The following is a 57,333-nucleotide window of genomic DNA, read 5'->3' on the forward strand; positions in this document are numbered from 1 at the left end:
TGAGGCCTTTCGAGTGGATCACCAGGGCGTCACAACGGCTATTAATCAGCAACTCAATCGCTTGTCTCTCTTCTTCACGATTGTGCGAGCCATTACCGACAAGGATATGTTTTCCGTTCTCACGAGCGACATTATCGACAGCCTTAACCAGCGTGCCAAAAAAGGGATCGGAGATGTCACCGACCAATACACCAACAGTGTTTGTGCTTTGGCTTACCAGCGCTCTGGCATTGGCATTCGGTCGATAGCCGAGTTTAGACATCGCTTTCGTTACAGACTCTACCGAGCTTGCACTCGCCTTGGGAGACTTGTTGATCACTCGAGATACGGTTGCAACAGAAACACCAGCTTCCTTTGCTACATCTTTAATTGTTGCCATTTTTAACCTCTATACATTGCTGCATCTATTTAACACCGACAATGATAGTAAGGCAACGAAACTCTCATTTTACTTCCAGTAATGAGATCTTTACCGCTTGTAATTATTAGGCTTAATGCTAGTGTAAACATTTACATTTTACTTAATTTTAGTAAATGATTTAATGAGTGAAAACAAATCAATATAGGAAGTGAGAAATGGATACTGTCTCTTATGGTGACTTTGCTAAGTTAGAAATGCGTGTGGGTAAGATCATTGAGGTTGTGCGTCATGAAAACGCCGACAAGCTGTACATCGTGCAAGTGGATGTTGGTGACAAGACGCTGCAAACGGTGACCAGCCTAGTTCCTTATTACACAGAAGAAGAGTTGATGGGTAAGCAGGTTGTTGTTTTGTGCAATCTGGCGAAGGCGAAGATGAGAGGCCACACTTCTGAGTGCATGTTGTTATGTGCAGAAACGGAAGATGAATCTGAAAGTGTATTGCTAACACCTGAACGTGCGATGCCAGCAGGTATTCGTGTCGTTTAAGCTCACTTTAGGTTGGTGAGTCAATATGTTCACCAACCTAAATCAACTAGCTGCGCACGGTCAGTATCAAGCCATCAATCACACTGTGGTGGTGATCGGAAACTCCAGCAAGGTTGCCATATTTAGGCTGGTGGCGATCATTTTCTAATGGGTGATGCCAACCTTGTGTGTGTTTAACAAAGTGCGCCGCAAAGCTTTCAGACACCTCTAAACATCCTGCCAATACCGTATCGACATAGGTTTGAACGATAGGGCTGTTTTCGCAAGGTGCTTCAATCTCGTCTTTGATGTAAACCCAGATCGATTGATCCTGTTTGAACTCATCTTGGCTTTCTACCTGAGAGGCCTTTAATTCGATACGGTGATAACCACGCTCACGGCGATCAAACTCAGCCAGCGCAATATCATCCACCTCAAGCAACACACCATTCACTTGTCCCTCGCCGAGATTGACGATCAAAGGTGATAACACATAGCTGTCATCGATCTTGCTCCAATGGCGAATTAAGCCATGAACAATCGCAGGGATCGCTTGCCCCGTCTGACCGGTAAGCTGGCGTGAAGATGAGTTGATTAAGCTGCCATAACCAAAAATATACATCGCATTCCTTGTCTGAGTTGTTCCATTTAAGTCTAGTCTTACTATATGTGGCGAGATACCAAAAGTCAGTAAGTTTCTATTTACACATCTATATGTCTTTATGACTCTTTTGGTTGTGTTTTTTTGACTTGTTTATTGGCTAGTGAATCTCGTGATTCGCTGTTTTTACTGGTTTTATCTAATTGGCGCGTTTCATGCAATGTGATCTGCATATTGCATCGGGTTTGATGCACACCAAATTTGGTTTAGGTAATACCTTGGCCGCTTATCTGAGAATTAGGAGCGAGTTTGTTAAATATCACAGATAAAAGTGTAGAAGACGCGATTCCAGCCTACCTGCGTTTAGGTTTTAGACCTTTCTTCTTTTTAGGCAGTCTCTATGCTGTGATCGCTATTGTAGCTTGGGTCATCATGTTCCAAAACGGTCAGCCAGAAATGCTAAAAGTACCGGCGCTTTGGTGGCACGTACATGAAATGCTGTTTGGCTTTGCCATGGCGATTGTGGTCGGTTTTGTGTTAACTGCGGTGCAAACGTGGACGGGCGTCAATGGAACCAAACACTATCGATTAGCCGCACTGGTTGGTTTGTGGTTAGCACCTCGTATTCTGTTTTGGACCCCCGCACCGTTATGGCTGATCTCATCGGTTGAGGCGGTGTTCTTAATCTTCGCCGCTTACGAAATTGGTTTCCGAGTCGTTAAATCGAAAGGCTGGAAGAATCTATTCTTTGTACCGCTGTTTATATTGGCTATCGTGGCGAACTTTGCTAGTTACGCAACTATTAAGGGTATGCCTCCATTTCCATCGTCTGCAGTTTGGCAAGCGATGTTGTGGTGGTTTACCTTGCTGCTATCAGTGATGGGTGGGCGAGTTATTCCGTTCTTCACGGCACGTCGCTTCGATTTTGAAAAAGCACAACCACTGGTTTGGTTAGAATGGTTAGCGAATCTACCTTTGGTTGGCTTATTTGTATTGAGCTTCTTCCCATTGACCTTTGCTCAAGTCGGCAATGAGTTGATGGTATTTGCAGGAGTGACTCAGTTGGTGCGCTTTATCCGCTGGAAGCCTTGGACTACGTTATCTGAACCCTTGGTGTGGTCGCTGCATGCGGCTTACCTATGCATCCCTTTAAGCTTGCTGCTACGTGGTTTATTAGACAACTCGTTCGCGAGCCACAACATGCTGCACTTGTTTGCGATTGGCGGTTTGAGTGGATTAATTCTTGCGATGATTACGCGCGTGACAATGGGGCACACGGGTCGTGCTATCTATAAAGGGCCAAGTATGGCGTTAGCGTTCTCGGCTATTTTTGTCGCGGCTTTGGTTCGCAGCGTAGGTGTGACTTTCTTCCCTGCGTATTTATTTGAGATGGTCAACATCAGCGCGGGTTTATGGACGTTAGCATTCGGGTTGTTTATCTGGAAGTTCGGCATGATGCTTCTAACGCCAAGAGTGGATGGTCACCCAGGCTAAACCTATTGATTTTCGAACCCATTTTGAAAGGGAAGCACTGAGCTTCCCTTTTTTGATCGCAGCAAAGCTCCATTCTCAAAGATCCATTCTCTTAGTGAGTATTCTCGGCAAGATATTGGCGCACTTGTGCAATGAGATCTTCTTTGGCGTGAGGCGAGATGAAACTCGCTTCGACAGCATTAATACTGAATTGCGCTAATTCGTTTTTGGTCAGTGGATGAGCATTGGCGACGGCGAGGAAGTTATCATTCATATAGCCGCCGAAGTAAGCCGGATCATCGGAATTGATGGTGACGCATAACCCTTTTCTCAGCAACTCGACGATATTGTGTTCTTGCATGGTGTTGAAGACCTTTAGTTTGGTATTCGATAGCGGGCACACGGTTAGCGGTGTGCGTTTAGCGATTAGCTGTTCCATCAAGTCTTCATCTTCAACACAGCGAACGCCATGATCAATACGGGTGATGCCTAACAAGCTCAGTGCGTCACTAATATTTTGCGCAGGGCCTTCCTCTCCGGCGTGCGCGACGGTCAGAAAGCCTTGGTTGATCGCCTCTTGGAACACATGCTTAAACTTCTCCGGCGGGTTTCCTTTTTCCGATGAATCCAGCCCGACGGCAATGATCTTATCTTTGTAGGGAAGGGCTTGTTTGAGTGTTTCAAAAGCGCTGTCTTCATCAAGATGGCGCAGAAAGCACATGATCAGTTGGCTGCTGATCCCTAGTTCTTGCTCGGCTTGATTCAAAGCTTGAGTAATCCCACTTATGATGACTTCAAAGGCAATGCCACGTTCGGTGTGGGTTTGAGGGTCAAAAAAGATCTCAGTATGAACCACATTATCTTGTTGACACTTGAGTAGATAAGCCCAAGTCAGGTCATAGAAATCCTGTTCATGAATCAGTACGTTAGCGCCTTGATAATAGATATCGAGAAAAGACTGAAGATTGTGGAATTGGTACGCGTCTCTTACTTGGTCTGGGCTATCAAAGGGAATCGACACGTTATTGCGCTTGGCCAGTTGGAACATCAGCTCAGGTTCTAGCGTGCCTTCAATATGTAAATGCAGCTCAACCTTGGGTAAATGTTTGATGAAGCTATCCATAGCAACTCCTTAGCTATTTTAATTATGGGCGGAGTAGGCGAGACAGTAGAGTCTGTAAACCTGAGCCTGCAGGTTATCTCTTTCATTTATCTCTTTCATTTATCTCTTTCATTTATCTCTGTTTGAGCATAGTTCATTTCATTGTTGTCGATAAAACTGCACAGTGTATAGAACCAAGATAATACTAGGCTCCCGTCAGGATAATAGGGCTATGGATAAGGGATCACGTTGGATCCATAGGTGGTAAAGCTGATGGGTCTCGGGATGAGCATCTCAAGTTGAATGCGTTTACTTTCTTTATCAAATAAACGCAGGAAGAGCCACAATAAAGCTTAATCGAACGCTTTATTGTGTGTCATTTACTTATTTTGGTCTAATCGTTTTTTGATTCTATCTGCAATATCAATGTAGCTTCTTACTTCATAAGGCACTGCCTTTTTCAAAGCATCTAAATTGTCCCAAGGGTTTGAAGTTACGCCCTTATGATGAAGCACTCTATTATAGATTGTGGCAACGGTGCCACAGTAAGGAACCTCCCCCGCTACATCTACGTACTCCATCTCTATATATTCTATCAAGTTAACGCACACTTCTTTTCTATCTTCCATTGTAGGAAAGCTATCATTATCCCCAGTAAGCAACCAGTTTAAGTCAATTTTTAAAGAATTATGTAACCTAATTAAAGCTTCACTACCTGGAAGTTGCTTCCCTGAAATGTAACTTTGCAGAGAGCGATAAGGGATTCCTGTAAACTCGGATGCGCTCTTTAATGTGGCAAACTTAGACTCAATAACGCGCTTTAATCGTTCAGACACAGACATAAAAAACCTCAAAAACATTTGCTTTAGTCATAATTAGGTGTATATTGCACACTATTATGTGTCACTACTATTGTGGAGTTATAAAGTAATGCTAAATACTACTGAGGTCAATCAAATTAGTCCTAGTAAAGACCTATATAACAAGGTTAAAGCTGGATTTATCATAAAGGGCACAACATTAGGTGCATGGTGTCGCGAATCAGGCGTAAAACAATCAAATGTCATGTCTTGCCTTGTTGGTTCATGGGATGGCCCGAAAGCAAAGGTATTAAGGGCTAAATTAATCATAGAGTCAGGAGTAACCCTATGAAAACCAAGAAAGAAAAACATGCGCACAGTGCAATCATGGACATTTTGCTGATGCTAAATGCCATTGAAGCAAGAAATGTCATTGAAGCTATATGCCAAGATCTAGGTCAGAAAGCCCCAGCCTTTCAAAAGAGAAAAGGCCGTCTGAGCAAAATCGAGTTAGACCGAGACTTATATGAATTCATTTTGTCCTTAGATTTAGAGTTTATGGCACAAAGAGACGTTCTAAATGCCTGTATAGATGAGTTTGGAAAAGAGCGTTCGCCTTCAAAAACAGGGCTAAATCGAGCATTTAGCAACAATCTTTTTTCCAATAAATAAGGTGATAAATCATGAAAAGTAAATATCAGAACTCTATAGCAGGGTACAACTTGAAGCCAACACGATTAGCACTCGATCTTCTTGAATTTATGAGCACTCAAGGTGTTGAAGGAGCAAGCTTAAAACAGTTAGGCGATCACACTGGCATTCCTAGAGCGAGTCTTCATCGTTATTTACAAGTTCTTGTCGATAGCGGATGGGTCGATACCGTTGGAGGGCAGAAGTCGATGTTATGGAAGCCTTCTAACCATTTCATCAAGTTAGCATTCAGCTACAGAAATGCTGTACGCGAGCAAGTAGAGGCCATTGGGTCTGAATTTAAAGATTTGACGGGTGAGGAGCTATAGATGTCAGATGAAATGAAAAAATTAGCAGTGGCGCAGCAAACATTGAGTGATGCTCAAGAGTTGAATGCTGCTGAAGCGTTAAACATGGCAACGTCAGCAGAGGCAAGCATTGATATTGGTATGTTTTTAGGCCGAGTTCAGATGGCGCAGTCATTTGCAGTTTTCGCCGAGACCGTCAGTTTATCGACTCTTAAAGAGATGAAAGAAACGAAAAGGTATAGAGAATTAAAGGGTCGAACGATTAACCACCCTGCAAATACTTCCGATGGCGTCGAAAATGTAGTTGTTCTTAAAGGCACTTGGGATGAGTTTTGCCGATTATGTGGTACGTCAAAATCGAAGATTGATGAGGACTTAATGAACCTTTCTCTATTTGGTGAAAAAGCCCTTCAATCAATGCAAACCCTAGGGGTGACAACCAAAGATTTACGCCGTCTTCGTAAGCTTCCCCAAGAAGAGCTAACGGCTATCGTAGAAGGTGAAGTTGTCAAAGTACAAGACCGAGATGAAGCCTTAGAAATCATTGAAGAGTTGTCTGCGAAACATCGTCAAGAGAAGCAAGTACTTCAAAATGAGGTCAATAGCTTGGCGCAAGAAAAGCAGTCTAATGAACGCTTACTTATTGATAAAGATAAGAAAATAAACAGTTTATCTAAAAAGTTAGATAAGCCTCTGTCACCTGCGCAGACTCGCCAGAAAGAAGAAGAGCTGAACAGTCAATTGTTAGAGCAATTGAATATTGCAGCACTTGCGGTAGATAGCGGTTTAGCGCGTCTTTTTGATGCAATTCAAACCATTCAAGACAATGACCACCCTATCGATATTGATCAAGCGTGTGAAGACACCCTCTTTCGAGTATTAGAGCGTTTTCTAAGCCTTTCTGGGGATATGGGGATCGCTGCTCATGTCATGACGCATTTAGAGCAATGGCATGAAGAGAGTGCTTTGCTGATGAGTAGCGAGGGTTAATCCACTATGAATGCACTTGAGCTAGAGCGAGCACAATACCTCACGCGCTTAATGGCTGAGTTAGACAGTGCAGGACGTGGTGATAAAGGGACGATTGTTCAGCGTGCCACGGAGTATCTGTGTATCTCGAAAAACAAGCTGTATCAAGAGCTTGCTGATTTAGGCTGGGTATCAGGTCGCAAAAAACGCACTGACAGTGGTGAATTAGCGTTAACACGCTCTGAAACTGAATTACTCGCTAACTTGATGCGTCAAAGCGAACGAGACAGTGGTAAGCGACTAATGACCATTCGTGATGCAATTGATATTGCGCTGGCAAATAAGCACCTTACTAGGGATGTCTCAGAATCCACGGTCTTACGCGCCTTCAGTCGATTTCGAGTTCACCCTAACCAGTTGAATGTAATGGAAACCACAACGAGTCAACGTTCGTTGCACCCGAATCATGCGTGGCAATTCGATGTGTCTATTTGTGTGCTGTATTACCTCAAAGGTGGGAAAGGCTTGCGAGTCATGGCAGAGGACGAGTTCTACAAGAACAAGCCTAAAAACCTTGATCGTATTGTGAATGAACGTGTGCTGCGCTATCTCGCTACCGACCATTACAGCGGTGCTTTCTTCCTGCGCTACTACGTGGCACCAGGTGAAAACACGGAGACCATCACCAAGTTTTTATTTGAAGCCTTTTGTGAGCGTAGTACGAATGAATTGATGTATGGCGTGCCTAAGCTGCTTATCTGGGATGCAGGCTCAGCCAACATCGCGCACCAAACGCGCCATATGCTGGACATGCTTGAGGTCAAACACATCGCGCATACGCCTGGTCGCCCTTGGGCAAAAGGTCAGGTGGAATCAACTCACAACCTTGTCGAGTGTCGCTTTGAGAGTCGCCTTGCTTTTATCACGATCAACTCGATTGAAGAGTTAAATCAATACGCTATCAAGTGGTCTATTGGCTTCCAATCGTTGAAAGCACATAGCCGACACAAGAGCAGTCGCTTTGGGCTGTGGCAGACCATACGGACGGAACACTTACGTTTAATCAATAACATAGAGTTGGTGAAAAGCATGATGCAGCAAACCAAACCAGAAGTGAGAAAAGTACGTCCGAATGAGTTGAGTATCAGCTTTGCGCCGAAAGGCTATGCGTCATTGGATTATTCGTTAACACATATTCCCCACATTATCGCAGGGGATGAAGTCAAAGTGTTTGTGAACCCATATAAAGCCCCTGCAATTCGAGTGATTAGTATGGACGAACAAGGGCGAGAGCACACACATGAAGCATTGCCTATTGAACGTGATGCCGCTGGGTTTAACTTACAAGCCCCGATTATCGGTGAGCAACACAAGGCTGTTCGAGAAACGCAATCAGACATTAACCGTAAACGACTTGATACCGCTGCATGGGGCACGGACAACCCACGAGCGATTAAGAAAGTTCGTAAAGGGCGCACGCCCGCCTTCGATGGTGCCATTAACCCAATGGCTGACATTGAGCAACAATCAACGCCGTCGTTCTTATCAAGAAAAGGCACCACCATGGATATTGAAGGACAAGCGTTAACGGAACATAAAACAACGTTTATAGGGGCTTTAAACCGCCTTAAAAAAGCCCTCAACCCATCGAGAGAAGAGTTGACAACCCTTAGGGCTGTATTGAAGCAAAAACACCCTCAGGGAGCCTCTGAGCGCGAATTACAGATATTTATTGAATTGTGGGAGCAAGAAGCCAATGAGCACACTCAGAACGCGGCTAGATGAGGCAGGGTTAACCATCCGCTCGTTAGCTGACTATTTAACGATGAATTACAGCACGGTTTACAAGGCCGTTCGTCAAAATGAACCGCCAAAGCGACAAGCAGAAGAATTTAAACAGAAAGTGAATGCGTTTTTCGTATCACAAGGGCTAGAGGGTATAAGCGGTTGGTCATTGGGCGCAACCAATGACCAACCTAAACCCCAGCAAGAAGAAATCAATCAGGACATCGAACTGGAGAACCAAATGCTAACACAAGAAGCCATGAAACACTTCAAGCTATTCAGAAACCCGTTTATCAACGACATTCGCGCGGTTCGTGACATCTTCATGAACGAAGATACCCGTTACGTACTGGCAGCAATGAAAGACGTGTCGCGTAATCAGGGCATTCTAGCGGTTGTGGGCGACTCAGGTGCAGGGAAAAGCGTTCTACGCCGCCTATTGCTGGATGAATTGCACAATGACGGTGATATCTCTGTCATTCAGCCCAAAATCATTGATAAAACGCGTGCCACGGCAGCGGGTATCTGTGATGCCATCATTAACGATATCAGCAGCGAGACACCGAAACGCAGCATGGAAGCCAAAGCACGACAGGTTGAACGCCTCTTAATGACGGCCTCGAAAGGTGGTCAACGACATGTACTTATTATTGAAGAAGCGCACGACTTGACTATCCCTGTCATGAAGTACCTTAAGCGTTTCTGGGAGTTAGAGGACGGGTTTTCTAAACTCCTTGGGATTCTACTTGTGGGTCAAACAGAGCTGTTTCACCGCCTTGACGAACGCCGCCATTATGAGCTTCGAGAGTTTATCCGCCGCTGTATGGTGGTCGAAGTCCCACCACTGGAACATGATATTGAAGCCTACCTAAGACATAAGTTTGAACGTGCTGGCTGTGACTATAACAAGATCATGGACAGCAGCTCTGCCCCTGCCTTAAAAGAACGCTTAAAGACTCGACGTACCCAATCAGGGAGCCTTGTGTACCCTCAGATTATCAACAACCTCATCACCAAAGCGATGAACCTTTGTGCTTCGTTAGGTGAAGACAAAGTGACTGACGACATCATTAAGGAGCTGTAAGCATGGATACGCAATCAAACAAAACGAACGTTGATATAGACCTGAGTTGGACGCAGCTTCATCAATATTCTGACGAGCTTCTATTGGGGAGTCCAACGTCAATGATTGAGGATGGAACGGCAATACTGACGTTGTTGCAGGATTACTTATTGCACGTCCATGCTGCAAATCAACTTCAACACACCCCCATCGAAGGGCTGACAGGCTGCTTGCAAGTCGCTGAAGGTTTGATTCGTATGGGGAATGAAATTCGATGCTATCAAGACCGTACGGGAGAGGTTCGAGATGAAAAAGCCACTTCTTAGCGCCGCTGAAAGCCACGAACTTGCTTGTCGTGTGTCCGCTTTAGGAGCTAAGCAAGTGCTTGAGCTTTTGCGCGAACTACAAAATCAAGCATTCGACCATGAGAAAAAGACTAAGCAATCATTGAGACATTAAATTAATTCAAGGAGATATGATGAGCAATCAAAATGCTAATTACCATCCTTTAAATACGGCTGAATATTCATTTAACGAAGCGAATTTAATTGAAGCAAAAGCTAGTTTTGATAGAGCTAAGTTGGCTTTTACTCGCGCACGGAATGCATTTGATGATGCTTCAATCGTTCTTGAACGCGCATCCGTAACTCTGGCTCTAGTTGGCTCAGAAGGAACAAAAGCTATGCGAGAGCAACAAGCAGCCGCTAAAGTTGAACTTGTAAAAGAATTACTCGTTAGCGACCGAGCGATATCAGTACCAATTGATTTACTTAAAGAGCTTGAACGATTTCTCAGGGAGAACATTGTCCAGAAATATCGTCACCCAAAAAAAACGCTGCAACCAAGTGCCTTTGATTTTGAGATCCTGTATGCCAGATTTGAATCGATGTATGGTGCATATTTAACTTAGAACTAAATATTCAATGATTGCAAAAAGCACGAACCTAGGCTCGTGCTTTTTTGTATATTTACTTCCTCAGGTGCAACGCACATCCCATTACACGGGATTCAAAAAAATCTAATTATCTTGAAATTTAGCGAGTATTATCTCGGCTCTGCACAGCACAGAAGTTGATGATGAATCGAGAGTTACGAACCCATTGAAATCAGGCGCAAACGATTTGCAGCATGGGAGTGTGATCCGCTGCAAATATTTGCAGCAATATTCATTGATTTGTGCTCTAATACCGCGCTTACCAAGGGATGGTGTTAAAAGATGCTCACTTAGATGGAGTTATCAAAGTGACCGATCCCTTAATGATCTCCCTTAGGAAAAAATAGAACATGTCTAAGAACAAAAAATTTGATATCCGCCTTACAGAAAAACGCAACGGTTGGTGTGCAGAGATTACTCGTCAAGTAACGTCTCGCAGCACAACAGTATCTAAGCGTGAGTCTGGTTTCGAAACTGAAGCTCTAGCACAAGAGTGGGCAGAGAAAGAGCTAGCATCTTTCATCTCAAACCAAGCTGAACGTAACGAGCGTAAATCAGAGCAGCGTAAAGAGCGTGACGAACTACGTCACACTAAAGAGCTTAAAGCTGAGCAAGCACGTGAAGCACGCGCAAAAGCTCGTGAAGAAGAGCAAGAAGACGCTGAGTAATCCAGTGCACAATTAATTTACAGGTCCCTTAATTTTAAGATAAGGGACAAGTAAAAAAAGCCCCGATATAGCTTTTCTCTTTCTAGTTAAAAGTTTATCGGGGCTTTTTCATTTGTGGCGTATTAGTCTGGATAACGTAACCACTCATGGCTGGTGGCTACGTATCTGATTCACTAATTACCCGAATTCGGTCCTTAGTTGTTTAGCGCTGTCAGCCAATCGTCTTCCGCGACTTCTTCAATGTAACTCTCTACAGACTGTCCCACTTCATCATCATCTTGCTTGAAGTAAGCAATGTGGAATACTGCGTCACCTTCGTTTACCAACGGTAGAGTTTGCTGACCAATCACGATACCGCCTTTAGTGGTGATTACTTGGCCTTCTTGATGACCCAATGGAGAACTGATGTAAGCCAGGGTTTGTCCTGCTTCAACTTGTTCGCCAAGCCTTACCATATTACGCAAAATGCCGTCTGATTCAGCGCGGATCCAACTGGTCGATTTACTCAATACTGGCTCTGGTAACTTCTTACGGTTAGGGCGCAGCATGCCGATTTCTTTCATCACTTGATGCACGCCAAGGTAACCCGCACGAATCGCTAGGTGATCAAAACGCAGCGCTTCACCACCTTCGTAAGTTAATACAGGAATACCCAGTTTTTCCGCTTCGCTGCGCAATGAACCATCACGCAGTGGAGAATCTATGATCACGGGTGTTGCGAACGCTTTTGCGATGCGCAGTGTTTCAGGGTTCGACAGGTTTGCACGGATCTGTGGCAAGTTAGTACGGTGAATCGCACCTGTGTGAAGATCCAAAATGTAATCACAGTGCTTCGCTACGTTCTCAAAGAAGGTGTGAGCGATGCGTGATGTCAGTGATCCTTTTTCACTTCCTGGGAAGCAACGGTTCAGGTCACGACGGTCTGGTAGGTAACGAGACTTATGGATAAAGCCGAACACGTTAACGATAGGCACGACAATCAAGGTTCCTTTCAGTTTCTTTGGATCAATCGCATTGGTCAGCTGTCGTGCAATCTCAACACCGTTTAGTTCATCTCCGTGGATCGCCGCGTTTACCATCAGTGTTGGGCCCGCTTGACGACCATGAATAATTTCAATCGGGATCGAAAGTGGAGAATGCGTGTAAAGCTGAGCCGCTTGCAGTTCAATCTCCATTCTCTGTCCTGGCTGAACAGTATAACCAAGTAATTCGAATGGTTGATTAGGTTTTAGTCTTGCCATTTAGGTTGTTCTCAACATGGTGATAATTCGTTAACACGGAATGTATCAATCGTTGATTTTTAGTACGAATCAATCGCTTTACGGTGACGACAAAACTTTTTTATGGAGGGGTTTCTTAATTGGTTTCTGTTTTTGATTTGGCTAGTTAGAAGGGGTTTATAATTGTGAATTTCCTGACAATACATTGATTTAACGCTGATATTTATTGTTCGGTTGGTTGGTATTATCCATCGCCATTTTTTGGCGGCCAAATTCAAATATCGAGATCAAAATGAAAAAAACAATTTCAAAAGTTGTAGCACTAGCAGTGGTATCTGTTGCTCTATCTGGCTGTGTGGGTAGTAATGCAGTAACCGGTTATCTAATGAAGTTTAACGTGAAGGCTGTTGATAACCGTTATGCTCGTGGTGGTTTGAACATACTACTTGCACCTGCGTATGGTCTAACGGTTGCTGCCGATTACCTAGTATTCAACTCACTAGAGTTCTGGACGGGTAGCAACCCACTAACAGGTGCTCCGCACATCTTTGATACTAAGACTGATACTTACCTTGATATCAACGATCAGCTTGATAAGTCACTGACTGAAGCGCCAGTAGGCCCGATCACGAGTGCCGATATGATTGAGAAAGGTCAAATGCAGCAGATCGACGAAAACACTATCCAAATGGACATCACTTATCAATCTGGTGAGCGTGCGACGTTAATCGGTGTTCGTGAAGGCGAGATGGTGACGTACTTCATCGACGGCGAAGTCGTGGCACAAACTTCAATTGATGAGCTAGAAAGCTACGCGGCTTCACGCGCTTAATTATTTATCTAGTCATAAGTAGCAGTGACAAAGATTAGATACAAAAACAGGTACTCATTGAGTACCTGTTTTATTTTGTTCTCAATAAACGGTGTTTACTGAAAAGTGCTATTTATTGAAGAGCCCATTTATTGGAAACACCATTTACTGAAAAACACTAGCGAATCGATTTATGCTTTTTCTGGGATCGCAGCAAGTAATGCAACCATTTGGTTCCAGAACAGCTCAACTGTGTCGATCTTCACTTTCTCATCAGGAGAGTGTGGGAACTTGATCGTTGGGCCGAAAGAAACCATATCCATGTTCGGGTAAGGTTCTTTGAACAGACCACACTCAAGGCCAGCATGGATAACCATGATGTTTGGCTTGTGACCGTAGATGCCTTCGTACATGTCGCGGAAGATATGCATGATCTCTGAATCTGCGTCTGGCTTCCAACCTGGGTAAGCACCAGAGAACGCGATGTTAGCGCCTGCTAGTTCAGCAACAGAGTGAAGCATACTTTCTACTTGGCTACGACCAGAGTCGATAAGAGAACGGATCAAGCAAAGTACTGTGATTGAATCTTCTTCCGTTGTGATAACACCTACGTTTAGAGACGTTTCAACAACACCTTCAATCTCGTCACTCATACGAATCACGCCGTTTGGACATGCGTTAAGTGCCGCGATAAAGCGAGCTTGGTCTGCTGACGCTAGTGCGCCTATTGCTACAGAAGCTTCTTCATTGAAAGTCACGATGCTGTCTTCTACTTTACCTAGCTCTGTTGAAAGCAGCTCAGTGTAGTAGTTGTATAGCGAAGCTAATTTCTCTTGGTTTGCAGCAGGAACCGCAACCGTTACGAAGCCCTCACGAGGGATCGCATTACGAAGGCTGCCACCTTTGAATTCGACGATGCGAAGGTCTAGCTCTTTTGCGTGACCCGCTAGGAAGCGAGCAAGCAGTTTGTTTGCGTTTGCACGACCGGTGTGGATGTCACAACCAGAGTGACCGCCTTTTAGGCCTTTTAGCGTTAGCTTGCGTGTTACAAAGTCAGCTGGAATCGCATTACGTGCAATTTCAAATGTCATTGCGCCGTCGATACCGCCCGCACAACCCATGTACACTTCGCCTTCTTGCTCTGAGTCAGTATTAAGAAGGATATCGCCTTCTAACCAACCCGCTTCAAGACCGAACGCGCCAGTCATGCCTGCTTCTTCATCTACAGTGAGTAGAACTTCGATAGGGCCATGTTGGATTTCGTTTGAAGCAAGAACGGCTAAGCAAGAAGCCATGCCCATGCCGTTATCAGCACCAAGCGTTGTGCCTTTTGCTGTAACCCATTCGCCATCGATGTATGGCTGGATTGGATCTTTTGCAAAGTCGTGATCAGTGTCTTCGTTCTTTTGTGGAACCATATCGATGTGAGCTTGTAGCACGACACCTTTTTTGTTTTCCATACCCGGCGTTGCTGGCTTTTTGATGAATACGTTGCCCGTTGGGTCGCGACGTACATCTAGGCCTTGCTCTGTTGCCCACGCAATAATGTATTGAGCAAGCTCCTCTTCATGTTTCGAAGGGTGCGGGATTGAACAAATTTTATCGAAAAACTGCCAAATAGGGGCAGGGGACAATTTACTGATCTCAGAATGGAATTCAGACACGGATGACTCCTTTTTTATTTGATAACCATATATTTAGGATTTCTATAGGTAAAAACTTAGAATAAAAATCTAAAATATGGGTCTGTTTTGATGGCAACAGCATACCACTTGAGCGTTTTGACGAGTAGCGGTTATAAACCTCAAATACCTCAAATTTTGAAAGCGATCTTGTCCACCTGATCATAATTAAGAGACTTGATGCTTATAAATGGCGCAGGCAAACGTTTGTTTAATTCCATTCTGTAATTTAATTACAGAAATAAGTTTTCAAAATAACCATAATTGGCCAAAAGTGTGACGCATAGCAAAAAATACTTGTAATCTTTTTTCTTTAGGGTATATTAATAACCAACTTCTGAGATGAAGAGTAAATGCTCAAAGGATGAGTCCGTTTTATCGCCTCCAAGGAACCGAGAAATCAAATTCGTTTTTTATTGATTTATTAAGGTGATAGTTATGAAAGGTTTACCATCTGCAATGTTCTGGATTAACAGCTCTGTTTACACTAGCAACTTTGCATACCCTACAAGCTTTGGTTACTAATACCGTAAGCATGTAACTCGAACAGTTTTGTTCACCCCTATATATTGGAATTCTTTTACAGCCCTTTTGGTTGACAGATTCTACCGCCACTCAGTTTTGAGTGGCGTTTTTTTTGCCTACTACTTTTCCAAACCGCTTTCGCTTGTCACTTTCTTTGCTGTTCTGAGTGGTTGTTTTTTAAACGCCAAAATATCAATTTGCGTCTTATTACTGATCCTGTTGAAAAATACACAACTCTTGTGGGTTTAAATTGAGAATATGATGGCTACATTCTCAATGGAAATAACCGACGGTTGAAAAAATAACCAAGTAATCACATCGCCTTTATTTCATTTAATCTATTGTTTTTAATGGTTATTATTCTTGTTATTCCTCATTTGTAATCGCTTTGTTTCATACGGCATTCTGATAAATATCGATTAGAGCCTTAATTCTATCTGGAATTTGTTATTTGATAACTTTATAATCCACAGCCAATCGTTTACGCAACCGTTTACTTTTTACCCTTATAGGATTCGATAATGTTCGAAAAGCTATTCAAACTCAGTGAAAATGGCACCAATGTGCGCACTGAAATCATCGCAGGTCTAACCACCTTCCTAACAATGGCTTACATCATTTTTGTAAACCCAATGATTCTAGCTGATGCTGGTATGGACCATGGCGCTGTATTTGTAGCAACCTGTTTAGCGGCTGCTATTGGCTGTTTCATCATGGGCTTTGTTGCTAACTACCCAATTGCTCAAGCACCAGGCATGGGCTTGAACGCATTCTTTACCTACGCTGTTGTAATGGGTATGGGTTATACGTGGCAAGTTGCTCTGGCAGCGGTTTTCGTATCAGGCGTGATCTTCATCTTCTTAAGCATCTTTAAGATCCGTGAATGGATTATCAACTCGATCCCTATGTCTCTGCGTGTTGGTATCTCTGCAGGTATCGGTCTTTTCCTAGCGTTTATTGCGCTTAGCAATGCAGGCATCGTTGTTTCTAACCCAGCAACTAAAGTTTCACTGGGCGACATTACCGCGATTGCTCCTATCCTGGGCTCACTTGGTTTCTTCCTAACGATTGCTCTTGTTCACCGTGGCGTGAAAGGTGCAGTAATGATTGCGATTCTAGCTATCACAGCTCTTGGCATTGTTATTGGTGACGTTCAATACGGCGGCATCATGTCTACACCACCAAGCCTTGCACCGACATTCATGCAGCTTGATTTCTCTGCGGTATTTGAAATCGGTATGATTTCAGTGGTATTCGCATTCTTGTTCGTCGATTTGTTCGATACAGCAGGCACTCTGGTTGGTGTTGCAACGAAAGCAAACCTAATCAAAGAAGACGGTAAACTACCTCGTTTGAACAAAGCATTGCTTGCTGACTCTACAGCAACATCTATTGGTGCATTGCTAGGTACATCAAATACTACTTCTTATGTTGAGAGTGTTGCGGGTGTTGCTGAAGGCGGCCGTACCGGTCTAACGGCTGTTGTTGTTGGTATCTTATTCCTATTGGCTCTTTTCTTCTCGCCACTTGCAGGTATGATTCCGGCTTACGCAACATCAGGTGCACTTTTCTATGTAGCAATTCTGATGATGTCTGGCCTAGTTGGCATTGATTGGCGTGATCTTACGGAAGCAGCACCAGTCGTGGTAACATGTCTGCTTATGCCGCTGACGTACTCTATCGCTGAGGGTATCTCACTAGGTTTCATCGCTTACGCTGCAATTAAGCTGCTAAGTGGTAAAGGTCGCGACGTTTCACCTGCTGTGTGGGTAATGTCGGCTATCTTTATTCTTAAATACATTTTCGCTTAATCGTCTAGATTTCTGCTTAATCGCTGAAGAGGCTATGTTTGAAATAGCCTCTAATAACATGACAAAATTATTAGGTTTTATACTATGAGCAACAAATTCGTTATCACTTGGGACAACATGCAGACTTACTGCCGTCAACTTGCTGAAAAGCAAATGCCAGCAGAGCAGTGGAAAGGCATCTGGGCAGTAAGCCGTGGTGGTTTGGTTCCTGGTGCAATCTTGGCTCGTGAGCTAGGTATTCGTCACGTAGATACGATTTGTATTTCTAGCTACGACCACGATCACCAACGTGATATGACTGTAGTTAAAGCACCTGAAGGTGACGGCGAAGGCTTCCTAATCGTTGAAGACTTGGTTGATAGTGGTGACACTGCACGTAAGCTTCGCGAAATGTACCCTAAAGCGAAACTGATCGCTGTATGTGCAAAACCATCTGGCGCTGATTTGCTAGACGAGTACATTGTTGATATCGCTCAAGACACATGGATTGAGCAACCTTGGGATACTAGCCTAAGCTACGTTGAGCCAGTAAATCGCAAGTCAAAATAAGCGTAAACTTAGTTTTTTGAGAAATGACCCTTTATAGGGTCATTTTTTTTTATATTATTAGTGACAACCATTTCTTATTAAGTATCCCAATGTCTGAACCAGAAGAAACGAGCTCGAACCTTTCGGAAACGTTGTTTGTAAAGCACAAGCAGGCGAAAGAGACCTCAATGTTGACACAATACATGCCAAGCTCTGAAGCGTTATTGGATGAGAAGCGTGAACAGCAAAACTCATCATGGTATCGAAACCTAAGACGTCTTCAGTGGGTATGGCAAGGCGTTAATCCAATAGAGCAGGAAGCGGTATTGGCTCGCATCGCGTCATCAGATAACTCTCGTACAATCGATGAGTGGCTTGATACGGTCATGGGTTACCGAAGTGGTAACTGGGCATACGAATGGACCAAGCTGGGTATGCAGCATCAGAATCGTTCTAATGATAAGAGCGGTGAAGAGATGGCTGAAGAGCTATTTTCAGCATCGTTGTGCTTCAGTATTGCGGGTTACCCACACCTCAAGAACGACAACTTAGCGGCTCAGGCTCAAGTGTTGGCCAACGCAGCCTATTCTGAAGCGATCAAGCACACTAAGTTGATCGTCAAACAGATTGATATTCCATACCAAAACAAGAAGATCAAAGCGAACTTGCACCTAACCAAGACAGACAAACCACAACCGGTTGTGATTGTCAGCGCGGGATTAGATAGCTTGCAAACCGATATGTGGCGCCTGTTTAGGGATTACTTAGCACCAAAGAACATTGCCATGTTAACGGTAGACATGCCATCAATAGGGCACAGTGCACATTGGCCGTTAACAGAAGACTCATCTTGTCTTCACCAAGCGGTGCTGAATGAATTGCCTAACATCCCATGGGTCGATCACCACAAAGTCGGCTTGTTTGGTTTCCGCTTCGGTGGCAATGCGATGGTGAGATTATCTTTCCTTGAGCAACATAAGATTAAAGCGTGTATCTCTTTAGGCGCGCCAATTCACGACATCTTTGTTCATGCCGACAAACTGAAACAGATGCCTAAGATGCATCTAGATGTGTTGGCTTCGCGCCTTGGTAAAGGGGCGGTCGATATCAATAGCCTTTCTGGGCAGCTGATGGCGTGGTCACTCAAGGTACAAGGTTTGCTGTCAAACAGTAAAACCAGTGTTCCTATCTTGGCATTGGCTCTGGAAGGCGACCCGGTTTCACCGCCAATGGATAATCAACTGGTTGCTATTTACAGTGATTACGGAAAAGCGAAGAAAATCAAAGCTAAGTCAATTACACAAGGTTATGAGCAATCCCTCGAATTGGCGATAAAGTGGCTTGAGGATGAATTATTTAGATGACATTTCTCCTAAATTAGTTAAGCATGAAAAGTGTACAAACTAAGTACCTGATACTCAGGGGTAATTTATAAAATCCAAATGCGTAGTTTCTACGTATAACAGTCTGAGTAACGTCATTCTTAACATTGAAAATGGAGATTCAATATGTCAGAAGTGACACAACAACCTACGCATTACCGCTTGTTGAATGTTTTAAAGGCGATCGGGCCTTACTTAAGGGAACCGCAATCAGAAGAAGGCCACTATATCTTTGATTGCTTGTCTGTATGTGTGAACGATAAAAAATCACCAGAAGAACGCGAGTTCTGGGGCTGGTGGCTGGAATTGGATAAGTCGGAAGAGGGATATTCGGCGAAGTACAATATCGGCAAGTACAACATCGATGGTAACTGGGATTCTTTGCCGTTACCTAAAAAGGCGGTCGCTGAGGTCTCTCGAACTCAAGAAGCCTTCCACAAAAAACTGGTTGATGAACTTCAAAGTAAGTTTGAAATCAGTATCCAATTAGACGAAGAGTCTGTCGAATTCGTCTAATTTTAAAGGTTACTCTTCTATATAAAGCAAAAAGGTGCGATTTCGCACCTTTTCTGCTTGTGAATTCCCCTTTTGATTGCTAAAACATCACCTCTTATTTGTTTTATCCATAAAAGACTTCATGACAACAAATCATCAAAGCGGGACAACAACACAGCGTAAAACTGTCGTTGTTAAACTGGGTACCAGTGTCTTAACTGGTGGAACATTGGCATTAGACCGCGCTCATATGGTTGAGCTGGTTCGTCAATGTGCTGAATTAAAAAAACAAGGCCATTCTGTGGTTATGGTTTCGTCTGGCGCAATTGCAGCAGGACGTGAGCACCTTGGTTACCCCGCACTTCCCAACTCAATGGCGAGCAAACAGTTGCTTGCGGCAGTTGGGCAAAGCCAGTTGATTCAAGTTTGGGAGTCTTTGTTTGCTATTTATGGCCTTAAGATTGGCCAGATGCTACTGACTCGTGCTGATCTCGATGATCGCGAGCGTTTTCTTAATGCACGTGACACGATCAACGCACTGGTTGAGCACGATATTATTCCGGTAGTAAACGAAAACGACGCAGTAGCCACCAACGAAATTAAAGTGGGCGACAATGATAACTTGTCGGCCTTAGTGGGTATTTTGTGCGGTGCTGATAAGCTTTTGCTACTAACAGACCAAAAAGGCCTGTTTACGGCTGACCCTCGTAAAGACCCAAATGCTGAGCTCATCAAAGAAGTGAAAACCATTGATGACACACTGCGCAAGATCGCAGGCGGCAGCGGTACGACATTAGGTACCGGCGGCATGGCGACAAAACTGCAGGCGGCTGATATTGCTCGTCGCGCAGGCATCGAAGTGATTATTGCGGCGGGCAGTGCTGAAAATGTGGTGTTTGACTCACTGAGTGACAACCCACAAGGCACACGTTTCTTGCCTTTAGCCGAAGCACTTGAAAACCGTAAACGCTGGATTTTAGCGGGCCCTGCTTCAGCAGGTGACATCGTGGTCGACGACGGTGCAGTAAACGCAGTCAACACCAAAGGCAGCAGCTTGTTGGCGAAAGGGGTTGTTCGAGTTAAAGGCGAATTTTCTCGTGGTGAAGTTACCCAAGTCACAGACAGCAAAGGCAAAGTAATTGCGCGTGGTATCGCCAGTTACTCCAGCCAAGACCTAGCAAAAATTGCAGGCAAGCACAGTAAAGATATTGGCGACATTCTTGGATACGATTATGGGTCAGAAGTCATTCACCGTGACGACCTAGTTGTGATTCAAGAGTAGCTCGTGATGATAAGGCAATTCGCCTTTTTGCATCCAAAGACAGACAGAATTTAGGGAGAGTTAAACGTGGATTTAACTAACATGGGTATCGCAGCAAAAGACGCTGCTTTCCACCTAGCGACCGCATCTACGGCGCAAAAGAATAAAGCATTGGCGATCATCGCTGATGAGCTAGAAGCAAACGCAGCAATGATTTTAGAAGCGAACGCGAAAGATATCGAATTAGGTCGCGAAGCGGGTTTAACCGACGCACTGCTTGATCGTTTACTTCTTAATGAAGAGCGCTTAACCGGTATCGCTAATGATGTGCGTAACGTGATCAGCCTGCACGACCCTGTAGGCAGCGAAATCGACAGTAAGGTACTGGAAAACGGTATGTCACTGTCTCGCCGCCGTGTGCCACTTGGTGTGGTGGGTGTCATCTACGAAGCGCGTCCGAACGTAACCATCGATATTGCCGCTCTGTGTCTGAAGACAGGTAACGCAAGCATTCTACGTGGTGGTAAAGAGACGTTCTTCTCGAACATGGAACTGGTTAAGGTTATCCAGTCTGCATTAGAGAAAGCAGAGCTTCCAGCCGCTTCTGTTCAGTACATCGAGAAGCCTGATCGTGAACTCGTTTCTCAACTGCTTAAACTGGACGACTACGTGGATATGATCATTCCTCGTGGCGGCGCTGGCTTGCACAAGATGTGTAAAGAGAACAGCACCATTCCAGTTATCATCGGCGGCTTTGGTATCAGCCATATCTTCGTTGATGAAAGCGCTGATCTTGAGAAATCTGTCGATGTGGTTGAAAACTCAAAAGTTCAACGTCCATCGGCGTGTAACTCGTTAGATACACTGCTAGTGCATCAAGCGGTTGCTGAAGCTTTCCTAACTAAGCTGAAACAGCGTTTAGCCGGCAAGGTAACCTTAGTTGCTGATACCAGTGCAAAATCGCTGCTAGCGGGTTTCGAAGACCAACGTGATGCGGTTGAAGGCGACTTTGACACTGAATGGCTAAGCTACACGCTCGGCGTGAAAGTGGTAGCGGATGTGACAGAAGCGATTGACCACATGCGTGTACACAACGCGAGTCACTCAGATGCGATCATGACTAACAGCCTAGAGAGCTCAGAGCGTTTCATTAACTCTGTTGGTTCTGCAGCGGTTTATGTGAATGCATCAACACGTTTCACTGATGGCGCACAGTTTGGTTTAGGCGCTGAAGTAGCCGTGTCTACTCAGAAATTGCATGCTCGCGGCCCAATGGGCTTAGAAGAGCTGACAAGCTACAAATGGGTAGGTAAAGCGAACTATTTAGTCCGCGGTTAACGCTGGTCGTTAATTTTACTCCTCAGCTCATTTTTGAAATGGCGATCGAGTAGCAATAATCAATGAATCACCACACAAAAGGGCCTTAATTGGCCCTTTTTCTTTCCTAACGTTTGGCAATTCCGTTACACTGATATTCAATTATTTGGAGGTGATATGCATTGTCCTTTTTGTTCAGAGAACGACACTAAAGTAATCGATTCAAGACTGGTAGCCGATGGCCATCAGGTTCGTCGTCGCCGTCAATGCCTTGCATGTAGTGAACGTTTTACTACGTTCGAATCGGCAGAACTTGTGATGCCTAAGGTCATAAAGTCGAATGGAAACCGCGAACCATTTAATGAAGATAAAATGGTGGGTGGTGTACAGCGCGCCCTAGAAAAACGCCCAGTGAGTGCTGATGCGATTGAACTTGCGATCAGTACGATTAAGTCACAACTCCGTGCAACTGGTGAGCGTGAAGTACCAAGCGAGATGATTGGTAATCTTGTGATGGGCCAATTGAAAGAATTGGATAAAGTGGCGTACATCCGTTTTGCCTCTGTTTACCGCAGCTTTGAAGACATTCGAGAGTTTGGCGAAGAAATCGCTAAATTAGAGGATTAACTCCTCAATCATGTCAAACTTTACTCCCCTAGATTTTCAAATGATGTCGCGTGCTATTCAATTAGCGAAACGCGGCATTTACACCACTGCGCCAAACCCGAATGTGGGTTGTGTAATTGTACAAACTGATGGTCAGATCGTTGGCGAAGGTTTTCATGCCAAAGCCGGTGAGCCTCATGCTGAAGTATATGCCATGCGAATGGCGGGCGATAAGGCAAAAGGTGCGACGGCTTATGTCACGCTAGAGCCTTGTTCTCATTACGGTCGAACGCCACCTTGTGCAGAAGGTTTGATTAAGGCTCAAGTTTCAAAAGTGATTTGCGCGATGCAGGACCCAAACCCAAAAGTCGCAGGTCGTGGTATTAAAATGCTACGCGATGCGGGTATTGAGGTTGAAATCGGTTTGCTAGAGCAAGACGCTCTCGACTTGAACCCTGCATTTATCAAGCGTATGCAAACTGGCATGCCATTCGTTCAGTTAAAGATGGCGGCTAGCCTTGATGGCCAAACAGCATTGAATAATGGTCAAAGCCAGTGGATCACGTCGCCAGAAGCGCGTCGTGATGTTCAGAACTACCGAGCAAAATCAGGCGCTGTGTTATCAACTAGCCAGACGGTGATTGAAGACAACGCGTCGTTGAATGTTCGTTGGGCAGAGTTGCCAAGCAGTATCAAAGATCATTACGCTGAAGACGAGCTGCGTCAGCCGATTCGCGTGATTCTTGATCGTCAAAACCAACTGCGTCCTGAACTCAAGTTATTCCAGACTCCAACATCCGTGTTGAGAGTTGCCGAAGCGTCTGCTGATATTGAAGTCGCAACCACAGATGCAGGTCAGCTCGATTTGCACGATCTGATGCGTCAATTACCTGCGAATCATATCGACCATATTTGGGTCGAAGCGGGCGCTACATTGGCAAAAAGCTTGATTGAAGAACAGCTGGTGGATGAGCTAATCCTCTATTTAGCACCTAAACTTATGGGCAGTGACGGACGAGGTTTGATGGGCGCATTAGGGCTCACTTCAATGTCTGACGTTATTGACCTAGAAATTAGAGATGTTCGACAGGTTGGTGTGGATATTCGTATCGTGGCGAAACCAATAGTCGCGAAACCGACAGTAACGAAACCACAGTAGAAATAGTTACTCCAACTGCATACGTGTCGTTGACAACAAAAAGAGTTTTAAAATGTTTACAGGAATTGTAGAAGCCGTAGGTACATTGAGTGCAATTACTCCCCGCGGAGAAGACATCACCGTAACGGTTAACGTTGGTAAGCTTGATATGGCTGACGTTCAGTTAGGCGACAGTATCGCTACCAATGGTGTGTGTTTGACTGTGGTTGAATTTAACGACCACAGCTACAGTGCAGACCTTTCGCTTGAGACCCTGAAAAAAACGGGTTTTGTCGATTACCAAGCGGGCGATAAAGTTAACCTTGAGAAAGCAATGTTACCAACCACGCGTTTCGGTGGGCACATCGTGTCTGGTCACGTTGATGGCGTGGGTGAGATTGTTGAACGTAACCAAGTCGGTCGTGCGATTGAGTTCTGGGTAGAAATGCCAGCAGAAATCTCAAAATACGTGGCTCAAAAAGGTTCAGTAACGGTCGATGGTATCAGCCTGACTGTGAACGATTTACGCAAGAACGCATTCAAGCTGACTATCGTTCCTCACACTTCTTCAGAAACCACCATCGACCAATTCAATGTCGGTCGTAAAGTGAATCTAGAAGTCGATGTATTAGCGCGTTACATGGAGCGTTTACTGCAAGGTCAGCAACAAGAGTCTGAGCCTGAATCTCGATTAACGATGGAATTCTTACAGCAGAATGGTTTTGCCTAACCGTTGATACAAAGTGCGTTAAGCGAGACTTTGTAAAGCGAAGCAATATCATCAGGTTTAAATAGTGTCGGTTCTAGGAATCAGAACCATTTCAAAGGATATAGAACAATGCCAATTAGTACTCCTCAAGAAATTATTGAAGACATTCGCCTAGGAAAAATGGTTATCCTGATGGATGATGAAGATCGCGAAAATGAAGGCGATCTGATCATGGCAGCAGAACATGTGACGCCAGAAGCGATTAACTTCATGGCGATGTATGGCCGTGGCTTAATCTGTCTGACGCTAACCAAAGAGCGTTCAAGCCGTATGGGTCTAGCTCCTATGGTTCAAGACAACAATGCACAGTACACCACCAACTTTACGGTTTCGATTGAAGCGGCTGAGGGTGTAACGACGGGTATATCTGCATCAGACCGTGCAGTGACGGTTCAAGCGGCAGTGGCGAAAGATGCGAAAGCGGCTGATCTTGTTCAACCTGGTCATATTTTCCCACTGACAGCGCAAGATGGCGGTGTTCTGACTCGCGCAGGACACACAGAAGCAGGTTGTGATTTAGCACGCCTAGCAGGCTGTGAGCCAGCATCTGTTATCGTTGAGATCCTAAACGACGACGGCACTATGGCTCGTCGTCCTGATCTTGAAGTGTTTGCTGAAAAACACGACATCAAGCTAGGCACCATTGCAGACTTGATTGAATACCGCAACAACACAGAAACAACGATTGAACGTGTAGCACAATGCCATTTACCAACTGAATTTGGTGATTTCGAGCTGGTGACTTACCGCGATACGATTGATAACCAGATCCACTACGCGATGCAAAAAGGCGACCTAACTGAAGGTGCTCCTTTAGTACGTGTTCACCTGCATGACACGTTCACCGATCTGCTTCATTCAGACCGCGGTACTGAGCGTAGCTGGTCGCTAGATAAAGCGATGAAGCGCATTGGCGACGAAGGCGGTGTGTTGGTTATTCTTGGCAACGAAGAGTCGTCTGATTCTTTGATTCACAAAGTGAAGACATTCGAAGCGCAAGACAAGAACGAACAGCCAACTATGGCGAAGAAGCAGGGTACCTCGCGTCGTGTTGGTGTCGGTTCTCAGATTCTTCAAGATCTAGGTGTGCACGATATGCGTCTGCTTTCTTCAAGCACTAAGCGTTACCACGCATTGGGTGGTTTTGGCCTTAACGTTGTTGAGTACGTTTGCGAATAAATCATACGTCAGCGAGCAGACGTTTCTCCGTTTGTAGCAACATAATTTACCGATGATTTCAGTGGCTCTTTTGGTGATAAATCTTGCCAAAAGAGCAAAGTAGCCAAGTCCGACTCAAAACGTGTTCAACACACAAACTTGGTTACTCGCTGTTCCTATATGCTTGGGATCAGCGCTGCATTATCATCTTTACATTGCCGGTGTCTGTTCTTCTAAATTACCATTAGATATTGCTCACAGTTTTGTGCTAGAATCCGGCGATTCTCACTTGATGAAAATAGTTAAAGGAAGGCTTATGAAAGTGATCGAGGGTGGCTTCCCAGCGCCAAATGCAAAAATTGCTATCGTTATTGCTCGTTTCAACAGTTTTATTAACGAAAGTTTACTTTCTGGTGCAATCGATACTTTAAAGCGTCATGGACAAGTAAGCGAAGACAACATCACTGTTGTTCGTTGCCCTGGTGCAGTAGAACTTCCACTTGTAGCGCAGCGCGTTGCAAAAACAGGTAAGTTCGATGCGATTGTATCTCTTGGTACAGTAATTCGTGGCGGTACACCTCACTTTGACTATGTTTGTAGTGAATGTAATAAAGGTTTGGCACAAGTGTCTCTGGAATATTCTCTTCCAGTAGCGTTTGGTGTTCTTACTGTTGATACGATCGATCAAGCTATTGAACGCGCAGGAACCAAGGCTGGTAATAAGGGTGCAGAAGCAGCACTTAGCGCACTTGAGATGATCAACGTTCTTTCTGAAATCGATTCCTAATGGGGGCCAGTGTGAAACCAGCCGCACGTCGTAACGCACGTCAATTTGCTCTACAAGCAATTTATTCTTGGCAAATTACTAAAGAAAATATTGCTACCGTTGAAGAACAGTTCTTATCTGGTGGTAAGTATGATGAAGAAGAGCATCATGCTGCAGAGCCTGCTCTTGCTATGCCAGAAACAGACGTTGCATACTTCCGCGACCTACTAACTGGTGTTGCTCTTAGCCACATGGAACTTGATAGCAAGCTTCGTCCATTCGTATCTCGCCCTATGCAAGATCTGGATCTGATGGAACTAGCGCTTCTACGTTTAGCTATGTACGAGATGACTCGTCGCGAAGATGTACCATACAAAGTGGTTATCAACGAAGCTATCGAGCTTGCAAAAGTATTTGCAGCAGAAGACAGCCATAAGTTTGTTAACGGTGTGCTTGATAAAGCTGCACCGCACGTTCGTAAGAAATAAGACGTTCGTATATTGAATCTAAAGGTCAGCTTTCATGCTGGCCTTTTTTGTAACTAAATTTCTGTAATATCCATGATTACGGCGATTTTTATGAGACTAAAGATAGGGCATGTGATGTCTGGCGAATTTAACCTGATTGAAAAATATTTTGTAAATCGACAACCACAACGTAAAGACGTTCTTCTAGCTGCTGGCGATGATTGTGCTTTGGTCAAAGCGCCGGGCAATGTTGAGATAGCGATCAGCACGGACACCTTAGTGGCTGGTACCCATTTCTTAGCTGAGGCGAATCCGGCTTGGGTGGCACACAAGGCGTTGGCTTCCAATATCAGTGACCTTGCGGCAATGGGCGCGACGCCTGCTTGGGTGTCATTTGCTTTAACCATGCCTGAAGTGGATGAAGCATGGCTTGCTCCTTTCTGTGACTCCTTTTTTAAACTCGCAGACTACTTTGGTATTCAGTTAATTGGTGGTGACACCACCAAAGGCCCACTAAGCCTGACACTGACTGTACAGGGCTTTGTTCCTGAAGGACGAGCGCTGCGTAGAGATGGCGCGAAAGTGGGTGACTGGATTTACGTAACAGGTAACCTAGGTGACAGTAAAGCTGGCCTAGAGGTACTACTGAACCCTGAGCAGAACAGAGCGAAGCCCTATGCTGCTGAGCTAGAAGAGAGACATTATGTGAGCGCTCCACGAGTGTTAGCGGGTCAGGCGCTTGTGAACCTTGCTTCATCGGCGATTGATATCTCTGATGGCGTTATTGCTGATTTAAAACATATCCTTAAGCGTTCTCAAGTTGGCGCGAGTATTGATGTAAGCACGCTGCCAATCTCTGCAGAATTACGTCAGTTCGTTCCTGATATCACTTCAGCTCAGCAATATGCGCTGACCAGTGGTGAAGAGTACGAACTGTGCTTTACTGTACCAGAAGAGAATAAAGGGTCGTTGGAAAGTGCTTTGTCACACACTGGTACAAAAGTCACCTGCATTGGCCAGATAAGACCTGTAGAATATTTTGAATTACACAATAATGGTGAACCACTAAGCTGGAACTTAACTGGTTACGATCACTTTAAGGTTAATTGATGACAAACCCACTTTCTCTTATTTCTCTTAAAAACCCTTGGCATTTCTTAGCAACGGGTTTTGGCAGTGGCTTATCGCCTATTATTCCCGGCACTATGGGCACGCTCGCGTCTATTCCGTTGTACCTATTGTTGGTTCAGTTACCGTTTCCTGCGTACGTTGCAGTGGTGGTGGTAAGCTGCATTATTGGTATTAAGATCTGCCAAGTAACGTCTGATGATATGGGCGTGCATGACCACGGTTCTATCGTTTGGGATGAGTTTGCGGGCTTTTGGATCACCATGAGCTTAGTGCCTATGTTGAATATCCCTGCTGATGACTGGAAATGGCTTCTGACTGGTTTTGTGCTTTTCCGCTTCTTTGACATGGTAAAACCATGGCCGATTGGTTGGCTAGATGCGCGAATTCACGGCGGCTTGGGTATCATGATTGACGATATTGTAGCGGGTATTATGGCGGCTATTTCGTTGTATGCCGTGGCACATTTCGCTGGTTGGTTAGTGTGAGTTAACTGAAGGGCTAAGGTTTCGCAGTTGATACACCAAACTAACTAATTGATACTAAAAAGGTTGACCCTAGGGCCAACCTTTTTTGTTTTATCGCTTATGCCGTTTGCTTGTGAAAGCTATTTAGCAAGGTAGTCAGAGATAGACTTCTCAATGCCTTTCGCGTCCAAGCCAAGCTCTTCGTGCAGTTCGCCTTGCGTACCTTGAGCAATGAACTTGTCTGGTAGGCCAAGGTTCAATACTGGCATCGGCAGTTTCTCTTGCATCAAGAATTCAATCACACCTGCGCCCGCACCACCTGCAATCGCATTCTCTTCGATAGTTACTAGAACATCGTGGTCAGCAGCAAGTTGTTTGATCAGAGCTTCATCGAGTGGTTTCACAAAGCGCATATCTGCAACTGTCGCATCGATGGCGTCAGCGGCTTGAAGTGCACTCTCAAGGAAAGTACCGAAGCTTAAGACAGCGACTCTCGAGCCATCTTTTGCTTTTTCGCTTTCGCGAACGATACGACCTTTACCAATCTCAAGCGCGGTAAATTCACTTTGTATCTCAGTACCCATACCATTACCGCGAGGGTAACGTACTGCACTAGGACCTGTGTGCTGGTGGCCTGTGTAAAGCATTTGGCGACATTCGTTCTCGTCGCTTGGCGCCATGATCACCATGTTTGGAATACAACGCATAAAGCTTAAGTCGAACGCACCTTGGTGTGTTTGACCATCTGCGCCGACAAGGCCTGCACGGTCGATAGCGAACATGACCGGTAAGTCCATGATAGCCACATCGTGGATCAGTTGATCGTAACCACGTTGTAGGAACGTCGAGTAGATAGCGACAATCGGCTTGTCACCTGCAATCGCCATACCCGTTGCTAGCGTCACAGCATGCTGCTCAGCAATCGCTACGTCGAAGTATTGTTCTGGGTACTCTTTCGAGAAACGCACCATGCCAGAGCCTTCACGCATTGCAGGCGTAATCGCCATCAGCTTAGGATCTTGCGCGGCCATATCACACAGGAAGTCACCAAAAATCTTAGAGAAAGTTGGTTTAGAGCTAGTGCTCTTAGGCAGACTTGAGTGTGCTGGATCGAATTTCGGTACGCCGTGGTAACCGATTGGATCTTTCTCAGCTGGCTCGTAGCCTTTGCCTTTCTTAGTCATGATATGCAGGAACTGAGGGCCTTTTAGGTCTCTCATGTTCTTAAGCGTTTTAATCAGCTCATTGACATCGTGACCATCAATTGGGCCAATGTAGTTAAAGCCTAACTCTTCGAACATGGTGCCAGGGACAACCATGCCTTTTAGATGTTCTTCTGTACGACGAACCAGCTCTTTAATCGGCGGAACGCCTGATAGCACTTTCTTGCCACCCTCACGAATTGACGTGTAAAGACTGCCAGAAAGAACTTGAGCTAGGTGGTTGTTTAGCGCACCTACGTTTTCAGAGATCGACATCTCGTTATCGTTCAGGATAACCAGCATGTCATTGTGAATATCGCCCGCGTGGTTCATGGCTTCAAATGCCATACCCGCAGTAATCGCGCCATCACCAATCACACTCACGACTTTACGGTTCTTGCCTTCTTTCTTCGCACTGATAGCCATACCAAGTGCAGCACTGATCGACGTTGAAGAGTGACCAACAGAAAGAGTGTCGTATTCGCTCTCTTGACGCCATGGGAATGGGTGCAGTCCATCTTTTTGACGGATAGTCGACAAGCGGTCGCGACGACCAGTAAGAATTTTATGCGGGTATGCTTGGTGGCCAACATCCCAAACCAACTGGTCAAAAGGCGTGTTGTACACATAGTGCAGAGCAACTGTCAGCTCCACTGTACCTAAGCCTGACGCTAAGTGACCACTTGACTGGCTCACTGAGTTAAGAAGATAGGTACGTAATTCATCACAAAGCTGTGTCAGCGTCTCTTTTGGAAGTAGACGCAAATCCTCTGGCTTATCAGCCAAAGCAAGAGTTGGGTACTTTGATATATCAAGAGTCATAGGTAATGCGCGCTTATTGTCTTAGTTCTTGCGCTCGATGACGTATCGGGCGAACTCTTCGAGTGACTGGGTATTGTATGGGATTGCAGCCAAAGCTTGAAGCGCTTCCTGTAGCAGAGTTTGCGCTTTTTCTTGAGCGCCCTCTAAACCTAACAAAGAAGGGTAGGTGCTTTTGTTCAATTCTTGGTCAGAACCCTGTGGTTTACCCAAAGTTTCAGTATCGCCAGTGATATCTAAAATATCATCTTGAACCTGGAATGCTAATCCAATGGCATCGGCGTACTTGTCTAATTGAGGCATCACTTCAAACGCTTTTTCACCAGCAGCAAGCGCACCTAAACGAATCGCACATTTCATTAGCGCGCCCGTTTTATTGCGGTGAACTTCTTCTAACTCTTCTAGCGTGACAGAGCGGTTTTCAGCTTCAATATCAAGTGCTTGTCCAATGCACATACCTTGTGCACCAGAGGCTTCAGCTAGGCGTTGAATCATTCGAACGCGATTGCTTTCACCGTCAGCACTTAATGTACCTTCCGCAAGTATAGTAAACGCGAGAGTTTGTAGTGCATCGCCAGTTAAAATTGCCGTTGCTTCATCGTATTTGATGTGACAAGTCTGATGGCCACGACGCAGTTCATCGTCGTCCATTGCTGGAAGGTCGTCGTGAATCAGAGAATAGGCATGAATACATTCGATTGCAGATGCTGGAGTGTCGAGTTCTTCATCGGTGCAGCCGAGCATTTCCCCTGTAATGTAGACAAGAAATGGACGCGCGCGTTTACCGCCTAAAACTAACCCATAACGCATCGCGTTGATCAGGTTCTGATTTTGGTGTGGCAGGCGATCAAGCCAAAGGTTCAGTTGCTCGTTATTACGTGCTTGATAAGACAATAAAGTCTCGATCATAGGGGATCTCATACAGTTCGTTATTCTGGTTGTGGGTTAAAGTCACTAAGCTCTGCGTTTTCATCATTTTGCAGTAGGATGCTAACACGCTGTTCAGCATCGTTTAGTTTGCTTTGACCGGCACGAGCGAGGGAGATGCCTCGTTCGAACTTTTTCAGCGCATCATCTAAAGCTAGATCACCATTTTCTAGTTGATCAACCAAGCCATCAAGCTCTTCGATTGCTGCTTCAAAGCTCATATTTTCAGGTTTCTTAGTAGCCATAATAAATCTGCGTTTGGAAAGATGAACGAACGTTACCCTAGGCCGCTGAGATGGTCAAATGTAACCAAGAAATTTTGCTAGAAAGTTCGTTTTTAAGGGGCTTGAACGCACTTTGCTTGAATAACCTTAGCTTTATCGAGTTTATGCACTATGTATAAAAGCAAAGTAAGCCAATAGTTGGGATTCAAAAACGAAAAGTGTGATACTTAGGCCAAGAATTTACTAAAAGATCTTATAGTCTTGCCGATACAAAGATTATCGTCGACATAGAGCTACAAAAAAGCATGAGGAGTGCTCAGTGGATTTAGCAACCCTAATAGGTTTGATTGGTGGATTTGCCTTTGTAATTATGGCAATGATCCTAGGTGGAAGCCTCGGGATGTTCTATGACACGACATCCATTTTGATCGTAGTTGGTGGTTCAACTTTTGTTGTTCTAATGAAGTTCACCATGGGACAGTTCTTTGGCGCGACTAAAATTGCAGGCAAAGCTTTTATGTTTAAAGCGGATGAGCCTGAAGATCTTATTGCGAAAGTTGTAGAGATGGCTGATGCCGCTCGTAAAGGTGGTTTCTTAGCACTGGAAGAGATGGAAATTAACAACAGTTTCATGCAAAAGGGCATCGACCTATTGGTAGATGGCCATGACGGTGATGTGGTACGCGCTGCACTGCAAAAAGACATCGCATTAACCACAGAACGTCACGAGCAGGGCGCGAAAGTGTTCTCTGCATTCGGTGATGTTGCCCCTGCGATGGGCATGATTGGTACCTTGGTTGGTTTGGTTGCGATGCTTTCAAACATGGATGATCCAAAAGCGATCGGTCCTGCGATGGCGGTAGCACTTTTGACTACCCTGTACGGTGCGATTCTTTCGAACATGGTGTTCTTCCCAATTGCCGACAAGCTTGCGCTGCGTCGTGACCAAGAGACACTCAATCGTCGTTTGGTTATGGATGGCGTACTCGCGATTCAAGATGGTCAGAACCCACGAGTAATCGATGGTTACCTGAAGAGCTACCTAAACGAAGGTAAGCGTACGATTGATGGTGAACCTGCGTAAGAGGAGTTGAAGATGGATGAAGAAAATCCATGTAAATGTCCTCCTCCGGGGTTGCCTCAATGGATGGGGACATTTGCTGACTTGATGTCACTGCTGATGTGTTTCTTCGTACTGCTGCTCTCGTTTTCTGAGATGGACGTATTGAAGTTCAAGCAGATTGCCGGTTCGATGAAGTTTGCATTCGGTGTCCAAAACCGCTTGGAGGTGAAAGACATTCCTAAAGGCACCAGCATCATTGCACAAGAGTTCCGCCCTGGTCGCCCAGAGCCGACACCGATTGATGTGATCATGCAGCAGACGATTGATATTACGCAGCAAACGCTTGAATTTCATGAAGGTGAATCTGAGCGTGCTGGCGGTACCATGCGTGACCAAGGCAAGATGACCGGAGGCAAGTCGCCAGAGGTTTCGACTCACGACAATCAAAACTCTGAGTCAGACCAACAGCAACAACAAGCCGAGGCTCAATCGCAAGAGATGGAAACCTTGATGGAAAGCATCAAGAAGGCGTTGGAACGAGAGATCGACCAAGGCGCGATTGAAGTTGAAAATCTTGGCCAGCAAATAGTGATTCGAATTCGTGAAAAAGGCGCATTTCCATCGGGTTCTGCTTTCCTACAGCCTAAGTTCCGACCTTTGGTGAGACAGGTCGCTGAGTTGGTGAAAGATGTTCCGGGTATCGTTCGAATCTCAGGGCACACCGATAATCAACGTCTTGATTCCGAGCTTTATCGCTCTAATTGGGACTTGTCATCACAGCGAGCAGTGTCTGTTGCTCAAGAGATGGAAAAGGTGCGTGGTTTCTCTCATCAACGCTTGAGAGTACGCGGCATGGCGGATACAGAGCCAGTCGAGCCGAACGATACTGAATGGCAACGTAGCCTCAACCGCCGCGTTGAAATCAGTATCATGCAGGGCGAGCCGCTTTACAGTGACGAAGTACCTGTTATTAATGAATAGCCTATACGTGCTCACGCGGTAGCATGCAGATAGCATCGAATGCCCAACCTTATAATGAGGTTGGGCTTTTTGTTTGCTGGTCTTCAATGGTTCTTTGCGGTATTTATGTCGTTTCGAAACCTGCTACTGTTAATAACAAGCGGTTTAATGATGGTGTTACAGCAAGCACTCTTTTCCTTGCTTCACTTTCTCATGTATAATTCGCGCCCTTAGATTTAGATATGATCTATTCTTGCTTCAAGTGCTGTGTAAATTCTCTAATTTACTTGGCGATGAGCGTTTTCAAAATTTTGAACATTAATGTTGTGAAAGTACTATGAAATTTATTGTTAAGCCCCATCCGGAAATTTTTGTAAAAAGTGAATCGGTGCGTAAGCGCTTCACAAGGATTCTAGAGTGCAACATTCGTAACGTTATTCAACGTCGCTGTGAAAGTGTTGCGGTATTCAACCGTCGCGATCATATCGAAGTGACGTCTGAGAGTGACCAGTACTACGCTGAAGTGTTAGAGGCTCTGACTCACACTCCAGGTATTCACCACTCTCTTGAAGTTCAACAGTCTGAGTTCAAAGACTTGCACGATATTTACGAGCAAGTACTAGAACGCAGCCGTGCTGACATTGAAGGCAAGACTTTCTCTGTTCGTGCTAAGCGTCGTGGTAAGCATGACTTTACCTCTATTGAACTTGAACGCTACGTAGGCGGCGGTCTAAACCAAGCGGTTGAGTCAGCGAAAGTTCGACTTAAGAACCCTGATGTAACCGTTAAGGTTGAAGTGGCTAACGATAAGCTAAACCAAGTTCTAGCTCGTCACAAAGGCCTAGGTGGTTTCCCTCTTGGTACTCAAGAAGATCTACTAAGCTTGATCTCTGGCGGCTTTGACTCTGGTGTTTCAAGCTACCTGCACATCAAACGTGGCTCTAAGGTTCACTACTGTTTCTTCAACCTTGGTGGTCCAGCGCACGAGATTGGCGTTAAGCAAGTAGCTCACTACCTATGGAATAAATACGGCTCATCTGCAAAGGTGAAGTTCATTTCTGTGGACTTTGAACCTGTGGTTGCTGAAATCCTTGAGAACGTAGAAGACGGCCAAATGGGCGTTGTTCTTAAGCGTATGTTCATGCGTGCTGGTGGTATGGTTGCAGAGCGCTTCGGTATTGAAGCTCTAGTAACGGGTGAAGCACTTGGTCAGGTTTCTAGCCAAACGCTCACTAACCTTCGCCACATCGACAACGTGACTGATACTTTGATTCTTCGTCCGCTTATCAACTGGGACAAAGAAGACATCATCGACCTTTCTCGTATCATCGGTACTGAAGACTTCGCTAAAGTAATGCCTGAGTACTGTGGTGTTATCTCTAAGAAGCCAACAGTGAAAGCGAAGAAAGGTAAACTGGAAGCAGAAGAAGCTAAGTTTAACTTTGAAGTGCTGGATCAAGTGATCGAGAACGCTCGTGTTATGGATATCCGTGACATCGAGAAAGAGAGCCAAGAGCAAGCGCCTGAAGTTGAACAAGTTCAAGCTGTTGCTGAGCACGCTATCGTTCTTGATATCCGTAGCCCAGAAGAAGAAGACGAAAGCCCACTAGAGATCGAGGGTGTTGAAATTAAACACATCCCATTCTTCAAGCTTTCGACTCAGTTTGGCGACCTAGACCAAGCGAAAGAGTACTTGCTGTACTGTGACCGTGGTGTAATGAGCCGTCTACAGGCACTTTACCTACAAGAGCAAGGCTTCCATAACGTTAAGGTTTACCGCCCATAGTGGTGTATTGACCAACCGTTAATCATTTTGCAAAGCCGCTTACTGAAAAGTAAGCGGCTTTTTTATTTTCTATTGTGAATGATTTACAGTAGTCAGACAGAGGCGTGAGTTTGGGCGTGCTATCGTCATGCTCAGCTTTGAAATTTTTGATTGATAGAAAAAGTAAGCTCTAAACGGGCTTATAAGTACCGAAGAAGTGTGAGTATCTTGAAGTATTCTGTTACTTTTTAGTGCAACTCAATGGTGCTATTTGTATGTGTTCAGTTGATTATTTGAGTGGGTGTCTGATTCTGTGATTAGCGATGAAAAATAATAAAGATTAATTAGTACAGCTATTGATAAACTTGTTGTTACATTTCTTTGCACATAAAAAAACACCGCCCATAAGGCGGTGTAAACAAATTTGACAGACAGGTCAAAATAAATACAGGAAGTACATGCCTCGTCTCAGTATAAACTGCAACAAAACATTTGGTAGAACTCTACCCAACTCGAAAAGAACGAGTTTGCAAACACAACATCGCAGGAGCTAAGCCAATTGATTCTAGAGAGAATCAAGCCGTTCAGGCTAGCTGCTGCGGGATGAAATATAGAATTTCTCTGGCCGCTAGGCAATGGACAAATTATAATGTTTCAGATAAAAAAAACTAATGCTTATTTAGAGAGTAACTATGTCTCGTCGATTACCCCCATTAAACTCGCTAAGAGTGTTTGAAGCAGCAGCTCGACACTTGAGTTTTACGCGTGCCGCAGAAGAGTTGTTTGTTACTCAAGCGGCGGTCAGCCATCAGATCAAAGCGCTTGAAGAATTCTTATCTTTGAAGCTGTTTCGCCGAAGAAACCGCTCTTTGCTGCTAACTGAAGAAGGTCAAAGCTACTTCTTGGATATCAAAGATATTTTCACATCACTGGCAGAAGCGACGGATAAAGTGCTTGAGCGAAGTGAGAAGGGCGCATTGACCATCAGTTTGCCGCCGAGTTTTGCAATTCAATGGTTGGTACCAAGACTCGCTGACTTTAATCAGCAAGAACCTGATATTGATGTAAGAATCAAAGCCGTTGATATGGATGAAGGCTCGCTGACCGATGATGTAGACGTGGCTATTTACTATGGCCGAGGTAATTGGTCGGGGCTCAGAGCCGATAAGCTTTACCAAGAATACTTGATCCCTCTTTGCTCACCTTCTGTGCTGCTAGGAGTAAAACCATTAGAATCTCTCAGTGATTTGGCATGTCATACGCTATTGCATGATACTTCTCGAAAGGATTGGAAACAGTTCGCTAAGCAAAATGGCATCGACGGAGTAAACGTTAATCACGGTCCTATCTTCAGTCACTCTACCATGGTGCTGCAGGCAGCGGCTCACGGCCAGGGCATTGCTCTAGGTAACAACGTGTTGGCGCAGCCTGAAATCGAAGCCGGTCGTTTGATTGCGCCTTTTGATGAAGTGTTGGTGAGTAAGAACGCCTTCTATGTGGTTTGTCATGAGAAACAAGCCGACATGGGTCGCATTGCTACTTTCCGCGACTGGATGCTAGCGAAAGCGCAAAGTGAACAAGAGGACTTACTCGATGAATAACGTCATCATTGATGGTGAAGACAATCCGATCACCTTTATCTTTGCCCATGGTGCTGGTGCAGGCATGGATCATGAGTTCATGCAGTCGGTAGCCAAAGGGTTAGCCTTTAAAGGGATACGAGTGATTCGTTTCAATTTCCCTTACATGATTAAACGTGCTGAAGATGGTAAGCGTCGCCCACCTGACAGAGCACCTAAGCTACTTGAAGCCTATCAAGAGATTATTGAGCAGGTTGATGCCGATAAGCTTGTGATTGGTGGTAAGTCGATGGGAGGGCGTATGGCGAGCCATTTGTCTGAAGTTGATAAAGTAGCAGCCATAGCGTGTTTAGGCTTTCCTTTTCATCCACCAGGCAAACCTGAGAAATACAAAGGTGAACACTTAGCTGAGTTAGCAAAACCGTGCCTCATTTTACAAGGTGAGCGCGATACCTTTGGTAAGCGTGAAGAGTTTGCTGACTTTGATCTGTCCGATTCTATTCGGGTTGAATTTATCCCCGATGGCGACCATAGCTTTAAGCCGCGTAAGAGTTCTGGTTACACCGAACAGCAGAATATTGCGTTAACCGTTGAGAAGTTATCAGCGTTTATCAAAGAGGTGCTCAATGAGAAGTAAGTATTTACTCACGTTTGCTGGCATCTCTGGCGCGGTTGCTGTGATGCTGGGCGCCTTCGCGGCTCACGGTTTGAAAGCTATCTTGCCTGAGTATCTGTTAGGTGTGTTTGAGACCGGTGTTCAGTACCAGTTTATCCATACTCTGGCGATATTGGCGTGTGGTGCTCTGCTGCAGATGAAACTTGGCGCTAAATCACAAAAATATTTTTTCATTGCGGCAATTTGCTTTATCATCGGCATCCTTTGTTTTAGTGGCAGCCTTTATGGCTTAGCACTGACAGGAATAAAATGGTTTGGCCCTATCACTCCGTTTGGTGGTCTACTATTTATCATTGGTTGGGGAGTCTTCTCCTTCGCTGCTTTGAATATAAAAGAGGTAACTCAGTGAAACACGTACTACTTTATTGTCGCTCTGGTTTTGAAAAAGAATGTGCTGGCGAAATTCAAGACAAGGCAACACAACTGGAAGTGTTTGGTTTTCCTCGCCTAAAGAACAATACCGGCTTTGTATTGTTTGAATGTTATCAAGCAAGCGAAGCCGATAAATTGGTTAAAGAGATCGACTTCCAATCGCTGATCTTTGCTCGTCAAATGCTGGCAGTGGCTGTTGAAATTAAAGACCTGCCAACCGATGACCGTATTTCTCCAATTCTTGAGGCGCTTTCTGAGAAAGAAGGTTTCCCTCGTTGTGGTGATATCCGTATCGAAACGCCAGACACTAACGAAGCAAAAGAGCTTTTGAAGTTCTGCCGTAAGTTTACCGTGCCGATGCGTCAAGCGATGCGTGGTAAAGGCCTGATGACAGCGAAAGATAACGCTAAGAAGCCTGTGCTTCATTTATGCTTCATCGCTCCGGGTCACTGTTTTGTTGGTTACTCTTACCCAACCAACAACTCACAGTTCTTTATGGGTATCCCTCGTCTGAAATTCCCATCAGATGCGCCAAGCCGTTCTACATTGAAGCTAGAAGAAGCATTCCACGTATTCATCCCTCGTGATGAGTGGGACGAGCGTCTGGCTCCTGGTATGTGGGGTGTTGATTTAGGTGCGTGTCCAGGTGGTTGGACTTACCAATTGGTTAAGCGCTCGATGTTCGTTCACTGTGTTGATAACGGCATGATGGCAGACAGCCTAATGGAAACGGGTCAAATTAAGCACCACATGGTGGATGGCTTTAAGTTTGAACCAGACCGTAAGAACGTAACTTGGATTATCTGTGACATGGTTGAGAAGCCAGCTCGTGTTGCACACCTTATGGGTGAGTGGATCATCAAAGGCTGGGCGAAAGAAGCACTGTTCAACCTTAAACTGCCTATGAAAGGCCGTTACGATGAAGTACTGCAAGATATCGAGAACCTAAAAGTGTTCCTTATTGAGAACAAAGTGAAGTTCAAGATGCAGGCTAAGCACCTTTACCACGATCGCGAAGAGATCACGGTCCACATTCAGGCCCTTTCAAACATCTCACCGCACTAATACGCGGTTAATAAACATAAAAAACGCTCCTTGTTAGGAGCGTTTTTTTGTATCAATATTATCGAGTCACAGCGACTTAAGAGTTTGCTTCGTAACGAATATCTTGCAGGTTAAACCCTAAATCAATGTCTGTTTTGAGTGCCGATACTTGCTTACATACACGAGCGGATTCGATGTGTTCGTCGAACTTCTTACGATACTTTTTCGGTAGGTCTTCTGCTTGGTAGGCCGCTTCAATATCTGGGTATGTGGTTAATATCTCTTTGGCTGCTTTTGGTCCGACACCTGGAACCCCCGGTACTTGGCTTGAGCTTACGCCCGTTAATCCCCAGTAATCCGCCAGTTGTTCAGGTTTTACGCCAAACTCAGCTTCGATAAAGGGTTTATCTAACCAGCGGTGCTGGAAGTAATCACGGATCTGCAGAGTGGGTGATAGCAGCTGACAATACCCTTTGTCTGTCGAGATGATGGTGACGGTTTCTCCGTGGTCTGCCACTTTCTTTGCCAGTGTTGCGACTAAATCATCCGCTTCATCGCCATCAGACAGCAGTGAATCAATGCCTAATTCCCACCAAGCTTGTTGAATCGCATCAAGGCCTTTCATCAATGGCTCTGGCATCGGTTTACGGTTCTGCTTATAAGCAGGGAGCACATCTGCACGCCAGCCACGGTCTTGTAAATGGTGATCAAATACCGCGATGATGTGGGTAGGCTTTGATTCATTCAGAATCTTATTGAGAGTGCGAGCTGTGGTGGTGATGGTTCTTGCTATATCGGTTGGATCCGGCTGAACAGAGTGCACGCGTCGGATGAGGTTTAAGGCATCGATAATAACAAGATGGATAGACATAAGTTTCCACTAAATAGGCAATAAAAAAGGGGCTGCTAGCCCCTTATAGTAACGTATCACCTGGTGAGTTGAAACGCTGGTGACGTAAACGTCATGACTTGTTTAGCTTTATGCTTACGGCTTTGTTATCAGTCAGATATTATCATCAACTGCTTGGCGCAATTTTATAACAAGGAACGTAGTCGGTACCACCCGGCAGTTTCATTCGATCTTGTTCAACAAAATCATTTAGCAGTTGATCCATCTTAGTCATCAACTCCTTGTCGCCATCAATGAGGAATGGCCCATGCTTCTCAATCTCCAGAATACCTTCGGCTTTGACGTTACCTGCCACAATACCTGAGAACGCTTTACGTAAATTCGCAGCAAGGCTCTCTGTTTTCTGATCCATGTGCAGATCGAGTGCCGCCATAGATTCGTGAGTAGGGTCGAATGGCAGTTGGAACTCAGGCTCAATATGCAGTGACCAGTTGTAGCTGTAGGCATCACCGGTCTCTTTACGGTGAGAGCGTACATCTGGCATTGCTTGCTTCATAATTTTCGCAGCACGTGCTGGATCATCAATCACGATTTCATAGTGCTTTTGCGCTTCTTCACCCAATGTTTCGCCAATGAACTTATCAATTGAACGGAAGTAAGCCTCGCTCTCTTTAGAGCCAGTTAGAACGATAGGTATCGGTTGGTCTGCGTTGTTTGGGTGCATCATGATACCTAGGATGTACAGCAGTTCTTCGGCGGTTCCTGGGCCTCCAGGGAAGATTATGATGCCATGCGCCATACGAACAAACGCCTCAAGACGCTTCTCGATGTCTGGCATGATAACCAGTTCGTTCACTATTGGGTTTGGTGGCTCAGCCGCAATGATTGAAGGCTCGGTAAGCCCCAGATAACGATGATCGGTGTAACGCTGCTTCGCGTGACCAATAGCAGCCCCTTTCATTGGGCCTTCCATCGCACCCGGTCCACAACCGGTACAGATATTCAGTTCACGCAGGCCAAGTTCATTACCCACTTCACGTGTGTATTGGTATTCGTTGGCATTAATAGAGTGGCCACCCCAACACACGATGAGGTTTGGCTCGATGCCCGGAGTCAGCGCACCAGCGTTTCTCAAAATACCAAATACAAGGTTAGTAATGTGAGTGGCATTAGTGAGATTGAGCCGTTGGTTATCGGCTAAGTGCATGTTGACGTAAACAATGTCACGCAGCACTGAAAATAGGTGTTCTTGAATACCCTTGATGATTTCACCATCGACAAAGGCATGCTCAGGTGGGTTGCTCAGTTCGAGTTTAATTCCACGCTCACGGCGAACGACTTCGACATCGAACGACAGATATTTGTCGAGCAACTCTTTGGAGTTGTCGGTGTGGCTACCCGAGTTCAGGACCGCTAACGTACAGTTACGATACAGTTGGTACAGATCACTAGACGCGGTTTTCTTAAGACGCTCAACCTCAAGTTGAGAGAGTAAATCCATGCTACCGGCAGGGCTGATATGAGTGATCATAGTGCCTCCTTGTTGAAAAGAGCAGGGGACGTTGAAGTGACCCTCTGGCTCGAGAGTGGGAAGCAAACGTTGAAAGTGTTTGGTTAAAGGTGGGAGAGAGTTAACCAGACGAAACGGATACGACAGCGTTGCTTGCCAAGAATGCTTGTTAAGCGAATGTTAATCATTAGCTTAGCAAACATTGAGGGAAATGGTATGTGATAAGTATTTGAAAAAATGAAATAAATTAAACCTAGGGCTGGCCTAGTGCCAAACAAGTTGGTTGTTACCGCGTTGTTTTGCTTTATTTAGCGTTGTATTGAGTCGCTCTAATACTTCTTCCGGTGTATCTGACTCTTTAAACTGAGCACTTGCCGCACATAAAGTGATCGTGATTTGTTGGTCACGGAACTTAAAGGGTAAGCGGCTTACTTGAGTTTGAATGTTCTGAATCACCTGATGGCAATATTCATCGGTTTGCTCTGGCAGCAGTAACACAAACTCTTCACCTGAAAAACGCGCCACAGTATCAGTGGTGCCGGCTTCTTTGGTGATGGTTCTTGCGATGATCTTGAGAGCTTTGTCGCCCGCGGTATAACCAAAGCTATCGTTAATTGCTTTGAAGTTGTCGATGTCGAGCAGTACTACACGTAGCGAGTGTTGCGCGCGGATCCAGCGGCGATACTCAAGCTCTAAGCGATCAGTAAAGGCAGTGCGATTGTAAACCTTGGTTAGAGGATCAAGCAGCATACGCTGAGCCTGATCTTCCAGACGCTTCCGGTAATCTTGGGTTACTTCATAGATTGAATCTAACTGAGTCTTTCCGTAACTCATTCTCTCTATCAGAGCTTGTTCTTTCTGCTCTGCGTGGTTCAGCCTTTCCGAAAGAGAGGCGATTTCACTGAGTAGCGGGTTAATAGACAGCTTTAAACTATCAATATCCTTCGCTTTATCTACCGAACTTTGGCTTCTAGTGACAAGTTCATTTAACTCAGAGTTCAGGCCTTGGCGGTGCTCAAAATAGCTTTGGCTCTGGTCGGCATTTTGATCTGCCGTTTTGATGCTGGACGCTAGAGAAGAATTAAGCTGATCGATGAATTGTTCAGACTTCTTACGTTCTAGATTGGTGCCTTCAATAACCAGTTTGAGGATCTGAAGTGTCAGCTCAAGTAGGTTTTGTGTGGACACACCAAGTAGCAGCTTCGCTCGAATATCGGTAAGCAGATCACCCGATTCACCCTCGAAGTCGAGTTCGGTGATCAGATGTTGTAGTTCGTTTGATAGGTCGGAAAGGAGCTCTTGTTCCGGAGAGTGCGCAGCGTCGGCAAAATGCGTGCGTGAGTTATTCGCCATAATCTTTATGGCACGCTCATAAATACCGAGAAGTTTCATGGCATGGTCGACTTTCTGACTGCCATTGCATTCGGAGAAGCTAAGTAAGTTTCGTAGGTCGCGTTTTAGCTGTGCTGGAAGGCCAGTTATACGCTGCAGCGTTTCCCCACTGTGCTTAATGCTATCGTCCAGATACCCGTTCTGTTTATCCATAGCCAACGTTTTCTGCTTAAGCATCCTTTCTAATACTGCCAGCTTTGGGATCATCGAGCTAATGTCTTTTTGCTTTTCTAGCTCTTCCCTAAGGGCAATGAGGTTTTCATCTAAATGGCTGTTACTGCCAACACATGCGTCACTTAAAGACGTGACGATACGCTTTAGAACTTTCTGTTCTCTAATAAACTTGAACGAGGTGTCTCTTTGCGTCAAACGGACCTGCTCCAACTGAGATTTCAGCTGGTGGAGTTGCGCCTGAATGTCTTTTTCAAGAATGCCCATAGATGTATTTATTAGCGCCGCGTAGATCGAGCTCGATCATTTTGATGAAATTCCGTTACATCGATAATAACAAAACTAAAAATAAGGTCACGACTTGCTGCTCTTAACCGCTCGTAAATTAGTCATCTTTTAGCATTTTTTTGATGTTGTCCTCATTCTGGTACGAGGATTGTATTTTTATTAACCCTTGATTAATCGCATGTTTACACGCTTCTCTTATGTTACCAGTTGCAAGGCTCGCTGCTGGTGCATTATCGATAGCTTTTAGATAGACCCATTGGCTACTGCGCTCTTTGAGACTGATCTCACGAGCTAGATTGGTCGACATCAACAATACGTCGAGCAGCTCTTGATCGTTAATTGCGGTGTAAGCGCGTGGCAAGAATGGGTAGTCAGCGATGCCCATACGGACCGTTCGGTTGATGTTTCGCTCTGTTTCGAAGTCATTCACCCAAGATTGAATCTTTCTGAACATGGCCTCTGGCGACAAATCACGGTCCGCATTTGGTTCAATATAAAGCAGGTTCGCATCCGAGAAGTGGTAGACACGAGCTGGGTCTTCAAGCTTAGATTTTAGGAACTCGCCAAAAGCGTCTTCCAGTTCTAGACCGGCTTTGTAACCGTTCTGCGTGTACATATTGCGTAAGAACGGTAAATCAATCATCACGAAGCGTAAGCGGTCGTTGAGTGGCTCATGAATCAATTCGCCAAGCTGCCATTGTTCGAAGGTCTGGCTGGTTTGTTCCAACGAGTTAGAGAGCTTCGCATTGAGCATTCTTAAGTTCGGAAGCTTTGAACGTGAGTGAGTAAATAGGTCAGTGCGCAGAGAATCCACTTCTTTGGCTAAGGTTTGAATGAGATAGCCACGGCGCAGAACAAAGAAGAACAAGACAATGCTGAACAGGAATAGGGCGAACGATATTTTTTGGAACTTACGATGCTCCAGTTTGTATTGCTCTAGCTCTTGCGCTTGGCCTGCGTAGTGCAGGGTTTGTTCGGCAAATTCTTTCTGTTGACGGAACGCGTCTTCGCCAACACGGTTAAGTTTTTGCTGCTCTAGAGAGACAAGGCTGTTGTACTGCTTAAGGTTCGCCAACGCTTGTTGTGGGCGACCTGCCTGCTCATAACCTAAAGAGAGTAAGTAGTACGATTGTTGTGAAAGATGCATGTTCTCTATCTGACGTGAGATCTCAAGCGCACGTGTCGCATGCTTGATCACATCTTCGCTTTCTTGCAGGTGATACGCTAACCCTGCCGATAGCAGCGCAGCACGACCTTCCAGTTTTGGAATGTCGGTGTATTCCAGCAGCTCAAGGGCACGGGTTAGGTACTGTTCTGCTAGAGGGTAGTTATAAAGACGTAGGTAAGTTGCCGATAGACTTAGTCGGATATCAATGACTTGGTGGATATCTCGGTCAGTGCTTTCGTGATCAAGAACGTTGAAGAAGTGCACTAAGGCAAGGTTATATTTCCCTTGATAGAAGTACACATCACCCATTTTCTTAAGCACTTGCGCTAAGACAGGCGAATTTTCAAAGTTATCATAGAAATCAGCGGCCTGAGATAGGTGTTCTAGCGCTTTATCTAGCACTTGGCGCTCAAAGAAAAGCTGCGCAAGCAGGCGGTTTACCTTGGCCAAACGTGAACTTAGGTTGCCCTCTACTGATTTCCAGTAGCCATACAGCAACTCAGATAATGCGTGGTTGTACTCTTTATGGGTTAGATAAAACTCACCGACTGAGATGTGGTAGTCGATGGTGACTTTTTCAGAGTAACGCTGATCGAGATAGGTTTTCGCTTCTTGATAGAACTTCTCGGCTTCATCGACCTTGTTGTCATAAGAGGCGATGTCGGCTTTCAACATGATCAGGCGATAGGTGATGCCTTCCGTCAAGCGTAAGGTTTTATTCACCGACTCTAGATTTGCTTCAATACCCGCTAGCGCTGTTTTTGCTTTGGCTGATTTTCTATCACTCAGCCAAAGTAAGCGAACTTTGAGGATCTGAAGATCCAGTTTTAGGTAATCAAGCTTATAGGTTTTCGCTAGCTCAGAGGCTTTGTCGATGTGCTGAATCGCAATACGCATATTGCCAAGGTTGTATTCCGCCTTGGCTAAGATCTTATACGCATCAATACTGCTGTTTGGTGTTCGAATCGAAGAGTCTGTCTCTTCGCGAGAAATAGCAGAAGGGCTTTTCTCGCGTTGATCAGAAAGGACACGAAGCGTTAGGTAGCTGTTGGCCATTTGTTTTGCTTGGCTCGGCTCGATCTCAACCAAGTTATTGGCTTCATTGAGTAGCGCCGACGAATAAACCGACGCATTGACCGATGTGCTTAAGCTTAAAATAAATAGACTAACAACGTATAACCAACGCATTTCAATGTCCCTTTAAAGATTTGGTAGGTTCAAATAAGTGTGGGTGGTTCTCGCCTGATTATTGGCGAGCCATACGCTTATTGTGGCTTGGTCTATCTTGCTCTGTTGAACGGTATGGGTTGATATCCAGACCACCACGACGCGTGTAACGTGCGAACACAGTTAGCTTCGAAGGTGCACAGTATTTCATGATGTCAGTGAAGATACGCTCAACACATTGTTCGTGGAATTCATTGTGCTCACGGAAAGAAACTAAATAACGTAGCAGAGCTTCACGGTCAATTTGCTTACCAGAATATGCGATCTCAACGCTGCCCCAATCCGGTTGATTGGTGATCAAACAGTTCGACTTCAATAGGTGGCTATGCAGTGTTTCTTCCACTTCTTGTTCGCCAGCAGCGCCTTCAAGCAATGAGGCTTCAAAATCGTAGCTAGTGATTTGGATGTCTTGGTTGTCGATACAGTCACCTTCCATCGTCACGATAGGTTGGTTTGTGTAGTCGGTTACTGAGTTTACATTCACAATCACCGTTTCGCCTGCGCATGCCGACAAATCTTGGGTCAGGCGCTCGGTTACTTGATCCCAGTTTTCAAATTGAGTCTGGTTGTAGCTGTTCAGGTACAGTTTGAAAGATTTTGATTCAATTAAATTTGGGCTGGTTGCTGGGATGAAAACTTCACCGACCGCCACTTGTGGTAGGCCATTGGTGTTTAGCCACGAAAGCTCGTACATGGTCCAAATATCATGACCAACAAAAGGCAGCTCGCCGTTTAGCGCAAGATCATCGCGATTAAGGCTACGAGGCACTGGTTGCAATAAACTTGCATCGTATTGGTTAGAGTACTCAGTTTTTTGGCCAAGGGTTAAACCCGCTAGCTCTTTTGCGTCAGAATATTTGCTCATACTTTCGTTTCAAATTCGATTAGAATGGGGTCGATTTTACTGAATCCCCCTTACCCTGTCATTAAGTCATCGCTTAATCGGCGCGGAAAGGGCTCGGATTCTATTTATTATTTTGTGTTTAGGAGATTTTCATGACTCAACGTGCTCAAGACGCACTACTTTCTTTTGGTCAGCGATACGTTGACGCGTGGCAGCAGAAACACCAAAGCTTACCTCGTAATGAGGAGTTGGTGGACATCGTATCGCCATGCGTAGAAGAAAAGAGTGGCGACGCAGTGTTGTGGAAGCACTATCCACGTGAGCAATTCGCGGATTTCACCAACGTTGAGACCGGTATTGAGTTGACTCTGCATGAAGACATCAAGACTTTCTACGGCGCACAATTCAGCGCAGATATGAACGCGACTTTCGATGGTAACGAATTGACCCTGTTACAGATTTGGAGTGATGAAGACTTCGAATGCCTACAAGAAAACATTTTAGGTCACCTAGTAACTCAGCGTCGTTTAAAGCTAAAACCAACGGTTTTCATTGCCGCGACCGATGCAGAGCTGGATGTTATCTCTATCTGTAACCTAACAGGTAACGTGATTTTGGAGCGCTTAGGCACCAAAAATCGTGATGTACTCGCCGAGACATTGGCAGAATTTTTAGAAAAGCTACAACCAGCGGTATAAATAGATGTACGTACTAGAACTTCAATTTGAGTGTTTTGATAACACAACGGTAAGCGCTGTCGACAAGGCTGTTAATGGCTTAATGGATGCACTTCGTTATAACGGACAAGTGTTAGGTCGTGAGTTCCCAATCGTGATGGGCGAAGGTGAATTCTATGTTCGCGTTGTGTGCCCGGAGCAAGATAGCTTGCACCCGCGTAATCACTCAGACTTTGTGAAAGTGTGTTTTGATCGCTTGTCTAACGCTAGCCTGCTCGCGCCTAAAATGCGTTTGCTAGGTCGAGATCTGAACTCAGAAGAAGTGGCAGAAGATGAAACACCAAGCTGGCAGGTGTTATACACGACATTCGTGCACACCTGTTCACCGCTGCGCAGTGGCGATAGCTTGCTACCAATCCCTTTGTATCGCAATCCACCTACCTTCAATGGCGACCATAAAGCCGTATTGAAATGGCAGACCGAATGGCAAGCCTGTGATGAAGTACAAATGGGTGGTGGTTGTCGCGCGGAACATGCAACGCTAACCGAGATCAGTGACACGAAGAGTGTGCTGTTTAAACGCGGTTGGGGTTTAAGAGGGCGCATTGAATATCTGACTAAGGTTCCAACCTACTACTACTTATACCGTGTCGGTGGGATCAGCCTGAAAGATGAAAAAGAGCGCAAATGCCCGCAATGTGGTGGTGAATGGCTGCTAGATGCGCCTATCCACGATATTTTCTATTTCAAGTGTGATGACTGCCGATTGGTGTCAAACATCTCTTGGGATCACCTGAAGTAGTCTTCTTGTGGTTATTTAAGCGTCATGCTTTAGATATCGGAGTGCTATTTAGTGCTCCGATATTTTTTTCTTTTTATATTAAATGTTTAGCACTTTGTATCATCCCCGATGCCGTGACTTCGTTACCTGTCTTAGCTCGATCTTTATTACTCTTTTATCGTTACCCTTTCCCCCTTTAAATACGTACAGAACGTGATATTCAGCTCTTTCTGTAGCGCCAATGTATTCATTGAAATAATCCAACACCCATCAACTTTTAGTTACCTCAATAGTTATCCTGATCACAATAATCAATCAGTTCTCTTTCAATTTATATTCTGCTCAATATAAATGGGATCGATCCCATGGGAATGTTCCCATTTGTAAATAATAACCTGATTCTAGATCTGAAAGGAATGGACGATGAAACTGTTACCTATTGCTGCTGCACTCTCTACTGCTTTACTTGCTCCTAATTTATACGCTGATGAAACCACGCCATTGGAGTTCAATGGCTATATGCGCGGCGGCGTTGGCCTTAGTAATGAAGGCGGCTCAAACAGTAAGTGGGAGGTGAGCAAAGTTGGCCGACTCGGCAACGAAAATGACCTGTATGGTGAGTTTGGCTTTAAGAAAGAGGTGTATGCTGAGGACGACGTTTCATTTTTAGTTGATTCCATGTTGTCGTACTGGCAAGGCCAAGATGAGAATGCCGCGGATAAAAGCGTGGATGTGGTGCAATTGAATGTTCAGGCGGTGGGGCTTTTTGAAGATAAGGACATTGGGATTTGGGCGGGTGAGCGCTACTACCAACGTCATGATGTGCACATCGTTGATAACTACTACTGGGATGTCAGTGGTATTGGTGCCGGCGTTGAACACATCAACCTAGGCCCTGGTAAATTATCGGTGGCTTTGATTCAAGACACGGTGACTGGCGATGTGTTTGATGGCAAAGAAACCACAGCCATGATTGCAGACGTGCGCTATGCCGGGATTCCACTGTGGAACAATGCTGATCTTGAGGTCGGTATTGATATGAACTTCGCCAATGAAAAACAAGGTCAAACGATCGACGCGGATGACAGCGTAATGCTAACGGCAAGCTTGAATCAAAACCTTTCTGGTGGCTTCAATAAAACGATTCTACAGGTTGCTAACTCTGGTTATGCCGAGCAGATGACAACCTTTGGTACCGGTAAGGGCATCGTACGTGATGCAAACAATAATGACGCCGAGGGTTTCCGATTGATTAACTGGGGCGTGCTTGCGATTGGTGAGAACATCGAGTTTGGCCACACTGTGCGTTATGCCGCGTCAACCGGTGTGGGTGCTAATAACAGTGATGATGACTCTTTCAGTGCCGTCATTCGTCCGCTTTATAAGTGGGACAAGCGCATGCGTACCATCCTTGAAATTGGTGGTTTTGTAGAAACGATTGATAACCAAGATGGGGCAGGTGGTAAATTCACCATCGCTCAGGCTTGGGTTCCACAAGTGGGTTTCTGGTCTCGTCCTGAATTCCGTATCTTCGCCACTTACCTGAATGATGCTGAAAACGATAATGCCTTCGGCGAAGGTAAAAACAGTGAAACGAGCGTTGGCATGCAAGTGGAAGCTTGGTGGTAAGTCGACCTTTCTGGTAAATCCTAGCCAATAAAAAGGGGCTGACGTTATGTAAGCCCCTTCGGGTATCTATACAGTGCAGTCGTTTAGTTGATTACCAACCTTTAACGACGCCACCTTGGAAGATGTCAGAAGCTGCGTTGTACACTTCTTCAGTTTGGTAAGCTTTAACGAAGTTTTGTACGTTTTCAGCGTTTAGGTTGTCTTCACGAGAAACGATTAGGTTTACGTAAGGAGAATCTTTGTCTTCAACGAATACGCCATCTTTTTGTGGAGTCAGGTTGATAGAGCTCGCGTAAGTTGTGTTGATGATAGATAGAGCAACATCATCAAGAGAACGTGGCAGTTGAGCTGCGTCTAGTTCAACAATCGTTAGGTTCTTAGGGTTGCCAACGATGTCGCGAACGGTAGCTAGAAGACCTGCGCCTTCACGAAGTTCAAGAAGACCTTGTTGCTCAAGAAGCAGTAGAGAGCGACCTAGGTTTGTAGGGTCGTTTGGTACAGCAATACGCGCACCGTCTTGGATTTCGTCTACTGATTTAACTTCTTTAGAGTAACCCGCAATTGGGTAAACAAACGTGTTACCAGCGATAGTTAGCTTGTAGCCACGGTCAGCCACTTGCTGATCTAGGTATGGTGCGTGTTGGAATGCGTTGATGTCGATAGAACCATCATCTAGAGCTGCGTTTGGTGTTACGTAATCCGTGAAAGTAACCAGTTCAACGTCTAGGCCGTATTTCTCTTTCGCTACTTTAGCTGCCACTTCAGCAACTTGCGCTTCTGCACCTGCCATTACGCCAACTTTTACTTTAGAAGTATCCACTTCTTTATCACCACAACCTGCTAGAACTAGCGCTGAAGCTGCTGCTGCGATAGTTAGTAAACCTTTAAGGCTGAATTTCATAATAATCTCCTTTTAATAAATCTATTTAATTGGGTTCAGAGGACTCTAATCTTTATGCGTGAGTCTTTATCTGTGGTCAACGCGGCGAACTAATGAATCACCGATTGATTGAATAATTTGTACCAGCACAATCAACATCACTACTGTCACAGCCATGATGGTCACATCGTAGCGGTGGAATCCGTAACGAATCGCGACATCACCTAGGCCACCACCGCCCACAGTACCGGCCATTGCTGAGTAGCTCACCAGAGTCACTAGCGTAATCGTTACTGAGTTGATGATAGTCGGTAGTGCTTCAGGAAGCAGAACCTTATTGATGATTTGTGTTGGTGTTGCGCCCATTGATTGAGCTGCTTCTACTAGACCTGTTGGTACTTCAAGTAGTGCACTTTCGATAAGTCGAGCCACGAATGGGATAGCGCCAATCGTCAGTGGAACAATCGCTGCTGTCGTGCCGATGAAGGTACCAATCAGCATCTTGGTCAGTGGGATAATCGCAACCATCAGCACTAAGAAAGGCACTGAACGACCTACGTTCACAATCGCACCTAGAATCTTGTTTACCTTGGTGTTCTCTAGCAGACCACCTTTTTTAGTTGTGTGTAAAATCACGCCTAATGGGATACCGACCGCGAAGCCAACAATGCCTGCAACAGCAACCATGTAAAGCGTTTCGCCTGTTGCGCCTAATAGAAGGTTACCGTTAAGGCTGATCCAGTCAGCAATCTCGTTGAAACTAAAGGACATAACCAAGCACCTCTACTTTTACATTGTTGTCGCGTAGGAATTGGATAGCAGCATTATCATCTGCTTCATTGCCGAACAGTTCAGCGACCATCATGCCGAACTTCACGCCGCCGGCGTAATCAAGGTCAGAGCTTAAGATGCTGACATCGATATTGAATTTACGTGCGATTTGCGTCATCAGCGGAGCATCAACCGTTGCACCAGTAAACTCAAGACGCACTAGCGGATAACTGCTGTTTACGCGAGTCTCTTGCAAACGCGCTTGGTAATCTTCAGGAATCGTCAGATCCAACGTTGAGCGAATAAACTGATGTGCTAGCTCTGTCTTAGGGTGAGCAAAGATGTCACCGACTGTGCCTTTCTCTACCAATTCACCGCCGCCAATGATCGCCACTTCGTGACAAATGCTTTTCACTACATCCATCTCGTGCGTAATCAGCAGGATAGTGATGTTCAGCTTGCGGTTGATTTCACGCAGCAGCTCAAGAATCGATTGAGTGGTTGCAGGATCCAGTGCGCTGGTCGCTTCATCACACAGCAGTACTTTCGGGTCAGAGGCCAGTGCACGAGCAATCGCAACACGCTGCTTTTGACCGCCACTTAGGTTTGCAGGGTAAGTGTCACGCTTATCCGCCAAGCCAACGAGTTCAAGCAACTCACTCACTTTCGCTTCAATAATTGCTTTATCTTTACCAGCAAGCTCTAAAGGCAGTGCTACATTGTTAAATACAGTACGAGAAGACAGCAAGTTGAAGTGTTGGAATATCATGCCGATGTTACGGCGCGCTTCGCTAAGTTCTGATTTGCTGAGTTTTGTCAGGTCGATACCGTCAACAATCACTTCACCTGAAGTCGGGGCTTCCAACATATTTACACAGCGGATTAGGGTACTTTTGCCTGCACCTGAAGAGCCGATGACTCCAAAGATTTGACCTTGAGGAATGTGGAGGTTGATATCAATTAAGGCATTGATTTCTTTAGTGCCTTGATAAAAAACCTTGTTGACTTGATTCACTTTAATCATAGAGAAACCCGTGCAGGTAGAACAGAATAATATGTCGATAGCTCGCTCGATTTACAGACGATGCTATGGTGTTCTATGATCTAAGTCAATAGATATTTTTACGTCTAGACGGCTAAACGTCGATTATATGGTTAAGCTTGAAACAAATCGTTAACGAACGCAAAACTAAATAGATAGTGATGAAGCAAATAAAGCGTGTAATAATTAATGATTAATAGAGAGTTGATAGAGAACAAAATTTTGTCTAAACCTGCTGTTTTTTTAGATCGTGATGGTGTGATTAACGTCGACCACGGCTACGTACATGATGAGCATGACTTTGAATACATCGATGGTGTGTTTGAAGCGGCGAAAGCGTTTAAAGATATGGGTTATTTATTGGTGCTAGTGACCAACCAATCTGGTATTGCTCGCGGCATGTTTAGTGAAGACCGTTTTCTTTCTTTGACGCAGTGGATGGATTGGAACTTTGTCGATAACGGCGTTGAGCTTGATGGCATCTATTACTGCCCGCATCACGCTGAACACGGTATTGGTGACTACAAGCAAGATTGTGAATGTCGTAAGCCAAAGCCAGGCATGTTCATTTCTGCTCGTGACTTTCTGAAGATTGATATGGCTAACTCGGTCATGATCGGCGATAAAGCGGAAGACATGATGGCTGCAGAAGCGGCAGGTGTTGGTACTAAAGTGTTGGTAAGAACCGGCAAACCAATCACTGAAAAAGGTGAAGCACTTGCAAGTGTTGTGCTTGACAGTATTAAAGATGTACCAGCATTCTTAAAAGGTTAAGGCACTAAGTCTCTTTCACTTAGATATAAGTGTTGTTCACTATATAAAGATGAGGAACGCAGTATGAAAGCATTGTTGATAGCATCTCTATGTACGGTAGCGTTATTCGGGTGTTCTAAATCCGCAGCGCCTGATGGTGCAGTATCGGACGATCAATTCGTGACTTATCAATGTGAGTCTGACGCTTCATTTAAGGTCGCTTACCTTGGTAATGAAAAAGCGGTATTACGTTTGCCAGAGAATGAATATCGCCTCACTCAAATAGCGGCAGGTTCAGGAACGAAGTATATCTTAGATGATGGTACCTCTGAGCTGATCAATAGCGTCACTTTACGCACTAAAGGTGACAACGCACGTCTAGAACTTGGTCGTGTCGTCTATAAAAATTGTCGAAAGTAAGTCATAGTTAACTTCTAAGATTTACAAACAGTTAAGTGAGGGAATCTGCCCTCACTTTTTATTCTCTTCCCTTTAACGTTAGACTTTTTATGAGCAAAAAACTCACTATTCTTGATATTGCAAAACTGTCCGGTGTTGGTAAGTCAACCGTATCACGCGTTCTGACCAATGATCCAAAAGTGAAACCTGAAACCCGTGAAAGGGTGGAAAGAGTAATTCAAGAATCTGGGTATACGCCTTCAAAGTCAGCGCAATCGATGCGCGGTGGCAGCCAAAAAGTCATCGGCGTGATTATCTCTCGTTTGGATTCTCCTTCTGAAAACAAAGCCGTTAGCACTATGCTGGCCGAGTTGTATCGAGCGGATTACGATGTCGTGATCATGGAAAGCCAACTTGATAGAGATAAAGCCAATGAGCACCTGCAAGTTCTAAAGCGTCGTAACGTTGATGGCATTATTGTATTTGGCTTTACTGACTGCGATATTCCTGCAATTGAAGCTTGGCAACACAAAGCGGTGGTGATTGCTCTGGATACCGAGAATGTCACATCGATTAACTATGATAACCAACAGGTGATCAATAGTGCGTTGGCGCATTTATCGGATCAGGGGATCTCTGACGTTGGCTTTATTGGTGTTGATCCTAGTGATAAATCAACCGGTGAACTGCGTCTTAAGGCTTATCTCGATTGGTGCGAAAGCACTGGAGTGATTGCGAACTATCGTACTGGGCAGCTTCATCATGAAAGCGCTTATCAGCTGGTGGATGAGGTACTGACTCCTACAACTCAAGCTCTTGTCTGTGCCAGTGACACATTGGCTCTTGGCGTGATCAAGCGTCTACAAGAACTACAACGTGAAGATGTGGTTGTAACAGGCGTTGGTGGCAATGATCTTCTCTCTTTCTTGTTCCCGCGAGTATTTAGCATTGATCCTGGTTACCAATCTGCAGGTAAGTTGGCTGCTAATCTATTGATCTCTCAGCTTTTAGGTAATTCAGAGATCTCTCATCACACCCAATCTCCTATTCTATAATCCACTCAATTAAGCGAAATTGAACTGCTTAGATTAAAATTAGAGTGTGATCTCTTTCAATTAATGGGACTGTTCCCATTTTAATTTATCATTCATGCGGGCATTATAATAACCGTAATTGGGAATGTTCCCATAAGTATAAATCTGAGCGGTTATAGCTGCATGGTTTAGATGAGTAATTGAATGAAACCAGGGTGGGGTAGTATGAGTAAGATAGCGAAGCAAGACGTTGCGCGTCTTATCGAGTTAGTCGGTGGTAAAGAAAACATTGCGAGTGTCAGCCACTGTCTGACTCGACTGCGTTTTGTATTGAACGATACAGAGCAGGCCAACAAAGCTGAACTCGAAAAACTGAAGCTAGTAAAAGGCTGTTTTACTAACGCAGGCCAATTCCAAGTTGTGATTGGCACTGAAGTTGATGAAGTGTACGCACTTCTGATTGAACAGACAGGTAAAGAAGCATCATCAAAAGATGAGGCGAAGCTGGCTGCTCGTCAAAACATGAACTTCCTTGAGCGTGGTATCTCCCATTTAGCCGAAATTTTCGTACCACTGCTGCCTGCCATCATTACTGGTGGTTTGATTCTTGGTTTCCGTAATGTGATTGGCGACATTCGCATGTTCGACGGCAAAACCTTAGTTGAAATCAGTCAATTCTGGGCAACCGTTCACTCTTTCTTATGGTTGATCGGCGAAGCTATTTTCTTCTTCCTGCCGGTTGGTGTGTGTTGGGCAACGGTTAAGAAACTCGGCGGAACCCCTATTTTGGGTATCACGCTCGGTGTGACCTTGGTTTCACCACAACTCATGAACGCATACATGATAGGTAAATCGGTACCTGAGGTATGGGATTTTGGACTGTTTGTGATTGAGAAGGTCGGTTACCAGGCTCAGGTGATCCCAGCAATGTTAGCAGGTGTGGCTTTAGCGTTCATTGAAACCAATCTTAAGCGCATCGTCCCAGCTTACTTGTACCTAGTGGTTGTGCCATTTGTATCGATTATTTTGTCTGTGATTCTAGCGCACGCTTTCATTGGCCCGTTCGGTCGTATGTTAGGCGATGGTGTGGCATTCGCGGCTAAAGCGGCCATGACAGGTGACTTTGCGATTCTTGGCTCAGTGGTATTTGGCTTCCTTTACGCACCTTTGGTCATCACGGGTATTCACCACACCACCAACGCGGTGGATCTGCAATTGATGCAAGACTTAGGCGGCACACCAATCTGGCCTTTGATTGCACTATCAAACATTGCACAAGCATCGGCAGTAGTCGGCATCATTATCTTGAGTAAGCGTGAAGGTGAACGAGACATCTCGGTTCCTGCGGCAATCTCAGCCTACTTAGGTGTAACAGAGCCTGCGATGTACGGTATTAACCTTAAATACAAATTCCCAATGCTCAGCGCAATGATTGGTAGTGCTTTTGCAGCCGCAATCTGTGGTAGCGCGGGTGTGATGGCGAATGGTATCGGTGTCGGCGGCTTGCCGGGCATCCTATCGATTCAACCTCAATATTGGTCGATTTACCTAGTCGCGATGCTGGTGGCGATAGTACTGCCTATCACGTTAACCCTGTTCCTTTACAAGCGAGCCCAATCCAAGGGTGAGTTAGAAACCGCGAACGCGTAATGCATTTAATAAGCGATGACTCCAATGTGAGTTATCGCTTTTTCTCTTAGTTATAGCTTTTTCTTTTAGTTATAACGGCTATTCGACCATGATTTGCATGGTGATTTTCATTTTATATTTTCTGGTAAGTGAGTGTTAGAGATGGCGATGACTGAACATGATGAAAGCTGGTGGAAAACCGCAACCATCTATCAAATCTACCCAAAGAGCTTCTGCGACAGTGGCAGTAAGGGTACTGGCGATATCAAAGGGATCATTTCGAAACTGGATTACCTCAAACATTTGAGTGTCGATGCGATTTGGCTAACCCCGGTTTACGCATCACCAATGATCGATAATGGCTACGATATCTCAGACTACTACGCGATTAATCCTCAATTCGGCACCATGGAAGACTTCGACTTATTGCTGTCTGAAGCGCACCAACGTGGTATTCGTATCGTGATGGATATCGTGGTAAACCACACCTCGACAGAGCATGCATGGTTTCAATCTGCTTTGGGTGACAAAAACAGCCCGTACCGCGATTACTATATCTGGAAAGATTCCGTAGATGGTCAAGCACCAACTAACTGGCAGTCTAAGTTCGGTGGTAATGCGTGGGAACTAGATGAGGCGACTGGGCAATACTTCCTACACTTGTTCGCCAAAGAACAGGCTGACCTCAACTGGGAGAACCCGGTTGTACGCGAAGAAGTGAAAGACGTTATCAGCTTTTGGGCAGAGAAGGGCGTTGACGGTTTCCGCTTGGATGTGATCAACCTGATTTCGAAGCAACAAGATTTCCCTAACGATGATATTGGTGATGGTCGTCGTTTCTATA

At 45.0% G+C, this 57,333-nt stretch carries 58 protein-coding genes (2 of these 58 running past the window's edge); 41 read left to right on the plus strand and 17 right to left on the minus strand.

Going from position 1 to position 57,333, the window contains the following annotated elements; translation table 11 throughout:
- A protein-coding gene (locus AB6E85_RS09490; protein WP_372142422.1) for a substrate-binding domain-containing protein crosses the window boundary here: on the minus strand, nt 1–379 show its start. The gene continues 620 nt to the left of window position 1, outside the view; 379 of the gene's 999 nt are visible here — the first part of the coding sequence; the start codon lies at nt 377–379; its stop codon lies beyond the left edge, outside the window.
- A gap of 197 nt (nt 380–576) precedes the next feature.
- Between AB6E85_RS09490 and AB6E85_RS09495 the strand changes: the two genes are divergently transcribed.
- Complete coding sequence (locus AB6E85_RS09495) at nt 577–909, plus strand: tRNA-binding protein (RefSeq protein ID WP_017060796.1); 333 nt, start codon at nt 577–579, stop codon at nt 907–909.
- A gap of 46 nt (nt 910–955) precedes the next feature.
- Here the strand turns inward: AB6E85_RS09495 and AB6E85_RS09500 are convergent, their stop codons facing one another.
- A complete protein-coding gene (locus tag AB6E85_RS09500; protein WP_050711730.1) occupies nt 956–1,510 on the minus strand; it encodes a gamma-glutamylcyclotransferase family protein in 555 nt (184 codons plus the stop codon).
- 288 nt (nt 1,511–1,798) lie between these two features.
- Between AB6E85_RS09500 and AB6E85_RS09505 the strand changes: the two genes are divergently transcribed.
- Nucleotides 1,799–2,983, plus strand: a complete 1,185-nt coding sequence (locus AB6E85_RS09505; protein WP_372142424.1) for an NnrS family protein — start codon at nt 1,799–1,801, stop codon at nt 2,981–2,983.
- Nucleotides 2,984–3,074: 91 nt separating this feature from the next.
- Here the strand turns inward: AB6E85_RS09505 and AB6E85_RS09510 are convergent, their stop codons facing one another.
- Together AB6E85_RS09510 and AB6E85_RS09515 are read right to left on the minus strand one after the other, a co-directional pair.
- The gene (locus tag AB6E85_RS09510) at nt 3,075–4,085 is read right to left on the minus strand and encodes an adenosine deaminase (protein ID WP_102450322.1); all 1,011 of its coding nucleotides are present in this window, start codon (nt 4,083–4,085) and stop codon (nt 3,075–3,077) included.
- Nucleotides 4,086–4,444: 359 nt separating this feature from the next.
- A complete protein-coding gene (locus tag AB6E85_RS09515; RefSeq protein WP_372142425.1) occupies nt 4,445–4,906 on the minus strand; it encodes a helix-turn-helix domain-containing protein in 462 nt (153 codons plus the stop codon).
- 306 nt (nt 4,907–5,212) lie between these two features.
- Here AB6E85_RS09515 and AB6E85_RS09520 point away from each other — a divergent pair, with 306 nt between their 5' ends.
- The 9 genes from AB6E85_RS09520 to AB6E85_RS09560 all read left to right on the plus strand — a co-directional run bounded on the left by AB6E85_RS09520 (nt 5,213) and on the right by AB6E85_RS09560 (nt 11,281).
- A complete protein-coding gene (locus AB6E85_RS09520) occupies nt 5,213–5,536 on the plus strand; it encodes a primosomal protein (RefSeq protein WP_372142426.1) in 324 nt (107 codons plus the stop codon).
- 11 nt (nt 5,537–5,547) lie between these two features.
- Nucleotides 5,548–5,883, plus strand: coding sequence for a helix-turn-helix domain-containing protein (locus AB6E85_RS09525; protein ID WP_372142427.1), 336 nt, complete (start codon nt 5,548–5,550; stop codon nt 5,881–5,883).
- A complete protein-coding gene (locus AB6E85_RS09530; RefSeq protein ID WP_372142429.1) occupies nt 5,884–6,852 on the plus strand; it encodes a MarR family transcriptional regulator in 969 nt (322 codons plus the stop codon).
- 6 nt (nt 6,853–6,858) lie between these two features.
- The gene (locus AB6E85_RS09535; RefSeq protein ID WP_372142431.1) at nt 6,859–8,616 is read left to right on the plus strand and encodes a transposase; all 1,758 of its coding nucleotides are present in this window, start codon (nt 6,859–6,861) and stop codon (nt 8,614–8,616) included.
- Nucleotides 8,588–9,700 carry an ExeA family protein gene (locus tag AB6E85_RS09540; RefSeq protein ID WP_372142432.1) on the plus strand — a complete coding sequence of 371 codons (1,113 nt, stop codon included), beginning with the start codon at nt 8,588–8,590 and terminating at the stop codon, nt 9,698–9,700. The genes AB6E85_RS09535 and AB6E85_RS09540 overlap by 29 nt, the downstream gene beginning before the upstream one ends.
- Before the next feature lie 2 nt (nt 9,701–9,702).
- Entirely contained in the window at nt 9,703–10,005 is a 303-nt protein-coding gene (locus AB6E85_RS09545; protein ID WP_372142434.1) for a hypothetical protein, read from the plus strand.
- Nucleotides 9,986–10,138 carry a hypothetical protein gene (locus tag AB6E85_RS09550; protein ID WP_372142436.1) on the plus strand — a complete coding sequence of 51 codons (153 nt, stop codon included), beginning with the start codon at nt 9,986–9,988 and terminating at the stop codon, nt 10,136–10,138. Before AB6E85_RS09545 ends, AB6E85_RS09550 begins: the two co-directional genes overlap by 20 nt.
- Before the next feature lie 19 nt (nt 10,139–10,157).
- On the plus strand, nt 10,158–10,589 hold the full coding sequence (locus AB6E85_RS09555; RefSeq protein ID WP_372142437.1) for a hypothetical protein: 432 nt from the start codon (nt 10,158–10,160) through the stop codon (nt 10,587–10,589).
- Between the two features lie 374 nt (nt 10,590–10,963).
- Entirely contained in the window at nt 10,964–11,281 is a 318-nt protein-coding gene (locus tag AB6E85_RS09560; protein WP_004734416.1) for a DUF3622 domain-containing protein, read from the plus strand.
- A gap of 194 nt (nt 11,282–11,475) precedes the next feature.
- Here the strand turns inward: AB6E85_RS09560 and AB6E85_RS09565 are convergent, their stop codons facing one another.
- Nucleotides 11,476–12,522, minus strand: coding sequence for a succinylglutamate desuccinylase/aspartoacylase family protein (locus AB6E85_RS09565; protein WP_372142438.1), 1,047 nt, complete (start codon nt 12,520–12,522; stop codon nt 11,476–11,478).
- Nucleotides 12,523–12,793: 271 nt separating this feature from the next.
- On the opposite strand from AB6E85_RS09565, the gene AB6E85_RS09570 reads away from it, so the two are divergent.
- Entirely contained in the window at nt 12,794–13,333 is a 540-nt protein-coding gene (locus tag AB6E85_RS09570; RefSeq protein ID WP_004734414.1) for a DUF3332 family protein, read from the plus strand.
- Nucleotides 13,334–13,503: 170 nt separating this feature from the next.
- Here the strand turns inward: AB6E85_RS09570 and AB6E85_RS09575 are convergent, their stop codons facing one another.
- Entirely contained in the window at nt 13,504–14,976 is a 1,473-nt protein-coding gene (locus tag AB6E85_RS09575) for an aminoacyl-histidine dipeptidase (RefSeq protein ID WP_229648623.1), read from the minus strand.
- Nucleotides 14,977–16,040: 1,064 nt separating this feature from the next.
- On the opposite strand from AB6E85_RS09575, the gene AB6E85_RS09580 reads away from it, so the two are divergent.
- From AB6E85_RS09580 to pgpA, 14 genes are all read left to right on the plus strand, one after another.
- Nucleotides 16,041–17,330: an NCS2 family permease gene (locus tag AB6E85_RS09580; protein WP_017060789.1), complete on the plus strand. Its 1,290-nt coding sequence runs from the start codon at nt 16,041–16,043 to the stop codon at nt 17,328–17,330.
- Nucleotides 17,331–17,414: 84 nt separating this feature from the next.
- Complete coding sequence (tet(34), locus tag AB6E85_RS09585) at nt 17,415–17,879, plus strand: oxytetracycline resistance phosphoribosyltransferase domain-containing protein Tet(34) (protein WP_009847475.1); 465 nt, start codon at nt 17,415–17,417, stop codon at nt 17,877–17,879.
- An 89-nt stretch (nt 17,880–17,968) separates the two neighbouring features.
- On the plus strand, nt 17,969–19,222 hold the full coding sequence (gene frsA, locus AB6E85_RS09590; RefSeq protein ID WP_048605532.1) for an esterase FrsA: 1,254 nt from the start codon (nt 17,969–17,971) through the stop codon (nt 19,220–19,222).
- A gap of 144 nt (nt 19,223–19,366) precedes the next feature.
- Nucleotides 19,367–19,756, plus strand: coding sequence for a sigma factor-binding protein Crl (crl, locus tag AB6E85_RS09595; RefSeq protein WP_017060787.1), 390 nt, complete (start codon nt 19,367–19,369; stop codon nt 19,754–19,756).
- Nucleotides 19,757–19,832: 76 nt separating this feature from the next.
- Nucleotides 19,833–21,017, plus strand: coding sequence for a glutamate 5-kinase (gene proB, locus AB6E85_RS09600; RefSeq protein WP_012604650.1), 1,185 nt, complete (start codon nt 19,833–19,835; stop codon nt 21,015–21,017).
- Between the two features lie 66 nt (nt 21,018–21,083).
- On the plus strand, nt 21,084–22,334 hold the full coding sequence (locus AB6E85_RS09605; RefSeq protein WP_372142439.1) for a glutamate-5-semialdehyde dehydrogenase: 1,251 nt from the start codon (nt 21,084–21,086) through the stop codon (nt 22,332–22,334).
- Nucleotides 22,335–22,490: 156 nt separating this feature from the next.
- Entirely contained in the window at nt 22,491–22,940 is a 450-nt protein-coding gene (gene nrdR, locus AB6E85_RS09610; protein ID WP_004734394.1) for a transcriptional regulator NrdR, read from the plus strand.
- A 40-nt stretch (nt 22,941–22,980) separates the two neighbouring features.
- A complete protein-coding gene (ribD, locus tag AB6E85_RS09615) occupies nt 22,981–24,078 on the plus strand; it encodes a bifunctional diaminohydroxyphosphoribosylaminopyrimidine deaminase/5-amino-6-(5-phosphoribosylamino)uracil reductase RibD (protein WP_372142440.1) in 1,098 nt (365 codons plus the stop codon).
- Nucleotides 24,079–24,130: 52 nt separating this feature from the next.
- Nucleotides 24,131–24,787, plus strand: a complete 657-nt coding sequence (locus tag AB6E85_RS09620) for a riboflavin synthase (protein WP_048612249.1) — start codon at nt 24,131–24,133, stop codon at nt 24,785–24,787.
- A 108-nt stretch (nt 24,788–24,895) separates the two neighbouring features.
- Nucleotides 24,896–26,005 (plus strand): bifunctional 3,4-dihydroxy-2-butanone-4-phosphate synthase/GTP cyclohydrolase II, encoded by a 1,110-nt coding sequence (gene ribBA, locus AB6E85_RS09625; RefSeq protein WP_050644924.1) that lies wholly within the window; start codon nt 24,896–24,898, stop codon nt 26,003–26,005.
- 295 nt (nt 26,006–26,300) lie between these two features.
- The gene (gene ribE / locus AB6E85_RS09630) at nt 26,301–26,771 is read left to right on the plus strand and encodes a 6,7-dimethyl-8-ribityllumazine synthase (RefSeq protein WP_004741508.1); all 471 of its coding nucleotides are present in this window, start codon (nt 26,301–26,303) and stop codon (nt 26,769–26,771) included.
- Nucleotides 26,771–27,238, plus strand: coding sequence for a transcription antitermination factor NusB (nusB, locus tag AB6E85_RS09635; RefSeq protein ID WP_004734399.1), 468 nt, complete (start codon nt 26,771–26,773; stop codon nt 27,236–27,238). The genes ribE and nusB overlap by 1 nt, the downstream gene beginning before the upstream one ends.
- Before the next feature lie 114 nt (nt 27,239–27,352).
- The gene (gene thiL, locus AB6E85_RS09640) at nt 27,353–28,327 is read left to right on the plus strand and encodes a thiamine-phosphate kinase (RefSeq protein WP_372142506.1); all 975 of its coding nucleotides are present in this window, start codon (nt 27,353–27,355) and stop codon (nt 28,325–28,327) included.
- Complete coding sequence (gene pgpA / locus AB6E85_RS09645) at nt 28,327–28,833, plus strand: phosphatidylglycerophosphatase A (RefSeq protein ID WP_017060782.1); 507 nt, start codon at nt 28,327–28,329, stop codon at nt 28,831–28,833. Before thiL ends, pgpA begins: the two co-directional genes overlap by 1 nt.
- A gap of 119 nt (nt 28,834–28,952) precedes the next feature.
- Here the strand turns inward: pgpA and dxs are convergent, their stop codons facing one another.
- Genes dxs through xseB form a run of 3 tightly spaced genes read right to left on the minus strand, consistent with a single transcriptional unit; the run spans nt 28,953 to nt 32,005 of the window.
- Nucleotides 28,953–30,836, minus strand: a complete 1,884-nt coding sequence (gene dxs / locus AB6E85_RS09650; protein WP_372142442.1) for a 1-deoxy-D-xylulose-5-phosphate synthase — start codon at nt 30,834–30,836, stop codon at nt 28,953–28,955.
- A gap of 21 nt (nt 30,837–30,857) precedes the next feature.
- Nucleotides 30,858–31,742 carry a (2E,6E)-farnesyl diphosphate synthase gene (gene ispA, locus AB6E85_RS09655; RefSeq protein WP_372142443.1) on the minus strand — a complete coding sequence of 295 codons (885 nt, stop codon included), beginning with the start codon at nt 31,740–31,742 and terminating at the stop codon, nt 30,858–30,860.
- A 20-nt stretch (nt 31,743–31,762) separates the two neighbouring features.
- Nucleotides 31,763–32,005, minus strand: coding sequence for an exodeoxyribonuclease VII small subunit (xseB, locus tag AB6E85_RS09660; protein ID WP_004734405.1), 243 nt, complete (start codon nt 32,003–32,005; stop codon nt 31,763–31,765).
- Nucleotides 32,006–32,303: 298 nt separating this feature from the next.
- Here xseB and pomA point away from each other — a divergent pair, with 298 nt between their 5' ends.
- From pomA to rlmM, 7 genes are all read left to right on the plus strand, one after another.
- Nucleotides 32,304–33,068 carry a flagellar motor protein PomA gene (pomA, locus tag AB6E85_RS09665; RefSeq protein WP_017060778.1) on the plus strand — a complete coding sequence of 255 codons (765 nt, stop codon included), beginning with the start codon at nt 32,304–32,306 and terminating at the stop codon, nt 33,066–33,068.
- Between the two features lie 12 nt (nt 33,069–33,080).
- Nucleotides 33,081–34,028 (plus strand): flagellar motor protein MotB, encoded by a 948-nt coding sequence (locus AB6E85_RS09670; RefSeq protein ID WP_017060777.1) that lies wholly within the window; start codon nt 33,081–33,083, stop codon nt 34,026–34,028.
- A gap of 316 nt (nt 34,029–34,344) precedes the next feature.
- On the plus strand, nt 34,345–35,793 hold the full coding sequence (thiI, locus tag AB6E85_RS09675) for a tRNA uracil 4-sulfurtransferase ThiI (protein ID WP_017060776.1): 1,449 nt from the start codon (nt 34,345–34,347) through the stop codon (nt 35,791–35,793).
- 671 nt (nt 35,794–36,464) lie between these two features.
- Entirely contained in the window at nt 36,465–37,373 is a 909-nt protein-coding gene (locus AB6E85_RS09680) for a transcriptional regulator GcvA (RefSeq protein ID WP_012604639.1), read from the plus strand.
- Nucleotides 37,366–37,989 (plus strand): alpha/beta fold hydrolase, encoded by a 624-nt coding sequence (locus AB6E85_RS09685; protein ID WP_372142444.1) that lies wholly within the window; start codon nt 37,366–37,368, stop codon nt 37,987–37,989. Before AB6E85_RS09680 ends, AB6E85_RS09685 begins: the two co-directional genes overlap by 8 nt.
- Nucleotides 37,979–38,377, plus strand: a complete 399-nt coding sequence (locus AB6E85_RS09690; protein ID WP_017060774.1) for a DUF423 domain-containing protein — start codon at nt 37,979–37,981, stop codon at nt 38,375–38,377. The genes AB6E85_RS09685 and AB6E85_RS09690 overlap by 11 nt, the downstream gene beginning before the upstream one ends.
- Complete coding sequence (gene rlmM, locus AB6E85_RS09695; RefSeq protein WP_372142446.1) at nt 38,374–39,465, plus strand: 23S rRNA (cytidine(2498)-2'-O)-methyltransferase RlmM; 1,092 nt, start codon at nt 38,374–38,376, stop codon at nt 39,463–39,465. The genes AB6E85_RS09690 and rlmM overlap by 4 nt, the downstream gene beginning before the upstream one ends.
- A gap of 76 nt (nt 39,466–39,541) precedes the next feature.
- On the opposite strand, the gene xni is transcribed toward rlmM, so the two are convergent.
- The 5 genes from xni to queF form a co-directional block, all read right to left on the minus strand.
- Nucleotides 39,542–40,315: a flap endonuclease Xni gene (gene xni, locus AB6E85_RS09700; protein ID WP_372142447.1), complete on the minus strand. Its 774-nt coding sequence runs from the start codon at nt 40,313–40,315 to the stop codon at nt 39,542–39,544.
- A 145-nt stretch (nt 40,316–40,460) separates the two neighbouring features.
- The gene (gene ppnN, locus AB6E85_RS09705; RefSeq protein WP_372142448.1) at nt 40,461–41,825 is read right to left on the minus strand and encodes a nucleotide 5'-monophosphate nucleosidase PpnN; all 1,365 of its coding nucleotides are present in this window, start codon (nt 41,823–41,825) and stop codon (nt 40,461–40,463) included.
- Between the two features lie 243 nt (nt 41,826–42,068).
- The gene (locus tag AB6E85_RS09710) at nt 42,069–43,634 is read right to left on the minus strand and encodes a GGDEF domain-containing protein (protein ID WP_372142450.1); all 1,566 of its coding nucleotides are present in this window, start codon (nt 43,632–43,634) and stop codon (nt 42,069–42,071) included.
- Nucleotides 43,635–43,752: 118 nt separating this feature from the next.
- Nucleotides 43,753–46,011 (minus strand): tetratricopeptide repeat protein, encoded by a 2,259-nt coding sequence (locus tag AB6E85_RS09715; protein ID WP_372142452.1) that lies wholly within the window; start codon nt 46,009–46,011, stop codon nt 43,753–43,755.
- 58 nt (nt 46,012–46,069) lie between these two features.
- Nucleotides 46,070–46,915, minus strand: coding sequence for an NADPH-dependent 7-cyano-7-deazaguanine reductase QueF (gene queF / locus AB6E85_RS09720; protein ID WP_050647934.1), 846 nt, complete (start codon nt 46,913–46,915; stop codon nt 46,070–46,072).
- Nucleotides 46,916–47,046: 131 nt separating this feature from the next.
- Between queF and syd the strand changes: the two genes are divergently transcribed.
- The 3 genes from syd to AB6E85_RS09735 all read left to right on the plus strand — a co-directional run bounded on the left by syd (nt 47,047) and on the right by AB6E85_RS09735 (nt 49,981).
- A complete protein-coding gene (syd, locus tag AB6E85_RS09725; protein ID WP_333913021.1) occupies nt 47,047–47,592 on the plus strand; it encodes a SecY-interacting protein in 546 nt (181 codons plus the stop codon).
- Nucleotides 47,593–47,596: 4 nt separating this feature from the next.
- Nucleotides 47,597–48,373 carry a Zn-ribbon-containing protein gene (locus tag AB6E85_RS09730; protein ID WP_086970716.1) on the plus strand — a complete coding sequence of 259 codons (777 nt, stop codon included), beginning with the start codon at nt 47,597–47,599 and terminating at the stop codon, nt 48,371–48,373.
- A gap of 402 nt (nt 48,374–48,775) precedes the next feature.
- On the plus strand, nt 48,776–49,981 hold the full coding sequence (locus tag AB6E85_RS09735) for a carbohydrate porin (RefSeq protein ID WP_372142454.1): 1,206 nt from the start codon (nt 48,776–48,778) through the stop codon (nt 49,979–49,981).
- 91 nt (nt 49,982–50,072) lie between these two features.
- Here AB6E85_RS09735 and AB6E85_RS09740 read toward each other — a convergent pair whose 3' ends face one another.
- The 3 genes from AB6E85_RS09740 to metN all read right to left on the minus strand — a co-directional run bounded on the left by AB6E85_RS09740 (nt 50,073) and on the right by metN (nt 52,656).
- Nucleotides 50,073–50,882, minus strand: coding sequence for a MetQ/NlpA family lipoprotein (locus AB6E85_RS09740; RefSeq protein WP_019824947.1), 810 nt, complete (start codon nt 50,880–50,882; stop codon nt 50,073–50,075).
- A gap of 66 nt (nt 50,883–50,948) precedes the next feature.
- On the minus strand, nt 50,949–51,632 hold the full coding sequence (locus AB6E85_RS09745; RefSeq protein ID WP_017060764.1) for a methionine ABC transporter permease: 684 nt from the start codon (nt 51,630–51,632) through the stop codon (nt 50,949–50,951).
- On the minus strand, nt 51,622–52,656 hold the full coding sequence (metN, locus tag AB6E85_RS09750; RefSeq protein WP_017060763.1) for a methionine ABC transporter ATP-binding protein MetN: 1,035 nt from the start codon (nt 52,654–52,656) through the stop codon (nt 51,622–51,624). Before metN ends, AB6E85_RS09745 begins: the two co-directional genes overlap by 11 nt.
- 207 nt (nt 52,657–52,863) lie before the next feature.
- Between metN and gmhB the strand changes: the two genes are divergently transcribed.
- From gmhB to treC, 5 genes are all read left to right on the plus strand, one after another.
- Complete coding sequence (gene gmhB / locus AB6E85_RS09755; RefSeq protein ID WP_017060762.1) at nt 52,864–53,448, plus strand: D-glycero-beta-D-manno-heptose 1,7-bisphosphate 7-phosphatase; 585 nt, start codon at nt 52,864–52,866, stop codon at nt 53,446–53,448.
- A gap of 63 nt (nt 53,449–53,511) precedes the next feature.
- The gene (locus AB6E85_RS09760) at nt 53,512–53,847 is read left to right on the plus strand and encodes an MliC family protein (RefSeq protein WP_048664565.1); all 336 of its coding nucleotides are present in this window, start codon (nt 53,512–53,514) and stop codon (nt 53,845–53,847) included.
- Nucleotides 53,848–53,936: 89 nt separating this feature from the next.
- Nucleotides 53,937–54,881, plus strand: coding sequence for a trehalose operon repressor TreR (treR, locus tag AB6E85_RS09765; protein ID WP_050644933.1), 945 nt, complete (start codon nt 53,937–53,939; stop codon nt 54,879–54,881).
- 204 nt (nt 54,882–55,085) lie between these two features.
- A complete protein-coding gene (gene treB, locus AB6E85_RS09770) occupies nt 55,086–56,510 on the plus strand; it encodes a PTS trehalose transporter subunit IIBC (RefSeq protein WP_372142456.1) in 1,425 nt (474 codons plus the stop codon).
- Nucleotides 56,511–56,651: 141 nt separating this feature from the next.
- Nucleotides 56,652–57,333, plus strand: the 5' end (the start) of a protein-coding gene (treC, locus tag AB6E85_RS09775; protein WP_372142458.1) for an alpha,alpha-phosphotrehalase. 1,004 nt of this gene lie beyond the right edge of the window; only the first 682 of its 1,686 coding nucleotides appear in the window; it begins with the start codon at nt 56,652–56,654; its stop codon lies off the right edge, out of view.

The sequence above is a fragment of the Vibrio sp. 10N.247.311.51 genome, from assembly GCF_041467855.1.
Taxonomy (GTDB): Bacteria; Pseudomonadota; Gammaproteobacteria; order Enterobacterales; family Vibrionaceae; genus Vibrio; species Vibrio coralliirubri.

What these genes read in the sequence shown, in the direction of transcription:
- AB6E85_RS09520 (WP_372142426.1), top strand. Translation starts at nt 5,213, where the DNA reads ATGAAAACCAAGAAAGAAAAACATGCGCACAGTGCAATCATGGACATT.
- AB6E85_RS09565 (WP_372142438.1), bottom strand. Translation starts at nt 12,522, where the DNA reads ATGGCAAGACTAAAACCTAATCAACCATTCGAATTACTTGGTTATACT.
- ribD (WP_372142440.1), top strand. Translation starts at nt 22,981, where the DNA reads ATGATGTCGCGTGCTATTCAATTAGCGAAACGCGGCATTTACACCACT.
- pgpA (WP_017060782.1), top strand. Translation starts at nt 28,327, where the DNA reads ATGACAAACCCACTTTCTCTTATTTCTCTTAAAAACCCTTGGCATTTC.
- thiL (WP_372142506.1), top strand. Translation starts at nt 27,353, where the DNA reads ATGTCTGGCGAATTTAACCTGATTGAAAAATATTTTGTAAATCGACAA.
- nusB (WP_004734399.1), top strand. Translation starts at nt 26,771, where the DNA reads ATGGGGGCCAGTGTGAAACCAGCCGCACGTCGTAACGCACGTCAATTT.
- AB6E85_RS09670 (WP_017060777.1), top strand. Translation starts at nt 33,081, where the DNA reads ATGGATGAAGAAAATCCATGTAAATGTCCTCCTCCGGGGTTGCCTCAA.
- AB6E85_RS09680 (WP_012604639.1), top strand. Translation starts at nt 36,465, where the DNA reads ATGTCTCGTCGATTACCCCCATTAAACTCGCTAAGAGTGTTTGAAGCA.
- metN (WP_017060763.1), bottom strand. Translation starts at nt 52,656, where the DNA reads ATGATTAAAGTGAATCAAGTCAACAAGGTTTTTTATCAAGGCACTAAA.
- AB6E85_RS09540 (WP_372142432.1), top strand. Translation starts at nt 8,588, where the DNA reads ATGAGCACACTCAGAACGCGGCTAGATGAGGCAGGGTTAACCATCCGC.
- ppnN (WP_372142448.1), bottom strand. Translation starts at nt 41,825, where the DNA reads ATGATCACTCATATCAGCCCTGCCGGTAGCATGGATTTACTCTCTCAA.
- AB6E85_RS09535 (WP_372142431.1), top strand. Translation starts at nt 6,859, where the DNA reads ATGAATGCACTTGAGCTAGAGCGAGCACAATACCTCACGCGCTTAATG.
- AB6E85_RS09570 (WP_004734414.1), top strand. Translation starts at nt 12,794, where the DNA reads ATGAAAAAAACAATTTCAAAAGTTGTAGCACTAGCAGTGGTATCTGTT.
- crl (WP_017060787.1), top strand. Translation starts at nt 19,367, where the DNA reads ATGTCAGAAGTGACACAACAACCTACGCATTACCGCTTGTTGAATGTT.
- AB6E85_RS09515 (WP_372142425.1), bottom strand. Translation starts at nt 4,906, where the DNA reads ATGTCTGTGTCTGAACGATTAAAGCGCGTTATTGAGTCTAAGTTTGCC.
- AB6E85_RS09690 (WP_017060774.1), top strand. Translation starts at nt 37,979, where the DNA reads ATGAGAAGTAAGTATTTACTCACGTTTGCTGGCATCTCTGGCGCGGTT.
- AB6E85_RS09740 (WP_019824947.1), bottom strand. Translation starts at nt 50,882, where the DNA reads ATGAAATTCAGCCTTAAAGGTTTACTAACTATCGCAGCAGCAGCTTCA.
- AB6E85_RS09730 (WP_086970716.1), top strand. Translation starts at nt 47,597, where the DNA reads ATGTACGTACTAGAACTTCAATTTGAGTGTTTTGATAACACAACGGTA.
- ribBA (WP_050644924.1), top strand. Translation starts at nt 24,896, where the DNA reads ATGCCAATTAGTACTCCTCAAGAAATTATTGAAGACATTCGCCTAGGA.
- nrdR (WP_004734394.1), top strand. Translation starts at nt 22,491, where the DNA reads ATGCATTGTCCTTTTTGTTCAGAGAACGACACTAAAGTAATCGATTCA.
- queF (WP_050647934.1), bottom strand. Translation starts at nt 46,915, where the DNA reads ATGAGCAAATATTCTGACGCAAAAGAGCTAGCGGGTTTAACCCTTGGC.
- dxs (WP_372142442.1), bottom strand. Translation starts at nt 30,836, where the DNA reads ATGACTCTTGATATATCAAAGTACCCAACTCTTGCTTTGGCTGATAAG.
- AB6E85_RS09550 (WP_372142436.1), top strand. Translation starts at nt 9,986, where the DNA reads ATGAAAAAGCCACTTCTTAGCGCCGCTGAAAGCCACGAACTTGCTTGT.
- AB6E85_RS09560 (WP_004734416.1), top strand. Translation starts at nt 10,964, where the DNA reads ATGTCTAAGAACAAAAAATTTGATATCCGCCTTACAGAAAAACGCAAC.
- AB6E85_RS09530 (WP_372142429.1), top strand. Translation starts at nt 5,884, where the DNA reads ATGTCAGATGAAATGAAAAAATTAGCAGTGGCGCAGCAAACATTGAGT.
- thiI (WP_017060776.1), top strand. Translation starts at nt 34,345, where the DNA reads ATGAAATTTATTGTTAAGCCCCATCCGGAAATTTTTGTAAAAAGTGAA.
- treR (WP_050644933.1), top strand. Translation starts at nt 53,937, where the DNA reads ATGAGCAAAAAACTCACTATTCTTGATATTGCAAAACTGTCCGGTGTT.
- AB6E85_RS09510 (WP_102450322.1), bottom strand. Translation starts at nt 4,085, where the DNA reads ATGGATAGCTTCATCAAACATTTACCCAAGGTTGAGCTGCATTTACAT.
- AB6E85_RS09715 (WP_372142452.1), bottom strand. Translation starts at nt 46,011, where the DNA reads ATGCGTTGGTTATACGTTGTTAGTCTATTTATTTTAAGCTTAAGCACA.
- AB6E85_RS09620 (WP_048612249.1), top strand. Translation starts at nt 24,131, where the DNA reads ATGTTTACAGGAATTGTAGAAGCCGTAGGTACATTGAGTGCAATTACT.
- ispA (WP_372142443.1), bottom strand. Translation starts at nt 31,742, where the DNA reads ATGATCGAGACTTTATTGTCTTATCAAGCACGTAATAACGAGCAACTG.
- frsA (WP_048605532.1), top strand. Translation starts at nt 17,969, where the DNA reads ATGTCTGAACCAGAAGAAACGAGCTCGAACCTTTCGGAAACGTTGTTT.
- gmhB (WP_017060762.1), top strand. Translation starts at nt 52,864, where the DNA reads ATGATTAATAGAGAGTTGATAGAGAACAAAATTTTGTCTAAACCTGCT.
- AB6E85_RS09760 (WP_048664565.1), top strand. Translation starts at nt 53,512, where the DNA reads ATGAAAGCATTGTTGATAGCATCTCTATGTACGGTAGCGTTATTCGGG.
- AB6E85_RS09710 (WP_372142450.1), bottom strand. Translation starts at nt 43,634, where the DNA reads ATGGGCATTCTTGAAAAAGACATTCAGGCGCAACTCCACCAGCTGAAA.
- treB (WP_372142456.1), top strand. Translation starts at nt 55,086, where the DNA reads ATGAGTAAGATAGCGAAGCAAGACGTTGCGCGTCTTATCGAGTTAGTC.
- xni (WP_372142447.1), bottom strand. Translation starts at nt 40,315, where the DNA reads ATGTCTATCCATCTTGTTATTATCGATGCCTTAAACCTCATCCGACGC.
- AB6E85_RS09685 (WP_372142444.1), top strand. Translation starts at nt 37,366, where the DNA reads ATGAATAACGTCATCATTGATGGTGAAGACAATCCGATCACCTTTATC.
- AB6E85_RS09580 (WP_017060789.1), top strand. Translation starts at nt 16,041, where the DNA reads ATGTTCGAAAAGCTATTCAAACTCAGTGAAAATGGCACCAATGTGCGC.
- AB6E85_RS09525 (WP_372142427.1), top strand. Translation starts at nt 5,548, where the DNA reads ATGAAAAGTAAATATCAGAACTCTATAGCAGGGTACAACTTGAAGCCA.
- AB6E85_RS09555 (WP_372142437.1), top strand. Translation starts at nt 10,158, where the DNA reads ATGAGCAATCAAAATGCTAATTACCATCCTTTAAATACGGCTGAATAT.
- AB6E85_RS09745 (WP_017060764.1), bottom strand. Translation starts at nt 51,632, where the DNA reads ATGTCCTTTAGTTTCAACGAGATTGCTGACTGGATCAGCCTTAACGGT.
- syd (WP_333913021.1), top strand. Translation starts at nt 47,047, where the DNA reads ATGACTCAACGTGCTCAAGACGCACTACTTTCTTTTGGTCAGCGATAC.
- xseB (WP_004734405.1), bottom strand. Translation starts at nt 32,005, where the DNA reads ATGGCTACTAAGAAACCTGAAAATATGAGCTTTGAAGCAGCAATCGAA.
- AB6E85_RS09495 (WP_017060796.1), top strand. Translation starts at nt 577, where the DNA reads ATGGATACTGTCTCTTATGGTGACTTTGCTAAGTTAGAAATGCGTGTG.
- AB6E85_RS09545 (WP_372142434.1), top strand. Translation starts at nt 9,703, where the DNA reads ATGGATACGCAATCAAACAAAACGAACGTTGATATAGACCTGAGTTGG.
- AB6E85_RS09735 (WP_372142454.1), top strand. Translation starts at nt 48,776, where the DNA reads ATGAAACTGTTACCTATTGCTGCTGCACTCTCTACTGCTTTACTTGCT.
- ribE (WP_004741508.1), top strand. Translation starts at nt 26,301, where the DNA reads ATGAAAGTGATCGAGGGTGGCTTCCCAGCGCCAAATGCAAAAATTGCT.
- AB6E85_RS09500 (WP_050711730.1), bottom strand. Translation starts at nt 1,510, where the DNA reads ATGTATATTTTTGGTTATGGCAGCTTAATCAACTCATCTTCACGCCAG.